The sequence below is a fragment of the Streptomyces venezuelae genome (genome assembly GCF_008642275.1).
In the GTDB taxonomy this organism is placed as follows: domain Bacteria; phylum Actinomycetota; class Actinomycetes; order Streptomycetales; family Streptomycetaceae; genus Streptomyces; species Streptomyces venezuelae_E.
Window position 1 is genome coordinate 7669543 of sequence record NZ_CP029189.1, and the last position, 56189, is coordinate 7725731.

Consider the following 56189-nt stretch of genomic DNA (forward strand, 5'->3'; position numbering starts at 1 on the left):
ATCACCGACAGGCCGCACCGTCCGCTCGGACGCCACCGCCGGATCCGACCGGACCGACCGGACCGACCCGACCGACCGGACCGGACCGCCGGGCGGCGCCGCCGCCCCCGACACCCTCGCTCCCCAGCCGCCGGCGCCCGAGCCCGCGGCGCCCGAGCCCGCCGCCCGGCAGACCCCCGCCCCCGACACCCCCGGGCCGGCGCTCCCGGCCCGCTACTACACCGACCCCGAGACCGCGGCCGCGGAGACCCGGCACGTCTTCGGCCGGTCCTGGCAGCTCGTCTGCCACGAGTCCGACCTGCCGAATCCGGGAGCGCGGCTCGCCGCCACGGTCGCCGACCGCGAGGTCCTGGTGGTCCGCACCGAGGACGGCGGCCTCGCCGCCCACCTCAACGTCTGCCGCCACCGCGGAACCCGCCTGGTCACCGCCCCCGAGCCGGACGGCAAGGCGATCCGCTGCCCCTACCACGGCTGGACGTACCGGCTCGACGGGAGCCTGGTCGGCGCCCCGGAGGCCCGCCAGATCCCCTGCCTCGACAAGCCGAAGCTCGGCCTCTTCCCGGCCCGCGTCGAGTCCTTCCTCGGCTTCGTCTTCGTCAACCTCGACCCCGGCGCCGTACCGCTGGCCGAAAGCTGTGCGGGCCTCGCGGAAGCGGTCGGCCACTACGCCGGAGCCGACCTGGTGCCCATCGGCCGAGCCCGTATCCACGACCTGGCAGCCGCCGAGGTGCAGGAGGCCAACTGGAAGGTCGCGGTCGACAACTACCTGGAGGGCTACCACGTCCCGGTCGCCCACCCCGGCCTGATGCGGCTGCTCGACTACCAGGGCTACACCTGCGACATCGAGGAGTCCTACGCGCTCTTCGCCTCGCCCTTGCGCGACAAGCCGTCCTCGAACTGGGCCGAGCGCCTCTACCAGCGCATCGCCGCCCCGATGCCGGGCCTCCGCGAGGCCGACCGCCGGGTCTGGCGGTACGCGGTCATCTACCCGAACACCCTCATCGACTTCTACCCCGACCACGTACTGGCCTGGACCGCGATCCCCACGGCGGTGGACCGCGTGGCCGTACCCGGTGCGTTCTACACCCGCCGCGGCACCAGCTGGCGCACCCGTCTCGCCCGGCGCCTGAACATCCACATCGGCTGGATCACCAACGACGAGGACGCCGAACTCGTCGCCCGCGTGCAGAAGGGGCTCTCCACCCCCGGCTTCGAACCCGGCCCGCTGTCCCGCCGGGAGTCGGCGGTCGGCTGGTTCGCCGGGCGCGTCCGGGCCGATCTGGACGACCCCGAGGGCTGAGGCCCCCGCCCCGCCACCACCGCACCCCCGCGTCACCCACACCGCACCACCGCACCGCACACAACGCAACGCACACAACGCAACGCAACGCGGCGCCCCGCCCCCGCGCCCCGCCCGCCGCACGACCGAGCCCCCACGTACCGCTCGTTCCCGCCGTCCCCCTGCGGCCCCTACGGAGAGGACCCCATGTCCCCCGAGGCACTCCCCCCGACCAGACGCTCGTTCCTCCGCGCCGGCACCGCCGCCGCCCTCGCCCTCACCGCCGCCGGCTGCGGCTTCGCCACCGCCGACGACCCGGCCGGCAAGGCGATCGCGGACGCACCCATCGACGTCAAGGTCGACGGCGACCTCGTCTACTTCAACTGGGCGGACTTCGTCGACCCCACGGTCTTCGAAGGTTTCCAGAAGGAGTACGGCGTCAAGGTCGTCCAGTCGAACTACGACTCCATGGAGGGCATGGCCGCCAAACTCAACGCCGGCAACCGCTACGACATCATCTTCCCCACCGCGAAATGGGCCGAGCGCCTCGCCGCCGGCGGACGGCTCCGCAAGATCGACCATTCCCGGCTGCGCGGCGCCGAGGCCGTGTTCGGCGGCTACGGCTACTTCGCCGACCCCTGGTACGACCCCCGCTCGGCGCACACCGTCCCCTTCACCATGTACAAGACGGGCATCGGCTGGCGCCGGGACCGGCTCGGCGACCTCACCGGCTCCTGGGACGACCTGTGGAACGACCAGGCCAAGGGCAAGGTCTTCGTCCTCGACGACCGCGACGAGGTGCTCGGCCTCGGCGCGCTCAAGCTCGGCCTCGGCCTCACCACCGGCGACCAGGGCGACCTCGCCCGCGTCACCGACACCCTGCGCTCGCTCCGCCCCCGCCTGCGCGGCTTCTCCAGCGACAGCTACAACAACCTCCTCAACGGCAACGCCGACATGACCCAGGCGTGGAGCGGAGACATGGCCGCCATGCTCGCCCAGGCCGAGGACCCGTCCGTCTTCGGCTTCGAGGTCGCCCGCGAAGGCGCCCCCGTCAACTCCGACTGCTACGCGATACCCGCCAACGCGCAGCACCCCGGCACCGCGATGCTCTTCATCGACTACATGCTCCGCCCGGAGAACGTGAAGAAGAACATCGAGTACATCGGCTACCCGATGCCGGTGCGCGGCACCGAGGACACCTACGCCGCGCTCGTCGAGCCGTTCCCGCAGTGCCTGGTGACCGCCGACGACCTGGCGGCCGACCTCTTCTTCCGCAACGGCGACGCGGGGACCGAACGGGCCCGCGACGCCGCCTGGACCGACGTGAAAGCCGGCTGACATGGCGACGCGAAACAACCGCACCGGGACCGCGGTCCGGCCGCCCGACGACCCGGCCGAGCCGGCGCCGCCCCAGGACCGGACGCGCCCCGGGGCCACGCCCGGCACCCGCGCCCGGAAGCGCCAGCCCCGCCTGTGGACCTGGCTCCTGCTCCCCGGCACCCTCTGGATGACCGGCTTCCTGGTCGTCTCCCTCCTCCTCGTCGCCACCCTCGCGCTCGGCACCACCGACCCGCTCGGCAACCCGCGCTTCGGACTGAACTTCGCCAACCTCACCGCACTGGCCGACCCGGCCTACAGCACCGTCCTGCTGCGGTCCCTCGGCTACGCGCTGATCACCTGCCTGATCTGCCTGGCCGTGGCCTACCCCGTCGCCTACGCCATCGCCCTGTGCGGGGGCCGGTTCAAGAACCTGCTGATCGCCGCGATCGTCGTTCCGTTCTTCGCCAACTACCTGGTCCGGATGTACGGCTGGTCCGTCGTCCTCTCCGACGACGGCCCGCTGCTGAAGGCCCTGCGCGCCATCGGGCTCGCCGACGACGGCACCAAGATCCTCCAGACCGGTGTGGGAGTGATAGCCGGACTCGTCTACGGCTTCGTCGTATTCATGATCATCCCGCTGTACGCGGCGATGGAGCGCATGGACACCTCGCTCATCGAGGCCGGCCGCGACCTCTACGGAGGCCCCCTGCGGACCTTCCTCTTCGTCACCGTCCCCGCCACCCGGCAGGGAGCGGCCGCCGGCTGCGTCCTCGTCTTCCTGCCCGCCATGGGCGACTTCGTCAGCGCCCAGCTCATGGGAGGTCCCGACCAGATCATGATCGGCAACCTGATCCAGGACAAGTTCTTCCAGGGCCAGAACTGGCCCCTCGGCTCGGCCCTCACCATGCTGCTGATGGCGGTCCTGTTCCTCGGGATGCTCGGCTACCTGCGCCGTACCCGCAAGGACGAGGCGGAGGCCGCCCGATGAGCACCCAGCCGCGTCCCAGCACCCAGCCGCGTCCGAGCGAGCTGCCGGCCCCGAGCCCCCGGGAGACCCCGAGCGGGCCGGAGGGCGGCGTCCCCCGGCACGGTTCGCGGACCCGGCGACGCCGTCGGCGGGGAGCCGAGCGCCGCCCCCGCTTCGCCCTCGCCGTCACCGCCCTCTTCTTCGCGCTCCTCTACCTCCCCGTGGGCGTCGTCGTCCTGTTCTCCTTCAACTCCCAGAAGTCCCTCACCGTCCTGGACGGCGTCAGCCTGCGCTGGTACACGGCCCTGCTCCACGACGAGGTACTCCTCGACTCGCTCGGCATGAGCCTGCGCGTGTCCCTGGTCGCCATGGCCGGCTCGCTCGTCCTCGGGGTGGCCCTGGCCCTGGGCCTCGTACGCAGCCGCAGCCGCCTCGGCTCCTTCGCCGGCCTGATCATGCTCGTCCCGCTGATCACCCCGGAGATCGTCACCGGCGTGGCCGCGATGCTCCTCTTCAAGGGCCTCGGCATCACCCTCTCCACCACCACCGTGATGCTCGCCGAGATCACCTTCTCCATCTCCTACGTGACGGTCATCCTGCGCTCGCGCATCGCCTCCCTCAACCCGGAGGTCGAGGAGGCCGCCATGGACCTCGGCGCCACCCGCGGACAGGCACTGCGCCTGGTGACGCTGCCCGCGCTGCTGCCCAGCATCCTGGCGTCCGCGGTGCTGATCTTCGCCCTCGTCTTCGACGACTTCGTCCTCGCCTACTTCACCACCGGCGTCGACCCGCAACCGCTGTCCGTACGCATCTACTCGGCGATCAGGTTCGGCGTGCAGCCCACCATCAACGCCGTCGGCACCCTGATGCTGGCCGGCTCCATCGGCCTCATCCTCCTCGCACTCGCCATCCCGCGCCTCTTCGGGCGCAAAGGCGGCCTCGACCTGCTCTCCGGGAAGTGACACCCATGCCCGCGACACCCGAGCACCCGACCCCCACCCCGACGCCCAAGACCCAGACCCCCATGACCCCGACGCCCATCCACCCGACCCCCGCGGTCCGGCTCGACCACGTCAGCAAGCAGTACCCCGCCGCGGGCGGCACCTACGCGGTGCGCGACGTCGAACTCGACATCGCCCCCGGCGAGTTCTTCTCCCTCCTCGGCCCCTCCGGCTGCGGCAAGACCAGCCTCCTGCGGATGATCGGCGGCTTCTCCGACCCCACCACGGGCAGCGTCCTGCTCGACGGCCAGGACGTCACCGGCCTGCCGCCCGACAAGCGCAACGTCAACACCGTCTTCCAGAGCTACGCCCTCTTCGACCACCTCTCCCTCGCCGACAACGTGGCCTTCGGCCTCAAGCGCAAGGGCGTCGGCCGCGCCGAGATCCGCGAACGGGTCTCGGAGATGCTCGACCTCGTCCAGCTCGGCCACCTCGCGAACCGCAAGCCCGCCACCCTCTCCGGAGGCCAGAAGCAGCGCGTCGCCCTCGCCCGCGCCCTCGTCAACCGGCCCCAGGTCCTGCTCCTCGACGAACCGCTGGCCGCCCTCGACCTCAAACTGCGCCGCCACATGCAGGTCGAGCTCAAGCAGATCCAGCGCGAGGTCGGCATCACCTTCGTCTTCGTCACCCACGACCAGGACGAGGCCCTGACCATGTCCGACCGCCTCGCCGTCATGAACGAGGGCCGCGTCGAGCAGTGCGGCACGCCCGAGGACGTCTACGAGCGCCCCACCAGCAGCTTCACCGCCTCCTTCATGGGCACCTCCAACCTGGTCCCCGGCACCTACCGCGCCGGCCGGGTCGTTCTCGACGACGGCCCCGAACTGCCCGTCGGACCGCGTCCGTCCGTCCCCGAGGGCAGCCGGGTGAACCTGTCGATCCGCCCCGAGAAGATCTGGCTGTCCGACCTGGAGCCGGACATGGCCCGCGCCGCGGGCGTCGTCCGCGAGACCGTCTACTGCGGCCCGACCACCACGTACCTCATCGAACTGGCCCCCGGCGTCACGGTGTCCGTACTGGAGCAGAACACGGTCCGCTCCCGCAGGGAGGACCGCTGGAGCGGCGGCGAGCGCGTCGAGATCGGCTGGAAGCCCGAACACTGCCTCGTCCTGGACTGAAGCCGCCCCGACCGAAGGACACCCCATGAACCACGACGTCATCGTGCTCGGCGCCGGCCTGGCCGGCCTCGCCGCGGCACGCGACCTCGCCGCCGGCGGAGCCGACGTCCTCGTCGTCGAGGCCCGGGACCGGGTCGGCGGGCGCGTCGAGCAGACCGGACTCCCCGACGGCCGGCTGGTCCAGCTCGGCGGCGAGGTCGTCGGCCGCGCCCACACCGCCTACCTGGCCCTCGCGGCCGAACTCGGCCTCACCCTGGTCCCGAGCTACGTCGCCGAGCCCGGCGCCCTCACCCGCGCCACGCCCGAAGGGGTTTCCGCCGGAGATCCGCCCCACTGGTTCGGCCCCGGCGACGACGCCTGCCACCAGAAGGTCACCGCCGCCTACTGCGCCCTCGCACGGACCGTGGACCCGGCCGACCCCTGGTCCCACCCCGACGCGACGGCCCTCGACCGGTCCTCCGTCGGCGACTGGCTGCGCGCCGAGGGCGCCACCCCTGCCGTCGTTCGCCTCTGGGAGATCGGCCAGCTCGCCCTCGCCGACGGATCGTACGAGCGTACGTCCCTGCTCGCCGCCCTGCGCAAGCACGCCTCCGTCCCCGGCGCCGAGGCCTACGACTACGAGGCGTGGGAGGGCCTGCGGGTCGCCGAGGGCTCCGCCACGGTGGCCCTGCGCATGGCCGCGGCCCTCGGCGGACGTGTCCGCACCGGCGCGCCCGTCGAGGCCGTCACGGTCCGCCGGACCGGCCCCTGCTCCGTACGGCTGGCCGGCGGCGAGACCCTCACCGCCGGCGCCGTCGTCAGCGCCCTGCCCGTCGGCCCGCTCCGCCAGGTCTGCCTCACGGGCGTCTCCGACGGGCGGATCGCCTCCCTGCACCGCCAGCGCCAGGCTCTCGCGGCGAAGTTCGTCGCCGCCTACGACCGGCCGTTCTGGCGGGACCTCGGCCAGAGCGGCCTCTCCGAATGCGAAGGGGTCCTCGGCAGCACCTGGCCGCAGAGCGACGGCATCCTCTCCGCCCTCGTGCCACCCGAGCGGCTCGGTGTCCTGCTGGGCGCACCCGCACCGCTGCGCACCCGTGAACTCCTCGCCGACATCGCCCGCCTCTACGGCGACGAGGCGTACCGGCCGCTCGCCACCTACGTCCGGACGTGGGGCACCGACCCGTGGACCCAGGGGTACGTCACCCAGTGGACCCCCGGCGACGTCATGGCCGTCGGCCCCCTCCACGGCACCCACGAACCACCCTTCTACGTCTGCGGATCCGACCAGTGGGTGGCCGGCTACATGGAAGGTGCGGTACGCACCGGACGCGCCGCAGCCGGGGAGGTGCTGCGCCGTGGCTGAACCGGTGCTCAACCACGTGGCGGGCGTGGACCGGCCCGCCGCCGCAGGCGAGACCATGGAACTGGTCGACCCCGCCACCGGCCGGGTACGCGGCCACGCCCCGCTCTCGCGCCGGGCCGACACGGACGCCGCCTGCGCGGCCGCCGCAGCCGCGTACGCGCACTGGTCGACGACCACACCGGCGGTCCGCCAGCGCGCCCTGCTCGGCATCGCCGACGCCGTCGAGCAGCACGCGGAGGCCTTCGTGGCCGCCGAGGCCGGCGACACCGGCAAGCCGCCCCGGCAGTTCCGGACCGAGGAACTGCCGGCGATCGTCGACAGCCTCCGCTTCTTCGCGGGAGCCGCGCGCAACCTGCCGGGCCTCGCGGCTGCGGAGTACACCGAAGGCCGCACCTCCCTCCTGCGGCGCGAACCGGTCGGGGTCTGCGCCCAGATCACCCCGTGGAACTACCCGCTGATGATGGCGGTGTGGAAGATCGCCCCGGCCGTCGCCGCGGGCAACACGACCGTGCTCAAGCCCGCCGACACCACCCCCTCGTCCACCGCGCTGCTGGCCCGCGTCGCCGCCGAGCACCTGCCGCCGGGTGTGCTCAACGTGGTCTGCGGCGACCGCGACACCGGCCGCGCCCTCACCGCCCACCCCAAGGTCGCCCTCGTCGCGGTGACGGGAAGCGTGCGCGCCGGCCGGGAGATCGCCGCCGCCGCGGCCGCCGACCTCAAACGGGTCCACCTGGAGCTCGGGGGAAACGCCCCGGTGCTCGTCCACGACGACGTGGACGTCGACGCGACCGCGGCCGCGCTCGCCGCGGTCGCCTACTACAACGCGGGCCAGGACTGCACCGCGCCCACCCGGCTGCTGGTCCACCAGCGGGTGCACGACGCGTTCCTCGCGGCCTTCGCGGCCGAGGCGGGCAGACTGCGCGCGGGTGCCCCGGACGAGCCGGACGCCGATTTCGGCCCGCTGAACAACGCGGCCCAGCTGGCCTCCGTACGGTCCCTGCTCGACCGGCTGCCGCGCCGCGCCGACCTCGTCACCGGCGGGTCCCGCCTCGCACGGCCCGGCTTCTTCCACGAACCCACCGTCGTCGCCGGGGTGCACCAGGGCGACGAGATCGTGCAGGAGGAGATCTTCGGCCCCGTCGTGACCGTGCAGCCCTTCGCGGACGAGGCGCAGGCCCTGCGCCTGGCCAACGACGTCCGCCACGGCCTCGCCGCCAGTGTGTGGACGAGGGACCACGACCGCGCCATGCGCGCGACCCGGGCCCTGCACGCCGGAATCGTCTGGGTGAACACCCACGGCACCACCGTTTCCGAGATGCCCCACGGCGGGGTCAAGCACTCGGGGTACGGCAGTGACCTCTCGATGGCCGGCCTGCTCGACTACACGCAGGTCAAGCACGTCATGCTGTGAGCCCGCCCGGGCCGTCCGCGGCGTCCGGCGGGTCCGGTACGGCGGCCGACACCTCGGACAGCAGCTCGGGCAGCGTGCCCGGGTAGCGCCAGAGCCGGGGGTGGAACGCGGCCCACCGTTCGGCGGGCACGCCGCCGGCGGACCAGCGGGCCAGCAGCGCGGCCGTGTGCACGTGCAGGGCCGCGCGGCCGCTCCAGGCGGCGTGCTGGACCGAGTGCCAGCCGGAACCCTGTCCGACCCAGGAGGTCAGCACGTCCGCCGGCCGCATCAGCCGCACCGCCTCGGACGCCGGCAGCTGCCCGCGTTCGATGACCGCGGAGAGGTGGTCGAGGGTGGCGGCGGCCGGGTCCTCGCGGGTGTCGAAGGCGACGCGCAGGGTCCGCAGGGCCCGGCGGGCCGACTCGGCGCCGTCCCCGAACGGTCCGGTGTCGCCGGGCGGCCTCCACTCGGGCACCCAGGCGGACGGCGGCGGCCGGTACGCCGTGCGGGGCGCCGGCCCGCGCGCCGGCGGCGGCAGCGGGCGGCCGGGCCGGGGCGGCTGCCCGGTGCGCAGGACGACCGCCACCTCCGGCGGGCAGTCGGGCCGCAGGAGCAGTGCCTCCACGGCCGTGCGCGGCAGCCGGCGGCCGAGCCGGGCCGCCGCGACCAGCGCCCAGTCGATCCGGTAGGGCTCGGCGAGGACCCGCTCCATCGCGCGGCGGACCCGCCAGGGAGCGAGGTCACTGCGGTGAGCGGCCCGCAGGGCCGTCAGCAGTGCGCCGGTGCCCAGGTGGCGTTCGCCGGCCGTGTCGAGGTAGGGCTGCGGATCCGCCTGGGCGCAGGCCGCGACGACGTCGGCGTCGACGGGATCCTCGTGGCCGGGCAGGGCGGCCACCACCTCGCGCACCCGGGCCGTTCCACCGTGGGCGCGTACGGTCGCCCAGGCGGTGGCGCGGGTGGTCGCCGGGTGCTCGCCGCGGCCTTCGACGAGCGCGGCCGCCGCGAGGTCCGGGTCCCCCGACAGGAGCGCGCGGTGGTGGTGGCGCCGCTGGTAACCGCGTCCCAGGGCGGTGGCCGCCGGGTTCCGCAGCCGCAGCAGGCGCGAGGTCTCGTAGTCGAGCTGGTGGTTGTTCCGCAGTGCGGTGTCGACCACGGGGACGTCCAGCGCGAGCAGGGACCGCTGGGTGTCATGGCCGCGGACGGCGCCCGCGAGGGCGGCCTGCAGCCGGGCGCCGCCCAGGTTCAGGACGGCCTCGGTGACGGGGGTGGGCGGGTCGAACCCCATGTGGAACAGGGCGGGGTCGACGCCGAGCCAGGCCTGAAGGGCGGCGGGGCGCTGGTGGTAGGGGAGCAGGGCCGCCAGGCAGGTGAGGTGGAAGCGCACCGTCGACCGGTCGGTCTGCGAGAGTCCGACCGTCGCGGTCACTGCTTGCCCCCTTCATCGTCTGCGGCGCCGCCCCCGGCCGGTGCCCGCACCCTAACAAGATCAGCCGATCAGCCGTTCAGGGAGGCCATCAGCTCGGGTGCGTAGCGGTCACCGGAGGCCACGCCGTACGGCGCCACGGCGTCGATGGCGGCCAGCTCCGCCGGGGTGATCGTCACGGCGGTGGCGGCGATGTTCTCCTCCAGGTAGCTGCGGCGCTTGGTGCCCGGGATGGGGACGGCGCCCTGCTGGAGGGTCCACGCCAGGGCGAGCTGCGAGGGGGTCACGCCCTTCTCGGAGGCGAGCCGGCGCACCTGGTCCACGACGGCGAGGTTGCGGTGGAAGTTCTCGCCCTGGAACCGCGGGTCGGTGCGGCGGAAGTCGTCGGCGGCGAAGTCGTCCGGGCTGGTGATGGCACCGGAGAGGAATCCGCGTCCGAGCGGGGAGTAGGCGACGAGCCCGATGCCGAGCTCGCGGAGGGTGTCGAGCACGCCGTCGTGTTCGATGCCGCGCTCGAAGAGGCTGTACTCGGTCTGTACGGCGGCCAGCGGGTGCACGGCGTGGGCGCGGGCGATCGTGGTGGGGGAGACCTCGCACAGCCCGATGTGACGGACCTTGCCGGCCTGGACCAGCTCGGCGAGGGCGCCCACCGTCTCCTCGATCGGCACGTCCGGGTCGACGCGGTGCAGGTAGTAGAGGTCGATGTGGTCGGTGCCCAGGTGGCGCAGGGAGCGGTCGGCCGAGCGGCGGATGTAGTCGGGGGTCCCGTTGTGTCCGACGAAGGCGCCGTCGTCGGTGAACTCCACCCCGGTCTTCGTGGCGACGACGGCCGCCGCGCGGCGGCCGGCCAGTGCCTTGCCGAGGAGCTGCTCGTTGCGGAAGGGGCCGTAGCCCTCGGCGGTGTCGAGGAGGGTGACGCCCAGCTCCAGGGCGCGGTCGATGGTGGCGAGGGCTTCGGTCTCGTCGGTGGCTCCGTAGTGGGCGCTCATGCCCATCAGGCCGAGGCCCTCGGCGCCGACCTGCAGTCCCTGGCCGCCCAGTGCGCGGATCTCCATGGTGTGCTCCTTGCAAGTAGGTAACTAACTGGATAGTTCGAGTCTGCGACGCGGCGGCCGCATTTGTCAATAACTGGATAGTTACTTGCTAGGCTCGTGCTCATGGCACGGGATTCCAACGCGACGAAGGCGCGCCTGCTCGACGCGGCCTTCACCGAGTTCGCGACGTACGGCATCGCGGGCGCGCGCGTCGACCGCATCGCCGAGACGGCGCAGGCGAACAAGCGGCTCATCTACGTCTACTACGGCAACAAGGAGCAGCTCTTCGACGCCGTGCTCCAGCGGGCCCTCGCGACGGGATCGGAGTCCGTCCCCTTCGACGCCGACGACCTGCCCGGTTACGCGGGAGCGGTCTTCGACCACCTCGTCGAGCGGCCGGAGCTGATGCGCCTCGTGCTGTGGAAGCAACTGGAGCGACCGGGCTCCACGGACGCGGAGACCGAGTCCTACGAGGGCAAGATCGCGGCGGTTCGGCGGGCCCAGGAAGCGGGCCGGATCGCCGCCGGGGTGTCCGCGGCGGACGTGCTGACACTGGTCATGGGCCTGTCACAGGCCTGGTTCGGAGCGGTCGGCGGCCCGGCGGCGGGCGCGCAGGGCGCCGGCTGGGCCGCCGAGCGGCTCGCCGGGCACCGTGCGGCGGTGGTGGAGTCCGTCCGCCGGATCACCGCACCCGCACCCCCGGCCGGCGGGGCCTGAGGCCGCCCGGGGGCCGGCGGCGGTCAGCGGTACGGTCCGGCGAACTCCGGCAGGGTCCGCTCGGACCGCCCGCCGAAGCCCACCCGGGCGACGTCCCCGAACGCGAACCCCGACAGCTCCGGGCACCACCATGCGTCGGTGTCGGCCTCCCGCGGTCGCGGCGACTGCGGCCGGACCGCGACCACGTCGCGGTCCGGCAGACATCCGGCAGACATCCGGCAGGCACCCGGCAGGCGTCCGGAGGGTCCCGCTGTACCTGCGGGGCCCCCGAAGGCCCACGAGCCCCCTGCCGCCCGCCGGGTCCGCCGGCCCGGGCGCCGACGTCAGCGGGTGAGGAACGACCGGAGCGCCGTGACCAGTTCGGCGGGCGCGTCGAGTGCGATGAGGTGGGCCGCGGCCGGGAACTCGACCAGCGCGGCGCCGGGGATCGCGGCGGCGTACCGGCGGGCGATGTCCTGGAAGTCGGCGACGTCGAGCAGACCGATCCCGACCAGGGTGGGAACGGAGATCGCCGCGACGTCGCCCGCAGCGCCGCCCTGGGAGTGCTCCCCGACCGTGTCCTGGTTCACCAACGACGTCCGTACCGGGGTACGGAGCTGCTCCGCCAGCCCAGGAGCGACGTCCTCCCAGCCGCGGCCGGGCCCGCGCAGCCACATGTCCAGGTTCACCCGGACCGCTGCGTCCAGGTCGCCCGCGGCCAGCGCCGCCGTCTCGGCCTCGTCGTAGGCCACCATGTCCGCCGACCAGTCGTACCCGGGCCACGGCGGGGCGAGCAGCGTCAGCGAGTTGACCCGGCCCGGGTGGGCGAGGGTGAACTCCACGGCCACCCGCCCGCCCCAGGACGCGCCGACGAGCCGGACGCTCTCGTGGCCGAGGTGGTCCAGGAGCCGGCCCAGGTCGTCGGTCTCACGGAACGGCCCGGCCGGGGGAGCGGACTCGCCGAACCCGCGCAGGTCGTACCGGATGACGGTGTGGTGCTCCGCGAGGGCGGGCACGACCGCGTCCCACATCGTGTGGTCGGCGACACCGGCGTGCACGAGCACCACGGGCGAACCTTCGCCGGTGACGGTGTAGGAAAGGTGGCCGAGATCGTCGGCAAGGATAGGCATCTGCAGATAGTCGCAGGTCAACGCCGTACGGGCCATCATATTGCGGATCACGTCCTGCGGGCATCGCCCAGCGGACGCCGGCACCGGCACCCGTCGACTCAGCCGCAACCACCCTGCGGGGATGCGGATCCGAGCAGTTCGCGAAGGAGTCCGACCACGAGCCCGGGCCGTCCTACGAAGGGGGAGTGGCCGGTCTGCCACTCGCGCACGTCGGGGCAGCGCGAGGCCATCCTGCGCTGCAGGTCCGGGTCGACGGCCCGGTCCCGGGCGCAGACCACATAGGTGGCGGGAGTGTCCTTCCAGCTGTGGCGCTCCGGAACTCCCCGCCCGCAGCCGGGGGCTTGGGCACGCAGCAGACCGACCGCCCGGGCGGCGAGGGGACCGGGACAGTCGCCGTAGAGGGTGGCGGCGGCCAGGTCGGGGCGCAGGCTGGTCCAGCCGTCGGGCTCGGGGCGGATCGCCTCCTTGAGCCGCTCGGTCGCCCCGCCCAGAACGGCCGCGCTCTCACCCGTGTCCGGCACGAAGGCCGCCAGGTACACCAGGTGCCCGGCTCCACGCACCCCGGTGATCACCGAACCACCGTAGGAGTGGCCGAGTACGACCGCGGGCTCCCGCAACGCGTCGACGGCAGCCTGGACTTCGGCGGTGTCGGCGGGCAGTGAACCGCGGTGGAGCTCGGGAACGGCCACCTCGGTCCCCCGGGCCCGCAAGCGCTCCGCAACCTCGGCGAAGTGCTCAGGACGGTGGTACAGGCCGTGAACGAGCACGACGGCAGCCAATTCACCCCTCCTCGGTCCGGTGGCCAACCCGGCGATCTTCACATGCCCGGGCCGAGCACCTCGGCTCCGCGAAAATGCGTGGACGCGGCCGTCGGTGATCAAGTATCGTCCGGCTCGGACCACGTCGCGTGAGACGAACGGAAGGAGGCGAGTGCCGTGCAGTTCACAACCATCCAGCGCTCCCTTCCCGTTACCCCGGTGTGGTTCGTCTGATCCGAGACCGGGAGCGCTCCACGCAGGACACCTCCCGGAGGAACCCGTGACCGATCTGGTCATCCGTGCGCTCGACGCGAGCGACGCCGCACTGTTCGACGCACACCCCGATCCACTGAACGCCCGTGCCGCCCACGAGCGCACCACGCACCGCCCCGACTGGAAGCGCGTGGCCCTGCGCGACGGCACGGTCGTCGCCCGAGGCGCCTGGTGGGGCGGCCCCGACGACAAGGAACCCGTCAACGTCAACTGGTTCGACGTCGCCGAGGGCGAGGTGGAGGCGGGAGCCGCACTCCTGCGCTCCGCCCCCTGGCAGGTCGAGCTGGAGATCAACCTCCCCGGCGACTGGCGGGACCGCCCCGACCTCGCCGCCGCCACCGAGACGCGCTTCGCCGCCGCCCGGGCGGCCGGCTACGAGCTCCTGGTGGAACGCTTCCTCTACCGCTGGACCCCGGAACGCGGACTCCCCGAACGGCCCGGCCGCCTCGTCTTCGGTGCCGAACCCGACGACGCGGTCTTCTTCGACGCCCTGCGCCGCATCCACGCGGCCACCCTCGACGCCCACTCGCTGAAGGCGATCGCGGAGGGCGGTCTCGACCAGGCCGCCCAGGAGGAGATCGACTTCTTCCACTGGTGCCCGTCCCCGCGGGAGTGGTGGCAGACCGCCCGTACGCCCGAGGGCGACCTGGCCGGCATCCACATCCCGGCGCACAACCCCTCCGGGCCGACGATCGGCTTCATCGGCGTCGTTCCGGAACACCGGGGCCACGGCTACGCCTTCGACCTCCTCGCGGAGTGCACCCACTTCCTGGTGGAGCACGGCGCCGAGGCCGTCACCGGAGCCACGGACCGGGGCAACTTCCCCATGGCCGCGCAGTTCGCCAAGGCCGGCTTCCCCGTGGTCCGCGAGCGCGTCAACTTCCACCCCGTGGACGCGGCCTCGCGGTAACAGCGCTCCCGGCCCTCGCCCCGCGCCGTGGTGTCCGCGCCGCGGGGCGAGAGCGCCGCCACCCGCAGGAGCCGTGCACAGCCCTGCCCTGGCCGGAACCCGCCCGAAGCACACGCGGCCGACCGCGTGGCCGACGGCCGGCGCCCGCGTCCGCTCCGTAGAGTGGCGGGCATGGCATGCCGCATCAGTGAGCTGGTCGTCGACGCCGCGGACCCCGACCGGCTCGCCGCCTTCTGGAGCGAGGTCCTCGGCTACGTCGAACTCGGCCGGGAGGACGACGGAAGCATCGAGATCGGGCCGCCCGACGCCGGGTTCGGCGGCCCGCAGCCCACCCTCGTCCTCAGCCGCAGCAGCACCCCGCGGACGGGCAAGCTCCGGCTGCACATCGACGTCAACCCCACCGACCGCGACCAGGACGCCGAGCTGGAGCGGCTCCTCGCCCTCGGCGCCAGGCCCGCCGACATCGGCCAGACCGGCACCGAGAGCTGGCACGTCCTCACCGACCCCGAGGGCAACGAGTTCTGCCTCCTGCACAGGCGGCTCCAGCCCCTGTGACCACGTCCGTCCCCGCTGGAGGACGTGGATCACTGTTGGTCGGGCAGGTGCCAGCGGTGCGGGGCGACGAGTGCGCCGATGCTGTCGGGCCCCCAGCTTCCGGGGGCGTACGGCTCCACGGGAGGGGGCGCGTCCAGCAGCGGGGCGGAGACCTCCCACAGGCGTTCGATGCCGTCGGACCGGGTGAAGAAGGACTGGTCGCCGAGCATGGCCTCCAGGAGGAGGTGCTCGTAACCCTCCAGGGAGTTGTCGGCGGTGAAGGAGCTCTGGTAGCCGAAGACCATGTCGGCCTCCGCCAGCCGCATGGAGGGCCCCGGCTCCTTGACGAGGAACCGGGCGGTGATGGAGCCGGGATCGGCGAAGTCGATGACGAGTTCGTTGCTGCGGCCGTCGGCCGTCGCACGCGCGTTCAGCGGGAACATGCCGAGGACGGGCTCCCGCAGCCCCAGCGTGACGACGTGCCGGCCCTCGGCCAGTGCCTTGCCCGAGCGCAGCAGGAAGGGGACACCGGCCCAGCGCCAGTTGTCGATCTCGACGCGTACCGCGGCGAAGGTCTCGGTGTCCGAGGCCGGGTCGACCCCGGGCTCGGCGCGGTAGCCCGTGTACTGCCCCCGGACCACGTGCGCGGGCTCCAGCGGCCGCATGCTGCGGAAGACCTTGACCTGCTCGTCCCGCAGCGACTGCGCGTCGAGCACGACCGGCGGTTCCATCGCGACGAACCCGAGCAGCTGGAAGAGATGAGTGACGATCATGTCCCGGAAGGTCCCGGTGCCCTCGAAGAAGTGCGCGCGGCCCTGGATGTCGATCTGCTCGGGAACGTCGATCTGCACATGGCTGATGTGTTCGCGGTTCCAGAGGGGCTCGAAAAGGCCGTTGGCGAACCGGAGGGCGAGGATGTTGTCCACCGCCTCCTTGCCGAGGAAGTGGTCGATGCGGAACACGCGGGACTCGTCGAACACGGAGTGGATGGTCCCGTTCAGCGCGCGGGCGGACGCGAGGTCGGTCCCGAAGGGCTTCTCGACGATGACCCGGGCGTCCTGGGCGAGGCCCGTGGCACCGAGGAGCTCGACCATCGAGGTGAACGCGACGGGCGGGACCGCGAGATGGAAGAGCCGTCGCGGAGTGCCGCCGACGGCCTCCTCGGCCGCGCGCACCGCTGCCACCAGCGGCTCCGGGGCCTGTGGGTCGGCCGCGCCGAAGGACAGGGCGGACTCGAACTCCTGCCATGCGGGACCCTCGGGGCGCGAGCGCCCGAACTCCTCCACCGCCTGCCGTGCGTGGGCCCGGAACTCCTGGTCGCTCAGGGCCTCGGCCGCCGGGGCCGAGCCGACGATGCGGTAGCGCCGCGGCATCAGCCCCGCCTTGGCGAGATGGAACAGGCCCGGCAGCAGTTTGCGCCGGGCCAGGTCTCCCGTGGCTCCGAAGAGGACGACGACGTGGTCGGCCGGGCCCGGCTCGGGAGCCGGGGCGGGCTGGGCGGGCTGGGTCATGGCGGGCATCCTCACGCGTCGGCGCCGGGGCGCTCCATGGCACGACGTACGGGACCGGTGTCCATCCGCCCGAGCCCGACCCGTACGAGGTGCACGGGCGTACCCGAGGCCACGCGCCGCACTTCCGTTCCGGGCGGTCGCGTCGCCCTGAGCTCCCACTGTGCGGGTTCACCACCCATCCGGCACCCGGGCATCCACCACCCGGGTCACGGCGGCGCTCCGTTTCGCTGCCGGCCGGGTGCCGCCCCCGGCACTAGTGTCGGACCGTGGGACAGCCTCTGGAGAGCGCCGAGGGCGCGGGACCGTTCGTCACCCGGCGTACCTGGCGGCGCCCCGAGGGCGAGACGGTGGTCTGGGACTCGCGACGGGCGCGCAGGCGCGGCACGCTGTCGGTCCGGGGCCCGGGGGACACGGTCGGCCGGGTCTCGACCGCCGGCCCCGGGTCGTTGCGCCGTCTGCGCAGGCTCAACGCCGTCGCCTCCGGCGCGTTCGTCATCGGAGGGGCGCTGTTCGCCGCCGGCGCCGCGGTCTCGCAGTTCGGTTCGGGAGATCCGCTCGTCAGCGCGTGGGTGTACCTCGTAGGCGGTCTGTTCTTCAGCACCGGGGGCTACGTCTCGGTGCTCCAGGTGCTGAACGCGCCCCGTCACTCCCCGGACGGCGGCTTCCAGGCCACGGCCGGCTGGCGCTGGTGGGGGTACGAGCCGATGCGGGTGGACTGGCTGAGCACGTTCGTCCTGTTCACCGGGACGCTCGTGTTCGGCGTCAATCTGCTCGACTCCTTTCTGGAAGGCCTCAGCGTCCGGCAGGTGAACCGGCTGATCTGGACCCCTGACGTGATCGGGTGCGTGCTGTTCCTCGTCTCGGGGCATCTCGCGTTCGCCGAGATCTGCCACCGGCCCTGGCCGTGCCTGCGCTCCCGCAGCCTCGGATGGTGGGTGGTGGCCGTGAACCAGCTCGGTTCGGTCCTCTTCATGGTCTCGGCGCTGGCGGCCTTCACCCGCCCCGCCACCGGAAGCCTGGTCAACGTCGGCATCGCCAACTGGGGCACCCTGACCGGTGCGCTGTGCTTCTCGTTCGGCGGGGTGCTGCAGCTCTTCGAGCGGCCCTAGGCGGCCCGCCGTTCGTACCGGGCGGTCTGCCCCGGCATCCGGAACCAGCAGCCCGCAGCGTGAAGGCCCCGAGGAAGCCCCGGGGCCTTCACACACTTCGCTGACCGCAAGACTCAACGAACGGAACGGGCGAAAGTCACGCCGGACCCCTCACCGGATCGGCTCCCGCCGCCCTCCGGTTCGGTACGGCCCCGTTCCGGCGGCGCCAGAAGGGGTACGCCGGCCACCGTCGCTCCTCGGCGTAGGACCGGGCGTGATGGCGGTGGTAGGCGTCCGCGACACCGTCCAGGAACGAGACGTAGGACGCGAGGGCGCCGCTGTCGCCGGCCAGGCACCGGTCGACGGCCCGGCCGGCCCGGGCCCCGGTGTGCAGGGCCGTGAGGATGCCCTGGGAGGACAGGGGGTCGAAGGCGATCGCGGAGTCCCCGGCGGCGACCCATCCGGGCCCGGCCGGCGGGCACAGCCGCAGCCCGTGGGCGGCCGTCCAGCGCGGTGCCGGGGACGCGGCCGGGTCGTAGCCGCTCAGGCGCTCCCCTACGTGCCGGGTACACGAGGCCGCGCGGCGGAACCCCTCCGCGGTGCGCAGCCGGGCAGCGGCGAGATCGGCGTCGGTGAGATGGGCGACGACCCGCCCGGCGGGGACCCTGGCCGTGTACCACCAGCCCTCGGGCACCGCCTCGACGAGGGTACGCAGTTCCGGGTCCCCGGGGTAACCGCCCGCCCCGGCCCCGCCGAGCCGTACGAACGCGGCCACGAGCCGGTCCTGGCGGCGCCGCCGGGCCAGACGGCGCCCGATGAGGGCGCGTCGGCCGGTGGCGTCCACGACCCAGCCGGCCCGCAGCTCCCGCACGGTGCCGCTCCGCTCCCGCACCAGCAGGTGCTGCTCCCCGGCCGAGCGGCGGTGGCCGACGACGACGGCCCGCCGGATCAGCGCGCCCGCCGCCATCGCGGCCTCGCGCAGGAAGGCGTCGAACCGGTCGCGGTCGAGGTGCCAGCCGTGGCCGTGCGGGTCGAGCAGGTGGCTGTGGCCGTGCAACCGCGCCGATCCCCAGGACGCGTAGGTACCGGGACACCTCAGGTGCCCGTCGGCGGCGAAGGCGGCCCAGAGCCCCAGATCGTCCAGCAGCGGCCGGGCCGCGGGCGGCAGGGTCTCCCCGATCGTGAACGAGCCGGCGGGCGCACCCGGCGGACGCCCGTCCACCAGCAGGACGTGCCGGCCGGCCCGGGCCAGTACCAGTGCGGCGACGGCCCCCGCCGGGCCGCCCCCGGCCACGACGGCCTCGAAACGCTCCGCGCGGGGAACCGGGCGGGACCGCCCGGTCACGGCATCTCCGGGAAGCGGGCGACCTTCTCGAAGTACCCCGCCAGCACCTCCTCGTCGGGCCGGTCGGCGGCGGCGATCGCGGCGGCCACCGCCTCCTCCCGCACCGCGGGGTCGGCGGCCTCGGGCACGTGCAGGCACACCAGGTTCCGCAGCGGCGGCGGAGCCTTCTCGGGATGGAAGCCCACCTCGGACTCCACCAGCATGGTCGCGGGGAGACTCACCGCGCCACCGGAGCCGGGTCCCTCCCGCCGTGCGACGATGCCGAGCTTGCCGAAGTCCTTGACCATGGCGTTCATCTGGGCGATGCGGTCGGAGGGCAGCCATCGGTCCCACACCGCCCTGTCCTCGAAGGCGGTGCGGCGGTCCTCCGGGCCGGCGGCCGGGTCGACGGCGGTCCGGTAGTTCTCCTCCGTCAGCACGTGGTTGGGCACCCGCGCCGGCCAGAAGGTGGGCAGGTACGGGTCGTACCGCGGCCCGAAACCCAGGTAGTAGCCGGAGCGGCAGCGGGCGGTGTCGGTCTGCCAGGGCACCGCCATCCAGCGGGTCAGACCCCCCGGCACCTGGCCGTACAGCGGACCGTCGACGGCGAGAGCGGTCTGCGGGGTGAGCGTGGACCCGTAACCGGGTTCGGGCCGGGCGGGGTCCCGGTGGCGCACCCGGAAGGGCGCGGAGTACAGGGAGGCGTGACGCATCGGCCAGGTGAGCTCACAGCCGGGGTGGAAGGCGTCGGCCAGGCAGTACGACAGGGCGGCCCGGTCGAGGGCCGCCGGGCGCTCCGCGAGCGGCAGGCCGTCGAGCGCCATGGGCGCCGCGGGCGGCGCGGCAGGATCGTAGTCGGCGTCGAAGTCCCCGGCGGCCCACCGGGCCAGCATGTCGTACTGCAACGGGGACAGCGCCAGGTGCTGACGCGCGGAGACCGGCCGCACGCTCATCGAGTCGCCGTAGATCGGCGGCCAGGGCACGGGGGAGAGCCCGTCGCGCTCGGGATCGCGCATCATCGCCCAGATCTGCCGGCGCAGTTCGTCGCGCCGGGTGCCGTGGCCGGCCAGCTCCGCCAGCCGCCCGGGGTCCAGGAAGTGCTCGCGCCCTCCGTGGCCGAACAGGGCCGCGATGCCGCGGTTGACCCACTGCAGATCGCAGAGCCGCCGCAGCACCGGCAGCACGTCGTGGGTGAACGAGACCCGGGCCACAGGCGCCAGCATGCCCGCAGCCACGAACGTGTCGCGCATCAGGTCGTACATCGTGCGCACCGACTGCAGCTCCGGTGCGAAGTTCGGGGGAGCGACCACCACCCATGCCGGATCGACCGGGATGCTCCGGCCGTCGACACGGACCTGCGCGGTGACCGGGCCGTCGCAGGTGTCGTCGTGCCAGCCGTCGTTGTTGGCGAAGTGCGTCGCCTCGGCGGCGGGGTACGAGGCGGACACCCCGCGCCCGCCGAGGAAGAGCAGGCGGCCGGCGCCGTCGGTGCGCAGCTCGCCCAGGTAGACGGGATGCCCGAGGAACGTCCCCGTGTCGAACGCGTACTCGGGCTTCCCCGCGCGGTCGCGTCCCCGGACCGAGCGGGGCCCGGGTCTGATGGCCAGCCGGTCCCGTTCCCCGGCGGGCACCGTGGCGAGGTTGCGCAGCGTGGTCGCGGGCGCCTGGGCCGCCTCGGGGATGTCCAGGGCGAGCTGGAACTGGTACCAGGCGGCCTTCTTGTTGGCCACCTCCACGGTCCAGCGCAGGTCGGCGTTGTCCGCCGTCAGCTCGGCCACCGCCTCACCGGCGGCGTTGTAGCCGTACACGCGGAACCGGACGGCCTGCCGCTTGAGCGCGCCCGTCGCGTCCTTGTACGTGCCGGTGGCCGGCGGGGGAGCCCCGTCGACCTCCGGGGCGAGGAAGAACTCCTCCGCGCTGTCGCCGACCCGGGCCACCCCGATCGCCGGGTGCACCGCGGCCCGCACGATCCGGGTGTCGCGTCCGTGTGGTGCGGTGGCCGCTGGCCGCGCGGGCCCGGGTTCCGCCGCGGGAATGCCGTTGGTGTCGCGCCGCAGGGCCGCCGACGCGTGGTAGACGACCTTGCGGGCCTCGGCCATGCTGCCGACGGGCTGGTGCTCGGACAGGCTGTGCCAGGGGTTGAAGGCGAGGTTGTCGCCGTACTCCTCCTGCCCGCGGGCGGCCGTGTCCTGCTGGTGCAGGGTCAGCCGCGCCACCTTCACGGGCGCGCTCTCGCCCTCGTCCCAGCGCACGGTGGCCCGGTCCAGCGGCATCCGGTCCGGGTCCGTGCGGAACTGCAGCAGCAGGTCGAAGACGGCCGGGCCGGCGGCCAGGCGGTGGCGCAGGTCCCCGCGCAAGAAGGAGGGGTCCTCGTCCGGTGGCACCGCCAGCGGGTCCCCGTCCGCGCAGCCGACCGGGGCGAGCTTGTACTTCACGTGCCGGTCCGGCCCGAAGGAGTACGGAAGCACGCCCCAGTACGTCGAGGTCAGCGTGCTCTCGACGGGCTTGCGCATGTCGGCGAGGATCTGCCGGGTGAGGGGGTGCCGCTGCTGGTACGCCGCCTGGTCCAGCTGGAACTCGCACATGTCCCGGGCCGTGTCGACGAAGAAGACGTCGTGGTTCTGGAGTACGAGATCCTGCGTGTCGGCCCGGGTGTCGTCCTGAAGCAGCTTCGGCCCGGGCACCCCGAACAGTTTGATGCCCCATCCGACGGTCCTGCGCAGATCCGGGCGCTCCGGCTGGGTGTCGCTGGAGATGCGCACCCAGGCGGTCAGGCCGCCCTGTTCCGCCGCGGCGTGAAGGAAGCCGATGCGGAGCTCGGGGGGCAGATCCGGGGCGACCGTCAGTACGCCACGGGCCGCCCCGTGGAACTTGACGAAGACCGGGCGCAGGAGGGGAGCCTGCCCCTGGGCGAGGCGGTCACCCATCCGCTCGCCCACGAACTCGGCCATGATCCCGGCGATCGGCTCGTTCACGCAGTCGCGCGGGGGCGGCTGCGCGGGGCTGTCGGACACCTCGGGGCTCTCCGCCACGGCTCTGCTCCTGCCTGTCGAAGGCCGGACGGGGCCGGCCGCGTGCTGACGCTCATGGCGGCAACCAGCCTGCCCTACCTCACGCAAGATAAGGGGTATCCCACGCATTCGGGGCGTATCGACGCGGCGGCATTCTGCCCGCGGGGCCCGCCGGGCCTGACACGCCTGGCCGGGGGCCACCCGCAGGGCGGGGTGTGCCGGAAAGGGCGAAACGCACCGGACGACGCGGGCGTTTTTGTCCGCAGAGCAGAAGCCTTTCCCGGACCAGCGCCGTGCGAGGTAGCCTCCGCAAGAGGGGCGCGCTCCGGAATTGATTTTCCGAAACCGGCTGTTCGGGGCGTGCCGCACTCGAATCCAACCGGTATTCGCGGACCCGCGGACACCATGGACCTGCCGTCGACTGCACAACGAGCACTCCCTGGAGGGACACACGTGAAGGACTCGAAGGACAGGCTGGAAGCACTGCGGGCCGAGATCGAGCGCCGCAATCCGGCACAGCCCGAGTTCCACCAGGCGGTACGGGAGGTCCTCGAGACGCTGGCCCCCGTCTTCACCGCCCGGCCCGAGTACGCCGACCCGGCGGTGGCCCTGGTGGAGCGCCTCACCGAGCCCGAACGGCAGATCGTCTTCCGTGTCCCGTGGCAGGACGACCGGGGCCGGGTGCAGGTCAACCGCGGCTACCGCGTCGAGTTCAACAGCGCGCTCGGCCCGTACAAGGGGGGCCTGCGCTTCCACCCGTCGGTGGACATCGGCGTGGTGAAGTTCCTCGGCTTCGAGCAGATCTTCAAGAACGCCCTGACCGGCCTCGGAATCGGCGGCGGCAAGGGCGGCAGCGACTTCGACCCGCACGGCAAGTCCGACGCCGAGGTCATGCGGTTCTGCCAGTCCTTCATGACCGAACTGCACCGGCACATCGGAGAGCACACCGACGTACCCGCCGGGGACATCGGCGTCGGCGGCCGCGAGATCGGCTACCTCTTCGGCCAGTACCGGCGCATCACCAACCGCTGGGAGGCCGGCGTCCTGACCGGCAAGGGGCAGGGCTGGGGCGGCTCCGCGATCCGGCCGCAGGCGACCGGCTACGGAAGCGTGCTCTTCGCCGCCGAGATGCTGAAGGTCCGTGGCGAGTCGCTGGACGGGCTGACCGCGGTGGTCTCCGGCTCGGGCAACGTCGCGCTGTACACGGTCGAGAAGCTCCAGCAGCTCGGCGCGAACCCGCTGACCTGCTCGGACTCCCAGGGCTACGTCGTCGACGACAAGGGCATCGACCTCGCGCTCCTCAAGCAGGTCAAGGAGGTCGAGCGCGGGCGCGTGAGCGAGTACGCGGCACGGCGCGGATCCTCGGCCCGGTTCGTGCCCGGCGGGCGGGTCTGGGAAGTCCCCGCGGACGTGGCCTTCCCCTCCGCGACGCAGAACGAACTCGACGCGCAGGACGCGCGCACGCTCGTCGCGAACGGCGTCAAGGCGGTCTCCGAAGGCGCCAACATGCCGACCACTCCCGAGGCCGTACGGATCCTGCAGGAGGCCGGGGTCGCGTTCGGGCCCGGCAAGGCCGCCAACGCGGGCGGCGTGGCGGTCAGCGCCCTGGAGATGAGCCAGAACGCCGCCCGGGTGGCGTGGAGCGCGCAGCAGGTGGAGGACGAGCTGGCCGCCATCATGCGCTCGATCCACGCCGTCGCGCACGAGACCGCGGAACGGTACGGAGCCCCGGGCGACTACGTCACCGGCGCGAACATCGCCGGCTTCGAGCGGGTCGCGGACGCGATGCTGGCGCAGGGCGTCATCTGAGCCGACAGCGCAGTCGGGCTGTCCTCGAACCCGCCGCGGCGAGGGGCCGGCAGGGGCCGGCCCTCCGAGCGCGACACGCTGCTGCCGGTGCCCCGGGCGGAGACCGTGCTGTCCCGCCCGGGGCAGCCGGGTGGAGGCCCGGGAGGAAGCCGCTCCCCTCGCCGGGGCGGGTGTCAGGACGCTGAGAGAGGCAAGCCGGGTGCCCGATGGGGGTGGGCAGCCCGGGTCCGCAGTGGGACCGTAGGCCGGTGAAGCAGCATGTTCCGACTAACCCTTGCCCGTACGGCTATCTGAGGGAGTGCGGCATGGGACTGGTCCTGTTCCCGGGAGACGGAGACACGAGCAGTCCGGACGTGGACTGGTCGTACAGCGGCTTCGCCGCGTTTCGGCGGCAGTTGGCGCGAGCCGAGGGATTCGACCTCGACCGGATGTGGGGCTTCGGCGGCGAGCGCCCCTGGAGCGAGGTCACCACCTCGCTCGAACCGTTCCTCGATCGCCCCGATGACGGCGGAGGCGAGCTGTCAGCCAGCGAGTGCGCTGCGCTCCTGCCCCGTTTCGAGGAGATCGTCGACCACTGGCAGACCGAGGCCGACATCCCTTGGATACACATCGACGCGGCCCGGCGACTGGTGGTCGTCCTGCGGCTCTGTATCGCGAAGGACGTCGAACTCGTCTTCCTCTGATGCCGGCCCGGGCAGTTCGCCCGCAGGGCATGCCGCGCAGCCCTCGCCGCCCACCAGGCCCACGGGCGTGCCGGGAGTCAGTGGAGGGTGAGGGCGTAGGAGAGGAGGGCGAGGGAGAGGGTGGTGAGGAGGGTGCGCCAGGTGTTGGCCTTGTTCCAGGGGGCTTCGTAGCTGGTGCGGGTGGTGGTGGGGTCTGCCAGGCGCTCGGCCGGTCCGGCCTGTTCGAGGGCGTTGTTGAGGGGGATGTTGATCCGAGCGGTGATGATCATGCTCGCGACGTAGGCGGCGAGTGCGGCGGCGAGCGGGAGGAAGCTGTCGCGGGTGTCGGAGCCGGTGGCGTGGAGCACGAGGGTGGCCGTGGTGAGGACGGGCGCGCCGAGGTAGGCGAGTATGAACCAGCCGTTGAGGATGGCCTTGTTGATGTTCTGCATGGTTTCGACGAGGGTTCTGTCGCTGCCGCGGGCGAGGCCGGGCATGACGGCGATGCTGAAGGCGTAGAAGAGGCCGCTGATCAGTCCGGTGCTGATGGTCGCGGCGACCAGGGTTGCGGTCCGTGCGGTTTCCACGTGGGTTCCTCTCTGGTGTTCCGGCAGGCGCCGGGTCGTGCCAGGGGTGGTGCCAGTGCTGCCGTGCGGTGCGGTGCGGGGTCGGCAGGTCGTGCCGTGCCGGTGTTCGCCGGGGGCTCTGCCGGACCGGGCGGTGCTGTGGTGCCGGGTCCGGCGGCCGGTGCTGTGCGATGTGCCGGTCGGTTCCGCCGATCATAGGGCGCGGTGGTGCGTGGGGCCCGTGGTGTGACGGGGTTGCGTCTTCCGGCGGTTGTTCTGTGGGGAGTTGTCGTGTCGGCTGCTCGCGGGGGTGTTGCGGGGCCAGGGGGTGCCGGCCGTGGGGCCGGCCCCGCGGCACGCGGCGCGGCCCGGCGCCGCAGGCCCTCCGGCGTGATCGGTTACGGCGCCGGTACTCCGGCCAGTTCGTCACGGATCTCGTTGCGGTGTCTCTCGTAGGCGAGTCGCGCGTCGTCGTTCGGCAGCGGCGGGGTGGCCAGGCCGCAGGCACAGGTCACCACCGTGAGATCGGACAGAGCGTGCGGAGTCTGCCCCTCGGGCCCCGTCCGGGCCGCCGCCACCGGCTTCTCGTACCGGAGTCTGTGCGGGTAGCGGGATGGGCGGACAGCGGCCGGTGCCATGTCGGTGCCAGTGTCGTCGAGGGTGAAGCGGTGCTCGCTCATGGGTCCAGTGTCGTCTGTCGGACACGCGTAGCCCGTGCCCGCGCGGCGGAACGCGACGCGAGTGTCACCGAGCTGGCCGTGGGCCGGTGCCGACCCTCCGCCGGGTCCTTCGGGCGCGCACTCCCGAGCCGTGTCCGCAGCCGACGGCCGGCACCAAGGGCTCTCCGAGCGGTCCGTGTGGCCCAACCTCATACAGAGGCACCCATCGTGGCCTGTTGATGCCGGGACAGGTGTGCGCGAGGTGGTAGGGGATAGCAGAAGCCATCAGGCCATGATCGTGAAAGGTGCCGCCTGTGTCTCAGGAGCAACGCAAACGGGGGCAAAGACTGCGGCTGCCCGTGAAGGCGGCCCTGCCCGGCCGCCACCCCCACGAGGACGAGGCGCCCGTCACCGACCGGGTGGTCTTCGGCGTGACAGCAGTACTGACCTTGGGCTTCGTCATCTGGGGCGTCACGGCCACCGGCTCGCTGGAGAGCGTCTCCGACATCCTGCTGAACGGCCTGATGCACAACGCCGGATGGGCCTTCGTCCTGGCCGCCTCGGGCTTCGTCGTCTTCGCGCTCTGGCTGGCCATCAGCCGGTACGGTCGGATCGAGCTGGGCCAGGAGCACGAGAAGCCGGAGTTCAGCACCGTCTCCTGGGTCGCCATGATGTTCAGCGCCGGCATGGGAATCGGCCTGATGTTCTACGGCGTCAGCGAACCCCTCGCGCACTACACCACCCCGCCCCCGGGCACCGACCCCGCCGACTCGGCGGACCGGATGCAGACGGCGCTCGCCACCACCCTCTTCCACTGGACGCTGCACCCGTGGGCCATCTACGCGGTGGTCGGTCTGGCCATCGCGTACAGCACGTTCCGGCGCCGCCGACGGCAGACGATCAGCGCGGTCTTCGTCCCGCTCCTGGGGGAGAAGCGCGCCGAGGGTGCACCCGGCCGCGTGATCGACATCCTCGCGATCTTCGCCACGCTCTTCGGCTCCGCCACGTCCCTGGGGCTCGGCGCGCTCCAGATCGGCAGCGGCATGCACGAGGTGGGGTGGCTGGACAGGGCCGGGACGGGGCTGCTCGTCGCCGTCATCAGCGTCCTGACCGTCTGCTTCGTCTTCTCCGCCGTCTCCGGAGTGGACAAGGGCATCCAGTGGCTGTCCAACATCAACATGGTGCTGGCCGTCGTCCTCGCGGTCTTCGTGTTCGTCGTCGGCCCCACCATCCTGGTCCTCGACCTGATCCCCACCTCCCTCGCCGCGTACTTCGAGGAACTGCCCCAGCTGATCGGCCGCACCGAAGCCTCCACCGGCGGCGGTGACGTCGCCGACTGGCTGAGCAGCTGGACGGTCTTCTACTGGGCCTGGTGGATCTCCTGGACCCCGTTCGTCGGCATGTTCATCGCCCGCATCAGCCGGGGCCGTACGATCCGTCAGTTCGTCGGTGGCGTCATCCTGGTGCCCAGCACCGTGAGCCTCGTCTGGTTCGCCATCTTCGGCGGCACCGCCATGCGCCTGAAGGAGCAGGGCGAGCTCGCAGGCGCGACCACCCCGGAGGCGCAGCTCTTCGGCGTGCTCCAGGAGTTCCCGATCGCCGGTGTGATGAGCCTGCTCGTGATGGTCCTCGTCGGCATCTTCTTCGTCTCGGGCGCCGACGCGGCCTCGATCGTGATGGGCACCCTGTCCCAGCGGGGCACCTTCGAACCCGCCCGGCTCGTCGTCGTCTTCTGGGGTGTGGTGACCGGTGGTGTCGCGGCCGTGATGCTGCTCGTCGGTGAGGGCAAGGGCGATGCCCTCGCGGGCCTCCAACACCTGACGATCCTGGTCGCGGCCCCGTTCGTGCTGGTGATGATCGGCATGTGCTGGGCCCTCCTGCGGGACCTCCGCCAGGACCCGATGATCGTCCGCGGCGAACTCGCCGAGGAGGCGGTGGAGGAGGCCGTCATCGCGGGCCACGAGAAGTACGCGGGCGGGTTCGAGATCCGGATCGGCCCGGCGCAGGACGAGACGCCCGCCGGCGAGGCGAACGACGACCGTGACCGCAAAGCCCCGGGAGCCCCAGGAGCCCCGCCGCCGGCTTCCTGAAGGCCGCGCGCACGCCTGCGCCCGCACCGGGGTCCCGCCCTCGCTCCGCCGGCCGTTCAGGTTCACCCCACCCCCCGAAGGGCGATTCGGCCGGGGCGTCAGCGCGTCAGGGCGCCGGTGCGAGGGGGAAGAGACGTCCCCCTCTGGCCCTGCCGTCCGCGCGCCGCACCCGGCCAAGCATGTCGTTTCGGTAATTTTCTCCCGATTCCGGCTCGCGATCCTGCTCGCCGGGCAACGGGCGGCAGGGCGATGCGGGCGACCGGACCATGGCGGGTGACGGAAGGCGGACGCGATGGCGGTGCTGCACGTGCGCAGGAACGTGTGGACTCTCCCGGACGGTGATCAGACGCTCGCACACTACGCCGCGGCCGTCGCCGAGATGAAGGGCCGGGACCCGGAGGACCCCACGAGCTGGTTCTACCAGTCCGCCATGCACAAGACGACCGTGACGCCACCGAAGCCGCTGTGGAACGGCTGCCAGCACGGGTCCTGGTTCTTCCTCCCGTGGCACCGCATGTACCTCTACTTCTTCGAGCGGATCGTCCGGGCGACGGTCGTGGACCTGGGCGGCCCGGCCGACTGGGCCCTGCCGTACTGGGGCTACGACGCCGGCGGAACGCAAGCCCGCATTCCGCCCGCCTTTCGCGAAGCGCAGGGAGGCGCCAACCCGCTCTTCGCCCAGCGGGGCAACAAGGTGAATCTGGGTCAGGCCCTGCCCTTCCAGATCACCTCTCCGGCATCGGCGCTGGCACGTCCGCAGTTCGTCGGGGAGGCGGAGTTCGGCGGTGGCATCACGCCGGACGGCGACTTCATCTGGAACAGACACGGACAGATCGAGCTCACACCGCACGGCGCCGTGCACAACCACCTCGGCGGCCTCATGAAGAACCCCCGCACGGCCGCGCAGGATCCCGTGTTCTGGCTCCACCACGCCAACATCGACCGCCTCTGGTTCGAATGGTCGAGCCGCCCCGGGCACAGCAACCCGACCGCGGACCCGCGCTGGGCGGACCAGGAGTACCTGTTCTTCGACGCCGACGGGACCGAGCAACCCCTGACCGGGGCCGGCATCGAGGACATCGCCGGCCGGCTCGGGTACACGTACGAGTCGAACGTGGCGATCACCGGCGCCACGCCGACCCCACCCCTGCCCCCGCCCCCGCCCCCGGTACCCGAGATGTCGATGGACAACCCGAACCCCTCCGGTCCGGCCCGGCCCGGGCGCAGGGAACTGATCGGCGCGTCACGGCATCCCGTACGCCTCGTCGGCCGCGCCGCGAGCGTCGGAGTACCCATCGACGAACGGACGATGCGGTCGCTCGGCACCGGCCTCGGCACCATGGCAGCCCAGGCCCGGGGCAGGGTGTACCTCAGCGTCGAGGACATCGAGGGCGACGAGAGCCCCGACACCGTGTACGGCATCTACGTCAACCTCCCCGAGGGCGCCTCGGACGAACTGGCGGAGAGTCACCGAGTCGGCAACCTGCCGTTCTTCGGCATCGAACTGGCACAGGATCCACGCGGCGACGAACACCCGCACGGTCTGCGGGTGACCGTGGAGATCACCCCACTGGTGCGCAGGCTGGAGGCGGAGAACGCCTGGGACGACCGTGAGGTGCGCGTGACCTTCCTTCCGCTCGGCTTCACCGAGCCGGAGGGAGAGGACGACCCGCCCGTGCAGATCGGACGCGTCAGCCTCGGCTACACCTGATGACGCAGGCGGGCACGGAACGGGCGGGCTCTGCGCGGACGATGCGTGTGCGGCGGTTGCTGCGCGTCCGGGTCTCCCTCGGCTTCGAGCTGGTGGCCGTGGCCTCCTGGATCGTGCTGATCGCCCTCGTCATGGCCGGGGGACCGCACGGTCACGGCGGCGCCGCCCACACCCACGGAACGGGCGGCGCCGCCGGACCAGGAGGCCCGGCCCCGGCCGGCCCCGCGGCGTCCGGCTCACTGGACCTGGCGATGTGGACCTTGATGAGCGTCGCGATGATGCTGCCCGCGGCGGTCCCCGTGCTGGAGCACGTGGGCACGAACAGTCTGCGCCGGCGACGGCAGCGCGCGATGGCGACCTTCGCCGCCGTCTTCCTGGCCGTCTGGATCGGATACGGCGCACTGCTGCTGTGGATCGCACCGCTGTGGGCGCGGTTGCCCGGCGAGGCCGTACTCGCCTCGACGCTGGCGCTCGCGGCCGGGTGGCAGCTGACCGTCCACAAACGGCGAGCGCTGCGGGACTGCCACCGCTCTTCGCCGCTGCCACCGAGCGGCTGGCCCGCGGTGGCGGGAGCCGGCCGCTTCGGGCTGCGCCACGGCGGAGCCTGTTTGCGTTCGTGCTGGGCGCTGATGCTCGTGATGGCCGTGGCGAACGGGTCCGGTGGGGGGAGCGGGATGCTCGGCTGGATGGTGCTGCTCACCGGGATCGTCACCACCGAGAAGCTCGCCCGTAAGCCGCGCCGCCCCACGCACCTCGCGGCCGCGGTACTGGCCGCGGCCGCGGTGGCCGTCGCCCTCGCCCACGGGCTCGCCTGAAGCGCGCCCGCCGTACGACGGCGTGGCCATCCGGCCGGGCCCACGACCCGGACGACGGAGCGCACCGCGCCGGCGCCCTACGGCAGCGCATGGACCAGCAGCGCGATGAGCGCGGCGAGCACCGTGAGCGTGCCACCGAAGGCCACTCCGGCACGGAGCAGGGAAGCCGGCAGGGAGGAGCCGTCCCAGCGGGCGAGCAGGGCGGCGGTGACGGCCGTCAGCAGAGCGAGCAGAAGAGCGACGAGCAGGAGAAGGATCAGGAACACCAGGTGCGTGGACGAACCGGTCATGGGGCGTGCCCTTCCGAGAAGGTGGGTGACGGAAGGAAAGATGGCCGAAGTGCCGTTCAGCGCGGTTCGGGTGAACCAAGATGAACGCATCCGTACGAGAGGGACGGGACGGCGCCGTCCGTGAAGGGGGTCGCCAGGTGGAGGAGGACCAAGGTCCGCCGGACCCCCTGGCCGAGCTGAAAGCACGGCTGGAGCACCTGCGGGTGAAGAGCAGGCTGACGAGGACGACGCAGCTACCGATACGGGCGGGGCTGGGGCGTACCACGGTCAGCCAGGCGCTGAACGGGCGGACCGTGCCCACCGCAGAAACCGTGATGGCGCTCGCGACAGCCCTCGGGACCGACGCGGAGCCGCTGCTGAAGCTGCAGAAGCAGGCGATGCGGCGCGCTTCACAGGCCGGCGCGGCCGACGGTACGAAGGGCAGGCCGCCGGGAGCGGACGCGCCGGACGCAGCCGGCGCACGGTTCGAGAGCCACCACCCGCATGTTGCGGAGCAGCCGCACGGACAACTGGACGCATACCTGCGGACGGTTGAGCCGACCCTCGACGCCCAGCCCTACGCCGGCGTCGTCGACGACGGATTACCGGCCCTCAGCGCGGTGTATCTTCGCCGGCAGATCCGCTGCCTGGACGAGGAGGCGCACCCGGCGGACGCGGACCGCCCGCCGGCGGTGTCCAGTGCCACGATCGTGCCCGCGGACGACATCCTGGTCGGCACCCGGACCTGTGTGGTCATGGCCGGTCCCGGCGCGGGCAAGTCCAGCCTGCTGCGGACCTGGCTCGCCGAGGGCATCGGGCGCTGCCTGCGCGGAGAAGGCCCCGCACTGCCCGTTCCGGTACTCGTCCCGGCACAGGCGCTGATCACGAGGGGCAAGGCCCTGCACGGCGGCAGCCTGCCCGACGCCTTGACCCGGGCGGTGGCCCGCGAGTACGAGCGGGAGCTGCCCGGCCTCTTCGCCACGCCGCCCCGGGACGGTGTGCCCTGGCTCGTCCTGGTCGACGGCCTCGACGAGATCCCCCGCGCCGAAACCCGCCAGAGCCTGCTGCGCCACCTCGCCGTGCACGCCCACGGACCCGGTGCGGACCTCTACCGCTTCGTCGTGGCCACCCGTCCGCTGCCCCGGGGCGAACTGGACCGGCTCGGAGCCCACGTTCCCCGGTTCGACCTGCTGCCCTTCCAGCGCGAGGAGCTGGCGAAGGTCGCCCACAGCTGGTTCACGGCGCTGCCTGAGATCGTCCCCGATCCGGCCGAACTCACGAAGCGCTTCATCACCGAACTGGCCGCCAGGGAGCAGCTGACCGAGCTGGCCCGCACCCCCCTGATCGCCGGGCTGCTGTGCCAGCTCTACGCCCACCGCCGGGAAATGCCCCGCGCCCGGGGCGGGATCTACGACGAGTACGCGGCCCTGCTGATCCTGCAGCAGCAGCGACGAGCACAGGACGCGTCCGGCGTCCCGGACGTCGGGGAAGTCGCCCTCGACATCGCCGGACACCTCGCGGCCCGCCGCCTGGCCCCCCGGGACGAACAGGACGCGGACGCGCCGCTGACCGACCTGCTGCGCTCCTGGCCCGGTGCATGGCCGGAAGGCATGACGCCCAAGGAGACCGTGCTCCGCAGCGGCATGCTCACCCAGCGCGCCGGGGAGCTGGAGTTCCTCCACCAGACGTTCCTCGAATACTGCGCCGCCCGCCACGCCACCCGGACGCCGCAGATGCGCGCCGAGTCGACCACCCGCCTCTTCGAGGACCGGTGGGCCCGGCACCGGCCATGGAAGCCGGTGCCGGCGGTCACCGTGTTCGGCTGGGGTCAACGCTTCTGGACTCCGCCGGGCGAGAAGGAAGCGTCGTATACCGGCTTCCTGCTGGACAGGCTGCTCACCGAACCGGGTTCCGCCTCCCAGGTGGAGAAGAAGCTGCTGCGGCTCACCGGCAGGCGCGACCTGCTCGGCTGCCGCTTCCTGGCCGAACAGAGCCGTCTTGGAACCGGACTGCCCGAGTCCGTCACCCGGGCCGCCGCGCGGTCACTCACCCTTCTCGCCCGGATCACGGACGACGACAGGCGCCGTGCGGAGCTCAGGGCGAACCCGGACCGCATGCACCCGGAAACGGACCCCGGGCTGGCGGAGGTCTACCTCTCCAAGGCTCTGAGGAACCAGCGGGTGATCGCGGCCGAGGCCCTCGGATGGCTCGACGGCGAGTACGCGGCGGACATCCTGGCCGAACTTGCCGAGGTTCCCTGCCTGGCCACCGGCATCTGGAGAGTGCAGGCCGCGGTCAGGCTGGCGGGCGCGGACGACCCCCGCGGTCTGCCGCTGCTGCACCGACTGGCCACCGACGTCCGGGTTCATGACGAAGCGCGGGTGGATGCCGCCGGCTTCATGGTGGAGCACGGAGACGAGCACGGTGTGGAGTTGCTGCACGACCTCGCCCGCGACGGGAAGCTCCGGCCGCAGGACCGCGCTCTGGCCGTCTCCGTGCTGGCCGGGATCGGCCACGAACGAAGCGCGGACACCCTCGGCAGCCTGGCGCAGAACGCGGACACACCACCCGACGTCCGCATCCGCTCGGCCATGCTGCTGGCCGTCATCGGCGACGGACGCGGCCCCGACCTGCTCGCGCGCCTCGCCGCGGACGCCGGCCTGCCCATCAGGACACGCCTGGGCTCGGCCGGGAGCCTGGCCCACTTCGAACCGGCACGCGGCGTGGACACGCTGGTCTCTCTCGCGCACGACCGAACGCTCCGGAGCGCCTGGCGTCTGGCCGCCGTCCAGGAACTCGCGGGCCACGACCCCGAACGCGCCGCCGCTGTCGTCGCAGATCTGGGCGATGACCCCACGGTCAGCCGCCGCCACCGACGAAGGGCCGCGCGGCTCCTGCCCTGAGCCACCCCCGTTGGTTCCCGGGTTCCCGGGTTCCCGACAGACGTGCGGCGCCCGCCTCCGGGTGCGGAGGTGGGCGCCGTGGTGTGAGCGGGCGGCGTCCGGTGGCGAGACGAGTCGAGTCCGGTCGCCGGGCTCACGGGTGGCGCAGGCCGTGCCCCTCGGGGACCGGCCGGTGTGCGGTGGTTCAGGCGTTGACGCAGGTGTTGCCGAAGGCCGGGTTGAGCAGACCGACGACGTTGACGCTGTTGCCGCAGACGTTGACCGGGATGTGGACGGGCACCTGGGCCACGTTGCCGGACAGGACGCCGGGGGAGCCCACAGCGGCACCGTGCGCGCCGGCGTCGGCCGAGGCGAGGCCGGCGCCGCCGATGACGACGGTGGCTGCGGTGGCGGCGATGGCGAAGCTCTTCTTCACTGCGGACATGATGCGCTCCTCGAACATGCGGTGGGGGTGGGTACTGCCGTGACAGAACGCCGGCACCGTCCCCGGGCGCAGGTGCAGGTCCAGCGCCCGGGGACATCGCCGACTCCCCTGCAACGCACATGCCCGCCACCAGGACACGGCCCTTCCCCCAGTCGGGTGGACCGCACAGACGGAGCCGACGACCGGCGCAGCCGCTCGGCACCTGTCCGATCGGCAATGGCGGGCGATCCTGGATGCCTGGCGCCCGCCGCACCGGCCCGGTGACCGGGCCGGTCCTGCCTTGTGGGACCTGCTGTGGCTGGCGGCGGCCGAGCCGGCGCTGCGCACGCTCTGTCCGTGGAGGAGCGTCAGGTGGCGAGCGTGGCCACGGGCTCCAGGCCGTAGGTGCGCGCGTAGCCGTTCTCCGTGCCCACGAGCAGGTCCACGACTTCGAAGTAGCGGTCCCAGAAGGGGGTTTCACGCAGCGCGTCGATCAGCAGCCGGTAGGCGTCGTGGTCGTCCGCCTCCCAGACCCAGATGTCCGTGACCCGCGCCGAGTAGAACTCCGTGTCGTAGAAACGGGAGCGGACGCCGCGGGTGCGGGCCTCGATCACCGGGACGACGTGGGCGGTGAAGACCCGGACGCGTTCGGCCACGGTCATCGCCAGCCACTCGGGGGTGGTCTTGACCAGCATGAACGCGGTGACAGGCGGCTCGGTTCGGTCAGTTCGGTCAGTTCGGTCAGTCAGGTCGGACCGGTCAGCGGGCATCGACGGCCTCCGTCGCGCCGAGGACGGCCGGGCGCAGGGTCTGCGCGCACCACTGCGCGAACCCGGTCGCCTCCCTCGCCCGGGGCGAGCGTCCGGCACCCGAGTCCAGGCCCTCGTCCTTGGCGCGCTTCATGTCGACCATGCCCTCGACGAACGCCTCGTGCAGGCCGTGACCGAGCAGGGTGGACCGCAACTCGTCGAGCGGCTGGTACCGGTAGCGGACCGGGCGACCCAGCTCCTCGGTCATCATGCGGGCCAGGTCGTCGGGTGACAGATCCTGCGGGCCGAGGACCGGGACACTGTCGACGCCGGTCCAGGAACGGTCCAGCAGCAACCCGGCCGCGGCCGCGGCGATGTCGGAAACGGCGACCATCGGGGCCGGACGGTCCGCGGCGACGTTGTCGGCGAAGACGCCGTCCTCGCGGATCGAGCCGGCCTCCTCCAGCAGGTTCTCGAAGAAGGACGCGCAGGCCAGGGCACGGTAGGCGACGCCGGAACAGGCGATCAGGTCGTCCATGGCCAGGGAAGCGGTGACCAGTCCGGCCCGGGCGGCCTGCGCGGTGCCGCGGCCGAGTGCCGAAACGCCGACGACACGGCCGACCCCGAGCGCGGCGAACGCCCGCGCCGCGGGCCGGGTGAAACCGCTGTACGCCTCGTCGGGGGTGACCGAGGCGTCCGGCGGCACCAGCCAGAAGACGGCGTCGGCCCCGGTGAAGGCGCGCTCGACGGTCCCGGCGTCGCCGTGCGAGCCGGTGACCACCTCGACCCGTCCGCGCACGGCCTCGGGGAGCCGGTCAGGATCCCGGACCACGACACGCAACTGCTCTCCGTGTGCGGGTGCGGCCTCGACCAGCAGCGACAGGAGCCGCCGGCCGATGTTCCCGGTGGGGGCGGTGATGACGATCATGAAAACCTCGTGGTCTTTGTCGGATCGGTACGTCCCCTTCATCGTGCGGACGCCACCATCGTTGCCACAATGGGAACTTCAGCAATCAATCATTGCCAGGAACGGAATGACACTGGTGAGCAGCCCAGCCCCGAACCTCGACGCCAACCTCGCCGTCGCCCTCGACGCCCTGCTGACCGAGCAGAGCGTCACCCGCGCCGCCGCGCGGCTGCGCACCTCCCCGGCGGCCATGAGCCGCACCCTGGCCCGGCTGCGCCGGGTGCTCCAGGACCCGCTGCTCGTGCGGGCAGGACAGGCGATGGTGCCCACACCACGCGCCGAGGCACTGCGGGACGAGGCCGCCGCCGTCGTACGCCGGCTGGAAGGACTGCTCACCCCGAGCAGCGGGACGGATCCCTCCGCACTGCGGCGCACCTTCACCGTCCAGGCCTCGGACCTGGTCGGCGCGGCGCTGGCACCGGGACTGCTCGACCTGGCCCGGCGCCGGGCGCCGGGCGTCTCGCTGCGGGTGCTGGCCGAGGAGTGGGAAGCGGGCCCGGCACTGCGCGAGGGCCGGATCGACCTGGAGATCGGGGCCATCGACCACGTCGACCCGGAGACCCGCGTCGAAGAGCTGGTCACGCTGCGGATGGCGGCCGGCGTCAGGGCCGGGCATCCACTCGCGGAAGGAATCCTGACCCCCGCCCGACTGGCCGCAGCCGAGCACGTGGCGGTCAGCCGCCGGGGCCGCTTCACGGGCCCGTTGGACACGGCCCTGGCCGAGCAAGGGCTCAGCCGGCGCGTCAGCGCCGTACTTCCCGGACACCTGGCCGCGATGGCACTGGCCGCGGCCGCCGACGTGGTCTGCCTGGTGCCCACCGCGCTGCCGGGCCGGCCCCCCTCGGCACTCGGCGACGCGGCGCACGCGATGGGGCTGCGCCTGCTGGACATCCCGCTGCCCCTGCCACCGCTGACGATCGGCATGGCCTGGCACCCGCGCCACGCCGCCGACGGGGCCCACCAGTGGCTCCGTGGCGCCGTGCGCCGCGTACTCCGTCCAGGGGCCCGGGAGGAATGACACGAAACGGGCCCGGGCCCGGGGCACCGGGCCACCGCGCTCCGCTGGTTCGGGGTGACGCCCACGGGCGGCGTCACCTCAGGGCGAAGAGCATGTTCACCGAGTTGTAGTAGTTGGGCAGGTGCACCATCTCCGAACCCGGACGCGGCGGGTCGGCCTTCGGCCAGTTCCGAGGGCCCAGCAGGTGGTCGGAGTAGTCACTGCGCGGGGCCTTCGGAACGAACCAGACACGGTACGCGCCGGGCCGCGCGTCCGGCTCGAAGCGCCAGAGCTGCGTCACCCGGTCCCCGCCGCTCCGGCAGGTACGCAGGACGACCGCGGCGAGGTTCCCGCCGCTCGTGGTTCCTTCGAGGCACGTGCCGGTGTCCGTGTTGCGGAGTTGGTACGTGTTCTGCTGGGCCGGCAGCTGCTGCCATCCCTGGCCGGCCTTCCCCGTGCACTTCTGCAGCTGCACGGGGCCGCCGGAACCCGGGCCGCCCAGGCCGACGCACAGCCCGGAGGCCACGTTGACCAGGGCGGCGCCGGCGTGATCCGGCGAGGGCGACGCGGAGGGCGGCACGGCGGAAGCGGAGGCCGAGGCGGAGCCGGACGGGGAAGCGGAAGGGAGCGATGTGGCCGGGGCCTCGGCAAAAGCCGCCGGCCCGATCGCCACGACCGGTGCGACTTCCGGGAGCGGCCCGCCCGGGGCCGCGGGCGGGCCGGAGGGAGCCACGGCCCGGACGGAGCCGTCGCCGTCGGAGTCGGAGTCGGCCGGCAGCAGGACGGCCACCGTGGCCGCCGTACTCACCACGGCTGCCGCGACGGCCCATTTCGCGGCGCCGGCCTTGGATCCGGCGAGCTGCGTCCCGCTCAGGGCGGACGAGGCCAGCTGCACGCCGCCCCCACCCAGAGCCGAGAGGAAGGACGCGGGGTTCCACAGCAGGATTCCGCCCAGCAGCAGCACGCCCAGACGGCCATTGACATCGCGCAGGTCGCGCTCGGCCCGGGCGCAGCCCTCGCACCCCTGGAGATGGCGGCCCAGGTCCCGGGTGAGGCGCCGGCCCGGCCGGCGCAGCCTGGCGGCGATCTGCCCCCCGTAGTGCTTGCACTCGTCGCTCGCGGCCTGGTCCAGGTGAGCGCGCAAGTAGGCCTCCCGCAGGCCTTCCCGCGCCCGCGCGACCAGCGAGCCGACGCCGCCCGCGGATATCCCCAGACGCGCCGCGGTCTCGGCCGCCGGCTCGGTCTCGACGACCGAATGCCACAGCACGGCCTGCCAGCGCTCCGGCAGCGACCGGTAGGCACGCAGGACCAGCGCCCCCTCCTCCGCCGAGAACACGGCGTCCTCGGTGTCCTGTCCGTCCGCGAGCTGGGCGGCCCATGCCTCGAAGTCGTCGGAGAGCCTCGTACGGTCGGCATCCCGCGCCCACACCGTCGCCAGACGACGCACACAGGTCAGCAGGTACGGCCGCCAGGCGTACTCAGGACCGGCACCCCAGGCGATGGCCCGGTAGGTACGGGCGAAGGCCTCTGCGGCGAGGTCCTGGGCGGTGGACTGGTCCCGGCAGCACGTGCGGGCGTAGGCGAGCACCGAGGAATGGTGACGGGCGAACACCTCGTCCATCACGTCGCTGACCGCCGCGTCGGACTGCGGGGCGTGCCCGCGAAGCAAGGCACAGAGTTCCCCGTCACTGAGGCTTCGCAGATGCTGCTGACGGGCCGTACCCGATGTACTCAACACGTGCTCCCGTGTGGCTTGCTGATGACCCGGCCGTCGGTTCCGGGCACATCCGTCATGAGGGGTGCGACGCTGCGCCCGTTCGGAATTCGCGCCAGTGTGCACCCTTGCAGAGCCGCAAGCAAACCCGTCCCCACCTGCACCCCGGCCTGCGGAATGGCCGCTACCGCCAGCTGCCTGCGCGCTCCCGCGCCCGGCGGATCCCGGTGTAGCGGGCCGGCGGGCGCCGTAGATCGGCCACGACCACCGACGACGGGGGTCCGACTCCCGCGACACCGGCGAACGGGACGCGGAGCGCCGTTGCTCACCCAAGTGACAACTTCGCTGCGCAGGTGACGACTTCGTCACACAGGTCCGCGGCGGTGGCGTACGGTGTGAAGCCGGGCGGGCCTGCCCGTGGAACGGCCGACGGGAGGCCGGACCCCTCAGCCGCGGTGGAACAGGTCACCGGCGCACAGCGGATCCCCACCGCCCCACGACGGGCCCGGGCGGGGGACTTCACGGCCCTGGGCGATCCACTGTCGCTCGACGTCGTCGTAGATCGGTGTGTCGGGTGCCTGCCGGAACTCGTCGGCCCGCCGGGCGAAGCCGGACCAGGACGGAGGCGAAACGGTTCTCTGCTCCATGTCCAGGTCAACGAGAGCGCCTTGCCCGATGTGGCGGTGCGTGACCGTTTCGTCATGAACGGTCTGCGGAGCCGTCCGAATGAGGCGGGCCCCGCGCCGGCCGGGCCGATGCCGTCCCCTTCGTCCGGGCCGACCGGCCCCTTCAGCGCGGGGGACGACACCCGGCGGACGTCCCGCCCGTCCTGACCTCGGGAAACGAGCGTGACGCGCCCGGACCTGCTGACGTAGGTTCCAGTCGGGACCGCCCTGTCCGGCGCGCCCTTCCGTCTGCCGCACCCACGGGGGTTCCTTCAGCATGTCCGCGACTCCGGCCGATCAGCCGGCCCCGTCTTCCTTCCCGTCCTCTCTCCCGCCCTCCTCCCCTTACGCCGCGCCCGACGTGAAGGGGACACGGCTGCGTGCGCCCGTGGGCCTGGCCATCGCGCTGACCGTGCTGTTCGCACTGGTCATCGGATTCGACGTCTTCGCCGCGTACGCCGACTGGCACACCCGCTCCCTCATGCAGCGGCTGTTGGCGGATTCCGCCGCGGTCGGCGTTGCCGAGCTGGACCAGGCCGACCGTCTCGCGGGCAGGGCCGGCATGTTCCAGGGCCAGCTCGCCATCGTGACCGGCATCGTGTTCATCGTCTGGTTCCACCGGGTCCGTACGAACGCCGAGGTGTTCGCCCCGGGCGCGGACCGGCTCCCGCACGGCTGGGCCATCGGCGCCTGGTTCGTACCGCTCGCCAACCTCCTGCTGCCGTACCGGATCGCCATGGCCACCTGGGTTTCCAGCACGCCCCCCGGAGCCGACGGACGCCACCGGCGGTTCCGGCTGACGCTGGTCACCCTCTGGTGGGCCACCTTCGTACTGGCCAAGATCCTGGCTTGGTACGGGGGCATGACCTACGGCCGTGCCGAGACGACCGAGGCGGTGCGTGACGCCGCCACGACGATCCTGGCCGGTGACGTCCTCGACATCGTCGCCGCCGTCTTCGCGGTGCTCTTCGTCCGCAGGCTGACGGCCATGCAGCACGCCAGGGCCGCTGGGGGGCCCGTCGTCGCGGCGGTGTAGCGGGCCACCGGGCAGGCTGGGCGGTCCACCCGCCCCGTCACCCCGCCGCCCCCGCCCCGTCGGTGGCAGGGGAGACGCCGGCCCTGTGACGACACATGACGAGAACCCGACACCCGGTCAGGCCGTGGGCGGCCGCTGCCCGATCCGCGTTCCATGATCGAGGGCACCGACTGGGCAGCGCTGGAACACGCCTGCGGAGCCGCACAGGACACGCCGCTCCGGCTGGCCCGGCTCCTGGACGAGGACCCGGACGTCCAGGCGGAAGCGCTGGGCATGCTGCGGATCCTCCGGCAGCTGGCCGCAGGGAGCGCCGATCGGCGCGAACGCGCAGCCGTGATCCTGACCGCCGGTGTCCGGGGCGGGAACACCACCCGCTGGCCCGCCGGCCCCGACCCCGCCATCCGGACCTGCGCCGCCCTTTCACCCGCATGCGCCGGCAACACCACGGCGAAGCGGACGATCCTCCAGGCCCTGCCGCGGCGTTTCCCTCCGGGGACGACCAGGGTGCCGGATTCACTCCCGCCCGGCACCGCTACCGGGAGGCCCTCGCCCACCATGACGTGTGCTGGCGGTACACCCACCTCGTCACCTCGTGGTTCGCCGATCTCGGTCTCCCCGCGGACCGGGACGGCATCAGGGCACTCCTGGCCCCCGGCAGCGCCCCCCGGTAGGGAGCCGGACCGGTCAGGAGGAGGCGTCCTCCTCCAGGTCCCGGACGGCTTGCGTGAGCGTGCGCAGCAGTGCTCGGGCGGCGGCGATGTCGGCCTCGGGAATCCGGGTGGTGATGCGCCGGTGTGACGCGCGCGCCTGCTCGGTGATGGCTTCCAGCACCGTGCGCCCGTCGGCCGTCAGGGTGAGCAGGGGAGAGGTGCGGTGATCGGGATTGGGCACGAGATCGGCCAGCCCGTCCTTGGCGAGGTCGTTGGCGATCCGCTGGACGTTCTGGCGGGCCACTCCGAGCCGCCGTGCCGCGCTGGGCACGCTCATGGGCTGCTCGGAGACCACGCTGAGAACCTGCCACCGGGCCTGGGTCTGGCCGTGAGCCGCCGCGATGGCCTCGCCGGACCGGCGCAGGGCTCCGGCTGCCTCGAAGACGTCGGCGACCAGCAGGGCCATCTCGTCGGACATGCCGACACCTCCAGATTGACAACATGATGTCTAGATGGGACGTTGTTGTCATCTTAGCAAGGTTGTCCTGCCCTGGGGACAGGGCACGGGCACGTCCCTCAAGGAGCACCCGATGAGCAACGCGATCGAGAACCTGAAGGCCGCGCAGGAGCGGGCGGCGGCCGTCCGGCCCCGCGTCGGCGGATTCCCGTACCTCGCCGAGGCCCTGCGCCAGGCGGGAGTGCGTACCTACCACTGCACCGTGCCGGCCGGAACGAGCGTCTACGTCACCGACTCCGGCCCCGTGGTCACCCAGGGCGAGCCGATCGTGGACGGCACGCAGGACATCGCCCCCTGGGACGAGGAAGCCCTCGTCAAGGCACTTCGCACGGACCAGGCGGGGGAGAGCACCTACCCGGAGTTCGTGAGCGGCTGCTGGAACGCGGGCGTCCTGCACTACGAGGTCGATCTCAAGGCCCGCACCTGCGTCTACCACGGCGCCCTGGGCGAGTCGTACACCGAGTCCTACCCGCACGCCGACATCTGAGCCGCACGCCCGGCGAGTCCGGGCCGGCGCCCCGCCTGCCGGGGTGCGCCGCGTGCGGCCGGGGGAGTCTGAGTATGCGTACTCATGCCCCCGGGCCGGCCGGGCTGCGAACCTCGGCAACATGAAGAAGATCTACGGGGTGCTGGCGGGAAGCGCGGCCGCCGGTGCGGTCACGGGCTGGATGGCCAGGACGCTGTGGCTGTGGGCGATCGCGGAGGAGGAGCGCAGCTGCGCGGACAGCGTCACCCTCTGCTTCTCCCTGTACCCGCTCACAGGAATCGTCCTGTGGGTGCTCCTGGGCGTGCCGGTGCTCTGGCTGGCCCTGTGGATGATGGACGTACGGCCGTCGAAGACCATGGCGGTGGCGTCGTTCGCCCTCCAGTGGTTCATCGTCGCCGTTCTCGCCGGCCTCTCCCGGCACGATCTCCCCGAGTCCTCGGCCCTGACCGTCGGGGCCATGGCCGTGGGCCCGCCGCTGGTCGTGCTCTGCGCCGACCCCGCACGCCGCCGGTCCGCGCTGATCGCCCTGGGCCTTCTGGTGACGACGTCTCTCGCGCTCGTCTGGCTCTCCGTCCACACGACGATCGGATACTTCCTCTAGGCCGCCCCTTCCCAGGGCGCTGCAGGGGCGGCCGTACCCGCGGGAGCGGCTACGGGTACGGGCCGGTGGCCTGCCGGGAGACTGTTCCGGCAGGCCACCACCGCACAGCGGGCTATCGCTTGAGGAAGTCCTGACGGAGGGCGTCGAGGATGTGGGCGGCCTCCTGGAGATCGGCCTGCCGACAGCGGGCGGCCGCCGCCGACAGGCGCGCGACCGCCTCCGCGAAGCGGGCGAGACCGTTGCCCTCGATCAGAGCCGCGACCCTGACCGCTTCGGCCCGCGGCACCTCACCGTGCTCGCCGCCCTCCTCATGGGCGGCGATCGCGGCCTCCGCCTCGGCCAGGGCCTCCTCGAAGCGCTCGGCCTCCGCAAGGACACGGGCGCGGCGGTAGTGCACCGTGCCACGGCCGTACCACGGGGCGAAGTCCTCGGCGTCCTCCGGCACGGCGGCACCGATAGCGTCGGCCCGCGTGAGGTGCTCCAGCGCCGTGTCCAGGCCGTCGGCCTCCCGGGCCTGCATCGTGAGGCGGGCGAACTCGCACATCATGTGGATGATCAGCGACGGGTTCGGGGCCTCGGCATGAGCGGCGACGGCACGCTCGTACGCCGCCGCGGCCGCGTCCCACCGGTCGGCCATCGCCAGCGCGGTGGCCGCCTCCGCCGCCACCAGGGTGAGGACCTGCCCGTCGTCCTCCCACGCCGAGACGATGTCCGCGAGCCTCAGGAACTGCTCCGCCGCCGGCAGATGCTCCCCCAGCTCCCGCAAGCCACGCGCCAAGGTCAGACGGGCCTGGGCGAGGACCCGCTCGTCACCCGCAGCCGCACCCCCGGCGCCCTCACCGGCCAGTACGGATTCCAGCACGGCGACCGCGTCGGCCTGCCGGCCACCACGAGCGAGGACCTCCGCGAGCTGCGACCGCACATCGGTGGCCTCGTCGTGGGCCCCGTCCTGGTCGAAGCGCGCCGCCGCCTCCGAGAAATGGCGCACCGCACCGTTCACGTCGTCCAGATGCACGGCCGCGTGGCCGAGCAGGGCATACGTGGGAGCCACCGCGAAGTCCGTGTCGTCGTACCGGGCCGCGTCGGCGAGCGCCTGGTGCAGGAGCTCCACCGCCCGGGCCGGCTCACCCTTGCCGAGCATCAGCTGGGCCAGCACGGCGCGCGGGCGCGACCCGCGCCACGGCCTCCCGGACGCGTCGACGGCCGCGAGAGCCGCCAGCAGGCCGTCCTCGGCGCGCGCGGCGTCACCACCACGGGCCGCCAGGTCCGCCTCGAACTGCAGCGCGTTGGCCACATGGTGGGGTACGGACAGGCGTTCCGCCTCGGCCCGCATCGTACCGGCGTGTTCCGCGAACCGCTGCGCGGCGGGGCCGGCCGTCTCAGGCAGCTCCCGCAGCGCTTCCTGGTAGGCCGCGAACGTCGCGGAGTACAGCACGGTGAGGTACTCCAGCTCGCGCTCCGCCTTCCCCTCGGCGTCCGCACCCTGCGTCCACGGCGCCCGGGTCTTGAGAAGCTCGGCCTCGGCCAGGGTCCCGTCCAGGCCGGCGCGGATCGCTTCCGGATCCGCCTCGTCGGAGCTGCTCAGCCACGCAAGGCTCCGGCTGCGCGCGGAGAGGGCGTGCCACGGCATCCCCAGGCCCTCGTACAGCTCGGCGGCCCGCGTCAGCTCGGCGGCGCTCTCCGCGTCGCGGTCCTTCCTGGCGAGGCGGTACGCACGCTGGTCGGCGATCTCCGCCTGCAGGAGTTCCTCGGGGCCGAGCGCGTCGTCGTGCGCGGCGCTGCCATCGGCCAGCCGCTCCTCGACACGGCTCCAGAGGCGGTACTCACCGGGGTGCCCGGCGGCGGCCAGGCGGCGTGCCTCCAGCACCAGGGCCACGAACTCCTGCGGGATCTCCACCACGGCGGAGGCCGCTGCGGCGGGGACCGCACCGGGCACGGCCTGCCCGTCGGCGGGCCGGGTGAGGGACGTACGCAGTCCGAGCGGCAGCGGCTCGTCCAGCAGCGGCCGCTGCGCGAGGCGTGCCCGGCGCCGGTCCCCCACGGTGGTGGTGGCGTTGCGCGTGTCGAACGCGACGGTGATCCGGTCCGCCTCGGAGCGGACGTGGGCGAGGAGTTCGCCGGCGTTCCAGTTCCGTCCGGGCGGGCCGGCGACGGCCGTGCCGGAATGTCCGTCCTCGGCGAGACGGGCGAGCAGCACCTCGGCACCGGTGAGGAAACCGAGACGGGCCAGCGGGGCACCGGTCGCCTCGAACAGCGGCCGGTTCTCGGCCAGGATCTCCAGCCCCCGGCCCTCGTTGCGGGAGAGGGCGCAGAACTCCAGGTGCAGACCGACCTCGTCCAGCATCCCGGTGTTGCCCCGCACCTGCCGGTAGCCGGTCAGATGGTGGGACCGTGCCTCGTCCTCACGGCCGGTGCGCAACAGCGGCAGAAGCGCGCGCGCCTGGCTCATCTGCGGTTCCTCGGTACAGCCCATCGACCCGCCGAGGACCGGCCGCCACGTCTCCAGCGCCCCGGCGTCCTCGCCCGCGGCCAGCTGGTGCTCGGCGAAATGCCGCGTCTCGCACGCCTGGCAGTCGCTCAGCTCCGTGCGGGGGCGGGTGGCCCAGAGGTCGTAGGCGTCGGCGACGCCCGTACCCGTGTGGAACGCCACGTGATAGCCCATCGCCGCGACCGGCTGCATGCCGTGGTCGGCGGCGCCGTAACGGGTGCGCATCTGGTCGACCCACCCCTGGATCGCGGCCAGTGGCACTTCGGGCACCTGCAGCAGGGAGGTCGTCACCCACTTGAAACGCCAGAAGACCTGGTGGGCCTCCCACTGGCTGAACGCCGCGGGCGCGGTGTCCCAGAGCTTGAGGACGCGGGCGAACACGACCGGCGACTTGCGGTGCTCGCCGGTGAACTCGTACGTCGCCATCAGCTCCAGCAGAGCCGTGACGAGGACATCGGGTTCCTCGAACGACTCCGCGGCCTCGACCAGTTCCTCGGCGGTGACGGTGCGCTGCAGGCCGTGGGGCCGCTCGTTGTTCTCGCGGAGTGCTTCGACGACGGCCTCGGGGGTGTCCAGCATCTACAGTTCCTTCCGGGGCTCGGAGCCGGGTGCCGCCGTGCCGGTGTGGTGCATGGCGTGGGTGAGCAGGCCGATGAAGGCCCGGTTGAGCAGGGCGCTCTCGCCGGCCCGGAGAGGACGGCGGCTGAGGAGCAGCGCCTGGCCGTAGAGCGCTTCCGCGGTGGTCACGGCGAGTCCGCGCTCGGCGACCGTGATCGCCTGCCGGACCAGCGGGTTGAGATGGTTCAGCACGAGCTGGGCCCGGGGGGTCTCCTGGCGCAGCGAGCCCAGGATGTCCGCCCACAGACCGTCGCTGTCGGCCGCGAGCCCCGACCGGGTCCGCTCGTGGCGCGCCTCCCGGTTGTCGAGCAGCAGGGCGGGGGCCGTGACGGGCTGGAAGTCGCGCAGGACGACATCACAGTCGTGGAGGCCGATCGTCTCGCGGGCGACGGCGAGGAAGGCCGCCGCGCGCAGCTCGGCCGACGGATCGACGGCGTCGAGGTGGGCGGTGACGGTGGCCGGGTCGAGGTCGGTGACGGCCGTACCGGGCCGGATCTCCGGCAGGCGGTGCACCAGGTCACGGTCATAGGTGTAGCCGCCGTTGACGACGCCCAGTCCGGCGGCCGAGGCGATGGGGGCGACCTGGCGGAACTCCTCGACGCTGCGGGTGACCAGCACGGTCGCATGGTTCCGCGCGAACTCCTCCAGGGTGACGTTGCCGTCGGTGGTCTCGAACGGCAGCCACGGCAGCACGATGCGCAGCAGCTCGTCGTCGTAGCGGGCGAGCGCCTTGACGGCGAGGTGGTGGGTGTCGATGAAGCGGTGCAGCAGGGCGGGGTCGCTGGCGGCGAGGCCGGTGAGCCAGTCGCGGATCCGCTCGCCGAGGGCGTCCCGTACGGCGGACAGGGTTCCGTCCTCGTACAGGGCCTCCCGCGAGGCGGTCGGCCGCAGGCTGGTCGTGTCGACGACGCAGCGTACGAAGAACGCCCACTCCGGCAGCAGTTCGGGCGCCTGGTCCGTCAGCAGCATGCCCTTGAGATGCACACGATGGCCAGCGCGCTGCGCCGGGCTCACGGCCGTGGGCAGGACGTACGCGACACCGCGCAGCCCGGCGGCCGGGAGGTCGAGCTCGATGGTGTCGAGCGGGGTGAAGTCGAACAGCGTCCGGCAGTAGGCGGTCATCGCCTCGCGCCGGGCCAGGGGCGAGCGGTGGGCCTGCTCCCACGGAGGGGTCTCGTTGACCTGCTCGCTCTCGCCGCGCGGTCCGACGACGGTGACCCCGTAGCGCAGCAGTCCACCGTAGTGGCGGGCCAGGGAGGCCACCCGCTGCGGGGTGGTCCACTCGGCGTTGTCGGCGCGCGGCGTGAGACGGACGGTGGTGCCCGGCTCGGGCACGGCCGAGGCCGGCAGGGTACGGATCGTGTACCGGCCGTCGGAGTGGCCACGCCACTCGACGGCGGGCGCCGCCGGATCGGCCGCGGAGCGACTGAGCACCGTGATCTCGTCCGCGACGACGAAGCAGGCGAGCAGGCCGATGCCGAACTGGCCGATGAAGTCGCCGCGGGCGGCGTCGAGCCCGGAACCGTCCAGGGACCCGCCGGACGTCCGCTTCGAGCTGCGCCCGATGGTGGCGAGGAACCGGTGGACGTCGGCCTCGGTGAGACCGATTCCGGTGTCCGTGACGGTCAGGGTGTCGCCGGTGCGCACCGTGATGCCGGCCGGTGAGCCGGGGGCGAGCGCCTGCCGGGCGGTGATGGCGTCCACGGCGTTCTGCAGCAGCTCGCGCAGGTAGACGCGGGGGCTGGAGTAGAGGTGGTGGGAGAGCAGGTCGACCAGTCCGCGCAGGTCGACCTGGAAGGTGTGCGCAGTTTCTGAGTTTGGCACCTGGCGAAGTCTTTCGGTGGGCACGCGCGGGCGTCGGGGCGGCGCGTGCGGGGCGGGTGTGGGCGGAGCGGAACGGCGGCGTGTCCGGGACGGGAGCCTGGGCGCTGGGCGCCGGGTGCGGTCGTGCCGCGGCCGGGGCGCCGCGCGCCCGACCGGTGCCCGGGCGCGCGAAGGAGTCCCGCCGTGCGGTGAGCTCCCGGGCTCCCCGGACCGCCCCGGCGTTCGCGGGCTGGGTCAGCGCCCGGCCGACGCACGCTGCCGACGGTAGGCGGCGGCGGGGTCGGAGCCGTTCAGGTAGTACCAGGGGAACTTGGTGACGCGGCCGTCGGTCGCGCGGAAGCACTCGCGTGCGCCGTCGCGCTCCCCGGCCAGCGAGAACGCCATGGCGAAGGTGTTGAGGACCTGGATCCAGCCTCCCCGGCGGGCGAAGTCCGAGTGCCGGAACGAGTGCTCGGCGGCCTCCGCCAGGGACGCCCTGACCTCGGACCGGCTCATGTAGGCGGCGTCCGGCCCGGAGTCGAGGGAGAGCCAGTGCTCCAGGTGCGCGATGGCCACCAGCTGGCCCAGGTGCGTTCCGGCCGGGGCACCGAACGCGGACGACCGGGCGAACGCGTGCATCTCCTCGTGCGACCCGCCCCACTTTTCGCACACCTGCTGCAACTGTTGCTGGTGGGACGCCAGATGCTGCGGGTCACGGCGCACCACGGCCTCGAACCGCCGTCGCGCGAGGGTCTGCCCGACCTCCAGGCCACGGCCGGTGACCTGGAGTCCGTACCAGGGTGAGGTCCACTGCGGCTCGCGGTCCGCCGCCTCGTACAGCCGCTGTTCGGCCGTGCGCAGACGCGCGTGGAAGACCTCGAACTGCTGGCGCGAGACGTCCTTCGCCCGCGCGCCGGTCCGAGCGTCCCAGCCCCAGCTGATGTGACGAATGCCCGCCACGAGACGGGGAAGGGCGGATTCGGGCTCCGCTTCGACGACTTTGTCGATCCACCGCTCCACCCCGGCGGTGTCGCCGACGGCCCACAGCAGCTCGGTCCGGTCGTCGCTCTCCGAACGTGCGTCGAGCACCTCGCGCACCGTGCTCCAGTCCGCTGCGGCGGCAGCCTCCCGCACACGCCGCACCTCGGGATCGCCCGAGTCCTCCTGCACGCGGGCCGCGGGCCGGCCGGCCCATTTCCCGAGCGTGTCTCCCCAATGACGGAGCAACGTCATGCCCCCACCCCTTGAAATGTCCGAACGAGGAGGGCGTTGATCACCTCCCGTGAAGGTAGTGACTATCACGTCCGACCGGCAATCGCACACACGTTTCCCGGCGTGCGTCGGCGAGGAGCAGAGCACACGTCACGCGCTCCGCCGGGGCGGGTGGGGTGCGCAGACGGCGGCGCCCCGCTCCGGGGATCCCGGTGGCGGGGCGCCGTCGCGTGCGGGCCTGCTACAGCAGGGCGATCGAACTCGCCCGGTCGTTCATCGCGTCCCCGACGTACGAGGTCGACTGCTGGTACTCCTGGTGGATTCCGGAGGTGTTGGGGGCGTCCCACAGCTCCAGCCAGCACGACAGAGTGGTCAGCGAGCTGACGGAGTTGTTCCAGATGCCGTCGAGGTTGATCTGTGCGTCGCGGCCGTTGCCGCTCTGGCAGCCGTTGGCGCCGGCTAAGACCAGGGCGGAGCCGCCGTAGTTCGAGTCCGCGTAGATGACACCGAGCTGCACGGACTGCGTCGCCGCAGGGCCCATGGAGGCCTTGAGGCGTTCGGCCAGGCTCTGGTCGATGTGCTTCGCCGACAACGGCGCGTCCGTGATCCGTCCGTGGGTGGAGGCGGTGATGGCCTCCCGGAAGGTGCCGTAGCACTGCTTGCTGCCTGAATCGATGTCGAGCACGCAGTTCGTCGGCGCGGGCGAGGGCGCGGCGTTCGCGGTGGCGGCGCCCGTGCCCAGGGCCAGGATGGTGGCTGCTGATGCGATGGCGATACGTGACGTACGAGCAAACATGGGTCACTCCTATCGGTTCGTTCTGCCAACACCATGGATGCTCGCGTCCCACTCGGGCATGAGCCAGAGGCACATTCGGCCAGACTCGTTGTATGTCGCACGAGTGTTGCGGTTCCACAGGCGGAGCCTGACGCCGTGCGCGGGACCTGACCTGCCCTCGTACGTGGGGCGAGCCACCGGCGGGGACCGGGACGGGAGGGAGAATCCGGCTCGAACTGTTCGAGGTCCGCGCGCGGCCCCGGACCGCCGCGGCCGGCCGTCTCCACCTCGGGCGCGGACCGCCTGGAAGGTCCGGGCCCCCGTGGCCGGATCGGCGCTCTGCCGCAGAAGGGCCGGCCTGTGTTCAGCTACGTGCCGGCACCTGCCGGGCGACGCCGGCCCGAAGCGGCACCGCCCGCACGCACCCGAAGAGTTGGGAGAGAACATGCCCCGTCCCGCCCGCTCGGCGGCGGTCACCGCGATCACCGCCGTCGCCTTCGCCACCGCTCTGACCGGAACCGCCGGAGCCGACGCCTCCGGCGGTTCCGCAGCCCCGGCCCGGGCCGTACCCCAGCCCGTGTACTGGAACGCACCGCCGCAGGGCGTCACGGCCCCCGCACCGCAGCGACTGCTGAACCAGCCCGTACGGATCACCAACGACTTCGCCAAACGTCCCACCACCCAGTGTCTGGACGTGGATGCCAACGGTGGCGGAAACGGCACGGTCGTCCAGATCTGGCAGTGCAACGGCACCACCCAGCAACGGTGGTACCTCTGGAACAACGGCGCGCTGGAGAGCTACCGCTTCCCCGGCAAATGCCTGGACGCCGACCTCAACGGCGGTGGCCGCAACGGCACCAAGGTACAGATCTGGGACTGCAACAACACGCCGCAGCAGAGCTGGTCCCACCCGTCGGGCGACCGTGCGATCTACAACGCGCGCTTCTACTCCGGCGGCAACATCGTCATGGACCGCGACGCGAACGTCCTGGGCAACGGGGCCCGCATCCAGCTGTGGCAGAAGAACTTCCAGTCGCAGCAGTGGTGGGACGTCTGGGCCGACTGACCTGGGCAGCCAGCGCGACGATCCTCCTCGGGTACGCGATGACGATCGGAAGCCCGAGGAGGTGTCACGTCCGGCCCGCGGACGGTGCGGCGGCGCCAGGCGTGGCGGGGTCGCGGGTCAGTCCCACCAGAGCACGACGAGCAGACGGCGCTCGGCTGCTTCGAGGTAGAAGTCGCGCAAGGCGTTGAAGTGCCCGAGCAGGTACGCGCGCACGCCGCCGGTGATGTGGGCGGCCTCGGGGCCGATCAGGGAGGTGACCTCACGGTCGTCGGCTGGCAGCGCGGCGAGGAGGGCCGCCATGTCGATCTGGCCGAGCAGTTCGGAAACGACCGCCACCTGGGCGACATCCAGGGCGGTGGGGGTGCCGCCCAAGGGGGCTATGGCGTGCGGGTGGGTGGCGAGGAAGCCGAGGTCCAGACCGGTGTCGCCGTCGGTGGCCCGGCGCAGAGCATGAAGAGGGACCCCTTCGAGTCCGGCGGCCTCGCCGACGCGGTCCAGCAGCGCCGGTGCCCAGTCCAGGTCCAGTACGTCAGGCGCCGGTGGATCCCATCGGGGATCACGATCCGGTGACGCGTCGGCGGACTGACGGCAGGCGGCGAGGTACGACTCCGGGATACGGGCGAGCTGCAGGGTGACGGCCATGACGCCATCATCCACGGCATGCCCAACGGACTCGTACGCGGCCGGGCAACGGCGGTTGCCGAGCGGTGCGGGGCGCACAGGTCCCCGTCGACACGGGCGCGCCTGTACGTGCCGCACGGTGTCGTGGAGCCGCAGCCGCCCTCGATGCGCAGCCGCCGGAACGGCCCCGGCGCGTGACAGGGCGGCCAGAGGGAACGAAATACCGGTTTCCGTCCCGGAGACCGATCACGTGATCGGCTGTGTGGTCCCGTCAGGGAGCGAGAACGTCTCGCTGGCGTAGGGGCGTGCCGTGACCTGCCCGCCCGCGGCCGTGCACTCGTCTCTGGTGATGTTCGGAGACGATGCGGCTGCGGTGCTGACGGCGCCGATCGCGCTCATCCCGGCAAGAGTGGCCCCGGCGAGGGCGAGGCCCAGGACTCTGCGTATGCGCATGACTTCCTCCTCCTCTCAGGCGCCTCCGTTCGGCCCTCGGGAAGGACAAGTCTCAGGACGACGGCGCCCTACCACCCAGCATGGGCGCTCCACCCGTGACCCGCGAGGCGAGGCCGGACCCTGCAGCCGACACCGGGCACGGGCGATCGCGGACGGTGACCTGACCGCCCCGGAGAGGCATACGGCGGCTGCGGGGCCGGCAGCCGGTGCGCTCCGGTCCCGCCCCAAGAGGAAACCCGCCTCGCCGTCTGAGGGGTTACCCCGAGGCGGAGGCGCAGACACCCGGCACCGCCGACGCGCGACGAGGAGCGTCAGCCGTGCCGCCCGTGTCGCCACAGGACATGGACGACACGGACCACCGCGAGAACTCCGGCGACCCAGGCCCCGCCGACCTGGAGGAACTCCTCGACCGCAGGAGGAAGGTGCCAGACGGCCGTCGGCCCGGCGATCGCGGCGAACACCACGGCGCCGAGGAACCCCGCGCTCAACAGCGCATACCCGATCTCGACAGGTAACTCGTCTCGTTCCGCCTGGCTCCGTCGTCTCGTCGTCATGGCGCAACCGTCGCACGGGGAGCCGCCGACCGTCCACGAGGCAACGCCAAGGGCGGGGGCCAGGGGCCGGATGGCCGGTCAGGGCCTCGGTGTGCGGGCGAGGCGCAGTCCCACGTCGTCGATCCGGAGTGTGGGGTGGCTGCGCCGCCGCACGGAGGCGCGGCAGCTCCAGTGTTCGTCGAACCAGCCGCCGCCGCGCAGCACCCGGTACGAGCCGTACACCTCGGGGTCGTAGACGTCCCAGCACCACTCCCAGACGTTGCCGAGCATGTCGTACAGACCCCAGGAGTTGGGAAGGCGGCCGCCGACCTCGTGGATGTGCTCCCGGGAGTTCCCGCGGTGCCAGGCGATGTCGTCGAGGGGACCGTAGCGGGGACCGGCGGTGCCTGCCCGGCAGGCGTGTTCCCATTCGGCCTCGGTCGGCAGCCGGTAGCCGTCCGCCTCCCGGTCCCAGGTGACCCCGTCCTCTTGGCCGTCTCCGTTGTCGGTCGTGCCGGTGGCGTGGGGGAGACGGTAGGCGGGAGTCAGCCCTTCCTGCCTGGACAGGGTGTTGCAGTACCGGACGGCGTCCCACCACGACAGGTCGTGGACCGGCAGCAGGCCGCTGCCCTGTCCGCTGCCGGGGTCCGTACCGGTGGTCTGTGCGTAGGCGGCCTGGGTGACCGGGTGTGCCGCGAGCTCGTACGGGGCCAACTCGACGGACCAGGTGCGCTCGGTACGGCGGTCGGAGAGCGTGACGTGTCCGCCCGGCACAGTGATCATGATGTCCGATTCCTCGTCTTCCCCGCCGTTCGGGACGGCGTCCGCTTCCCCGACGACGCGGTACGGGGACCGCCCGGACGCGGCCGTGATGGTGGGCGCCGCCCCGATCTGCCGTGTCCCGGAGCCGAGTTGGTCAACCTACCCGATCACCAGGTCGAGAGTGGACTACGTGGCCGGGTGCGGGTTGTGGTGCTGGTTCACCATGGGGTCCGTGGGGTGGGTACCGTCTGCTCATGTACTTCAACGGAGCGGGGCGGCAGCGGGGGCACGTGCTGCTCATAGCCGGGGACGGCGCGGCGCGCCGCCGCACGGTGCACCTCGCGCCCAGCGCGAACCTCGCCGCACTTGCGATGGTGCCGGCCTCGGTGCTTCTGGGCAGTGAACTCCCCACGGACACGGTGTGCCTGGACGGGGTCCGTGACCCGAACACGGTGCTGGCGCGGTTGCGCACCGCTGCCGCGACCCCGGGTCCCCTGCTGCTGTACCTCTCGGGCAGGCTGACCGCCGACCGCCGCGGCCGCGGGCTCCACCTCGCCCTGGCCGGGACCACACAGGCCGCGGTCCGGTACACGGCCCTGCCGTGGGAGTGGCTGGGCGGTGAACTGCGCAGCCGCCCCGCCGGGCTGACGACGGTGCTCCTCGACCTCGCGGCCGACAAGCAGGCGTGGCCGCTGCTCCAGGAGTACGGGAGTCTGCCCGCCTTCCCGTGCGCCGAGGTGTACGGGGTGGTCTGCCCGCCGGGTTTCGCCGCGGGCGACGGCACGGTGAGCGGCTACACCCGGCACTGGATCGACCAGCTGCGGCGCAGTCCGGTCAGGCCGGCCGACGTACAGCTGCACGCCCTCGCGGCGGGGGCCGCGGGACTTCCGCCGGGTGCGCTGGTCCTGCCGACCGCCCGTGAGCTGGGCATGCGCCCCGGCCCGCTGCGGTCGCAGCCGCAGCCGCCGCAACCGGACCCGCAGGCGCCGGCCCCGCACGGGTGGCAGGACGCGGACGGGCCCGCCGGTCCGGCCGTACCGGGCCACGATCAGGGTCCGGCGTCGGATCCCGGCGGGGCGGCGGGCGGGGATCCCCGGCCGTACATCCACGCGCTGGCCATGGAGGGACGCCATCCGGAGGCGGCCGCTCTCGCCCGGGCCTGGGAGGAACACGTACGGCAGACCTGCGGGTTCTCCTCCCCGCAGGCGGTCCAGTGGGCGGAGATCCGCGCGGACCTGGCACGGATGGCAGGTGACTTCCCGCTGGCCACCGAACTGTGGATCGGGGCCTGCCGGGCCCGGCTGGCCGGCCAGGGCGCGACCGACCCCGAGGTGCATGCCGCGGCGGCGGGCGCCCTGTACTGCTGGACGCAGCTCAAGGACCGCGCTCCGGCAGCGGAGTCGGGGCCCGAGCTGGTCGCCCTGCTGTGTGCCCTGCCCACCCTCGACCCCCGTCATCTCCGGCTGGCACAGGCACGCCTGGAGGCACTGCGCGCCCCGGGCCTGCCCCGCGCCGTTCCCATCTGAACGCCGGGGCGGGACCGGTCCCCCCGGGGGCGGTCCCGCCCCGGCGCCGGTCCGTTCCCTGGAGCGAAGGGGCTGGCGCGCGGGGTCGTAGGGTCAGGCGGCTGCGTTCTGCGCCTCGTCCTGCCGGCGTGCGGTGCGCAGGGCGTGACCCCACCACAGGAGGTCGTCGAGAAGGACCGTCACCGCCGTCCGGGCGCCGTCGGCGTCGCGAGGTGCTCCGGTCTCGTCGAACGGGAACTGGTGGAAGCTGACCGTCTCGCGGACCGTGGTCGCGTGCAGTTCGGCGAAGACCGGACGCAGCTGCTCGACGGCGCGCAGCCCGCCTGAGAGGCCGCCGTAGGACACGAATCCGACCGGCTTGCGCCGCCAGACGTGTCCGGCGGTGTCGATCGCCTGCTTCAGGGAGGCCGGGAAGGAGTGGTTGTACTCGGGGGTGAGGATCACGTAGGCGTCGGCCCGCGCCAGTTGTTCGACGAACGCATGACCGCGTGGTGTGAGGGAGGGCGTCCAGTGTGCCGGGAGGTCGGCGTCCGCGAGGTCGGCGACGGTGAGTTCGATGTCGGTGCGGCCGGCGGCGGCGGTTTCGAACCAGCGGGCGACGGTGGGGCCGAACCTGCCTTCACGGGTGCTGCCGACGACGAGTGCGATACGCAGTGGAGTGTTCATGACTCCATGTGTAGAACGTCAAGTCCGGTTGAGGTCAAAGATCCCGGGGTCACGGGCGCCGGGTCAGCGCCGCGGGGGCGCCTGCCGACTGCGCACCCTCCGTTTCCAGCGTCAGCCGGTCCGGTTCGGCCATCGTCAGCACGTACAGGTTGCCCCGCGGGCACTCGAAGACCGCCGCGCTGTCGGTGGGATGGCTGGTGACGGCCTTGAACACCGCACCGCTCCCGCGGAACTGCTGCAGCCTGAGGGCCTCGGTGCATCCCAGGTTCCGCCCGGTGGAGAGCTCCTTGACGTCGCTGACCTGCCGGCCCACCAGCTCGCCCACCGTCCCGCCGTTCAGCGTGACCGTGACGGAGAACTCGCCCGTCCGCGCTCGCGTCACACCGTCCGCCTGCGGTGTTCCGGGCCCCACACCCGTCCACGTACCGGCCCACGCGGCCGGCAGCGCCCCCGGCGGCTGCGCGGGCGAGGACGCTCCGGGCGAGGACGCTCCGGACGAGGAGGATGCGGGTGAGGCCGTACCGCGCCCACCGTCGCCGTTGCCCTCGTCGCGGTGATCGGGGTACCACACCGCGAACGCGGCAACGGCCAGAACGACGACGGCGCCCGCGACCGCACCGGCACCCCGCGAGCGCAGGAGCGCCTGCCCGGCACTCCGTTCGGCTGGCGCGGGGGAGTACGGCGGGGTACTGGCACCCGCGAGAACCCCGGGCCGTGGCGATGCCGACGGCAGCGGCGGAGGCGACACCGGTACGGGCGAGGGCGCGGGCACGGCCACGGGCGTGGCGGGAGTGCCGTCCGCCGCAGGGAGCCCGGGCGCCGCGGGGGTGTCGTGGGCCCCGGGTGTTCCGGGGGCGCCGTGTGCTCCGACCCCGGCGGCGGAAGCCGTCCGGGGGAGGGCGAGGAGCCGTCGGAGCTCGGCTTCCCGGCGTCCGGCCTCGGCCGCCAGGGCCCGCGGGGCCGCGGTACTCCAGCTCCCCTCCGGACCGTCGCCCAGCCGCGCCGCCATGTCCTCGGGGCCGGGACGCTGCTGCGGATCCTTGGCCAGGCACTCCCTGACCAGCTCACGCAGCGGCTGCGGCACGCCGTCCAGCCGCGGCTCGTCGTGCACGATCCGGTAGAGCAGGGCCGGCAGGTCCAGTTCCTCCCCTCCGGCCAGGAAGGGGCTGCGGCCGGTCGTCGCGTACACGAGCACCGAGGCCAGCGAGAACACGTCGGCGGCGGCCCCGGCCACCGCCCCGGTGGCCTGTTCCGGTGCCAGGAAACCGGGTGTGCCGATGACCGTGC

The 56189-nt window shown here is 72.8% G+C and carries 51 protein-coding genes (2 of these 51 only partly in view); 24 read left to right on the forward strand and 27 right to left on the reverse strand.

The window, feature by feature from the left end:
- The 7 genes from DEJ51_RS33990 to DEJ51_RS34020 all read left to right on the forward strand — a co-directional run.
- Positions 1–1300: the 3' portion of an aromatic ring-hydroxylating oxygenase subunit alpha gene (locus DEJ51_RS33990; RefSeq protein ID WP_150261478.1), read on the forward strand. The gene continues 20 nt to the left of window position 1, outside the view; the window shows 1300 of its 1320 coding nt (coding positions 21–1320); its start codon lies beyond the left edge, outside the window; it ends in the stop codon at positions 1298–1300.
- Between the two features lie 186 nt (positions 1301–1486).
- Complete coding sequence (locus DEJ51_RS33995) at positions 1487–2617, forward strand: spermidine/putrescine ABC transporter substrate-binding protein (protein WP_150261480.1); 1131 nt, start codon at positions 1487–1489, stop codon at positions 2615–2617.
- 1 nt (position 2618) lies between these two features.
- Positions 2619–3587, forward strand: a complete 969-nt coding sequence (locus DEJ51_RS34000; protein WP_150261481.1) for an ABC transporter permease — start codon at positions 2619–2621, stop codon at positions 3585–3587.
- Positions 3584–4528: an ABC transporter permease gene (locus DEJ51_RS34005; protein WP_150261483.1), complete on the forward strand. Its 945-nt coding sequence runs from the start codon at positions 3584–3586 to the stop codon at positions 4526–4528. The genes DEJ51_RS34000 and DEJ51_RS34005 overlap by 4 nt, the downstream gene beginning before the upstream one ends.
- Positions 4529–4590: 62 nt before the next feature.
- Entirely contained in the window at positions 4591–5685 is a 1095-nt protein-coding gene (locus DEJ51_RS34010) for an ABC transporter ATP-binding protein (protein WP_223836255.1), read from the forward strand.
- A gap of 25 nt (positions 5686–5710) precedes the next feature.
- On the forward strand, positions 5711–7027 hold the full coding sequence (locus DEJ51_RS34015; RefSeq protein ID WP_150261487.1) for a flavin monoamine oxidase family protein: 1317 nt from the start codon (positions 5711–5713) through the stop codon (positions 7025–7027).
- A gap of 55 nt (positions 7028–7082) precedes the next feature.
- The gene (locus DEJ51_RS34020) at positions 7083–8438 is read left to right on the forward strand and encodes an aminobutyraldehyde dehydrogenase (RefSeq protein WP_150262322.1); all 1356 of its coding nucleotides are present in this window, start codon (positions 7083–7085) and stop codon (positions 8436–8438) included.
- Here DEJ51_RS34020 and DEJ51_RS34025 read toward each other — a convergent pair.
- Together DEJ51_RS34025 and DEJ51_RS34030 are read right to left on the reverse strand one after the other, a co-directional pair.
- Entirely contained in the window at positions 8428–9843 is a 1416-nt protein-coding gene (locus DEJ51_RS34025) for a hypothetical protein (RefSeq protein WP_150261489.1), read from the reverse strand. The genes DEJ51_RS34020 and DEJ51_RS34025 overlap by 11 nt on opposite strands.
- Before the next feature lie 68 nt (positions 9844–9911).
- Positions 9912–10895 (reverse strand): aldo/keto reductase, encoded by a 984-nt coding sequence (locus tag DEJ51_RS34030; protein ID WP_150261491.1) that lies wholly within the window; start codon positions 10893–10895, stop codon positions 9912–9914.
- 102 nt (positions 10896–10997) lie between these two features.
- Between DEJ51_RS34030 and DEJ51_RS34035 the strand changes: the two genes are divergently transcribed.
- The gene (locus tag DEJ51_RS34035) at positions 10998–11591 is read left to right on the forward strand and encodes a TetR family transcriptional regulator (RefSeq protein ID WP_150261493.1); all 594 of its coding nucleotides are present in this window, start codon (positions 10998–11000) and stop codon (positions 11589–11591) included.
- A 23-nt stretch (positions 11592–11614) separates the two neighbouring features.
- Here the strand turns inward: DEJ51_RS34035 and DEJ51_RS34040 are convergent, their stop codons facing one another.
- From DEJ51_RS34040 to DEJ51_RS34050, 3 genes are all read right to left on the reverse strand, one after another.
- Complete coding sequence (locus tag DEJ51_RS34040; RefSeq protein WP_150261496.1) at positions 11615–11806, reverse strand: hypothetical protein; 192 nt, start codon at positions 11804–11806, stop codon at positions 11615–11617.
- A gap of 108 nt (positions 11807–11914) precedes the next feature.
- Positions 11915–12700, reverse strand: coding sequence for an alpha/beta fold hydrolase (locus DEJ51_RS34045; protein ID WP_150261498.1), 786 nt, complete (start codon positions 12698–12700; stop codon positions 11915–11917).
- 98 nt (positions 12701–12798) lie between these two features.
- Complete coding sequence (locus DEJ51_RS34050; protein WP_150261500.1) at positions 12799–13479, reverse strand: alpha/beta fold hydrolase; 681 nt, start codon at positions 13477–13479, stop codon at positions 12799–12801.
- A 259-nt stretch (positions 13480–13738) separates the two neighbouring features.
- Between DEJ51_RS34050 and DEJ51_RS34055 the strand changes: the two genes are divergently transcribed.
- Together DEJ51_RS34055 and DEJ51_RS34060 are read left to right on the forward strand one after the other, a co-directional pair.
- Positions 13739–14641 carry a GNAT family N-acetyltransferase gene (locus DEJ51_RS34055; RefSeq protein ID WP_150261502.1) on the forward strand — a complete coding sequence of 301 codons (903 nt, stop codon included), beginning with the start codon at positions 13739–13741 and terminating at the stop codon, positions 14639–14641.
- 171 nt (positions 14642–14812) lie between these two features.
- Entirely contained in the window at positions 14813–15196 is a 384-nt protein-coding gene (locus tag DEJ51_RS34060) for a VOC family protein (RefSeq protein WP_150261504.1), read from the forward strand.
- Positions 15197–15225: 29 nt separating this feature from the next.
- On the opposite strand, the gene zwf is transcribed toward DEJ51_RS34060, so the two are convergent.
- Positions 15226–16686 (reverse strand): glucose-6-phosphate dehydrogenase, encoded by a 1461-nt coding sequence (zwf, locus tag DEJ51_RS34065; RefSeq protein WP_150261506.1) that lies wholly within the window; start codon positions 16684–16686, stop codon positions 15226–15228.
- Positions 16687–16952: 266 nt separating this feature from the next.
- On the opposite strand from zwf, the gene DEJ51_RS34070 reads away from it, so the two are divergent.
- Complete coding sequence (locus DEJ51_RS34070; RefSeq protein ID WP_150261508.1) at positions 16953–17795, forward strand: hypothetical protein; 843 nt, start codon at positions 16953–16955, stop codon at positions 17793–17795.
- Between the two features lie 136 nt (positions 17796–17931).
- Here the strand turns inward: DEJ51_RS34070 and DEJ51_RS34075 are convergent, their stop codons facing one another.
- Together DEJ51_RS34075 and DEJ51_RS34810 are read right to left on the reverse strand one after the other, a co-directional pair.
- On the reverse strand, positions 17932–19119 hold the full coding sequence (locus tag DEJ51_RS34075) for an FAD-dependent monooxygenase (RefSeq protein WP_190621040.1): 1188 nt from the start codon (positions 19117–19119) through the stop codon (positions 17932–17934).
- On the reverse strand, positions 19116–22130 hold the full coding sequence (locus DEJ51_RS34810; RefSeq protein WP_190620844.1) for a LodA/GoxA family CTQ-dependent oxidase: 3015 nt from the start codon (positions 22128–22130) through the stop codon (positions 19116–19118). The genes DEJ51_RS34075 and DEJ51_RS34810 overlap by 4 nt, the downstream gene beginning before the upstream one ends.
- 384 nt (positions 22131–22514) lie before the next feature.
- Between DEJ51_RS34810 and gdhA the strand changes: the two genes are divergently transcribed.
- Positions 22515–23918 (forward strand): NADP-specific glutamate dehydrogenase, encoded by a 1404-nt coding sequence (gdhA, locus tag DEJ51_RS34080; protein WP_190620845.1) that lies wholly within the window; start codon positions 22515–22517, stop codon positions 23916–23918.
- A 305-nt stretch (positions 23919–24223) separates the two neighbouring features.
- The gene (locus DEJ51_RS34085) at positions 24224–24601 is read left to right on the forward strand and encodes a hypothetical protein (RefSeq protein WP_150261512.1); all 378 of its coding nucleotides are present in this window, start codon (positions 24224–24226) and stop codon (positions 24599–24601) included.
- A gap of 77 nt (positions 24602–24678) precedes the next feature.
- On the opposite strand, the gene DEJ51_RS34090 is transcribed toward DEJ51_RS34085, so the two are convergent.
- Complete coding sequence (locus tag DEJ51_RS34090) at positions 24679–25167, reverse strand: DUF1772 domain-containing protein (protein ID WP_150261514.1); 489 nt, start codon at positions 25165–25167, stop codon at positions 24679–24681.
- A 377-nt stretch (positions 25168–25544) separates the two neighbouring features.
- Positions 25545–25826 (reverse strand): hypothetical protein, encoded by a 282-nt coding sequence (locus DEJ51_RS34095; protein WP_150261516.1) that lies wholly within the window; start codon positions 25824–25826, stop codon positions 25545–25547.
- Positions 25827–26110: 284 nt separating this feature from the next.
- Between DEJ51_RS34095 and DEJ51_RS34100 the strand changes: the two genes are divergently transcribed.
- From DEJ51_RS34100 to DEJ51_RS34110, 3 genes are all read left to right on the forward strand, one after another.
- Positions 26111–27895: a BCCT family transporter gene (locus tag DEJ51_RS34100; protein WP_411757372.1), complete on the forward strand. Its 1785-nt coding sequence runs from the start codon at positions 26111–26113 to the stop codon at positions 27893–27895.
- 292 nt (positions 27896–28187) lie between these two features.
- Complete coding sequence (locus DEJ51_RS34105; RefSeq protein ID WP_150261518.1) at positions 28188–29606, forward strand: tyrosinase family protein; 1419 nt, start codon at positions 28188–28190, stop codon at positions 29604–29606.
- A complete protein-coding gene (locus tag DEJ51_RS34110; RefSeq protein WP_150261520.1) occupies positions 29606–30421 on the forward strand; it encodes a DUF2182 domain-containing protein in 816 nt (271 codons plus the stop codon). The genes DEJ51_RS34105 and DEJ51_RS34110 overlap by 1 nt, the downstream gene beginning before the upstream one ends.
- Before the next feature lie 77 nt (positions 30422–30498).
- Here the strand turns inward: DEJ51_RS34110 and DEJ51_RS34115 are convergent, their stop codons facing one another.
- Positions 30499–30711 carry a hypothetical protein gene (locus tag DEJ51_RS34115; RefSeq protein ID WP_150261522.1) on the reverse strand — a complete coding sequence of 71 codons (213 nt, stop codon included), beginning with the start codon at positions 30709–30711 and terminating at the stop codon, positions 30499–30501.
- Between the two features lie 137 nt (positions 30712–30848).
- On the opposite strand from DEJ51_RS34115, the gene DEJ51_RS34120 reads away from it, so the two are divergent.
- Positions 30849–33593: an NACHT domain-containing protein gene (locus DEJ51_RS34120; protein ID WP_190620847.1), complete on the forward strand. Its 2745-nt coding sequence runs from the start codon at positions 30849–30851 to the stop codon at positions 33591–33593.
- A gap of 184 nt (positions 33594–33777) precedes the next feature.
- Here DEJ51_RS34120 and DEJ51_RS34125 read toward each other — a convergent pair whose 3' ends face one another.
- The 3 genes from DEJ51_RS34125 to DEJ51_RS34135 all read right to left on the reverse strand — a co-directional run bounded on the left by DEJ51_RS34125 (position 33778) and on the right by DEJ51_RS34135 (position 35673).
- On the reverse strand, positions 33778–34017 hold the full coding sequence (locus DEJ51_RS34125; RefSeq protein WP_150261526.1) for a chaplin: 240 nt from the start codon (positions 34015–34017) through the stop codon (positions 33778–33780).
- A gap of 347 nt (positions 34018–34364) precedes the next feature.
- A complete protein-coding gene (locus tag DEJ51_RS34130; protein ID WP_150261529.1) occupies positions 34365–34766 on the reverse strand; it encodes a darcynin family protein in 402 nt (133 codons plus the stop codon).
- The gene (locus DEJ51_RS34135; protein WP_150261530.1) at positions 34756–35673 is read right to left on the reverse strand and encodes an NAD(P)H-binding protein; all 918 of its coding nucleotides are present in this window, start codon (positions 35671–35673) and stop codon (positions 34756–34758) included. The genes DEJ51_RS34130 and DEJ51_RS34135 overlap by 11 nt, the downstream gene beginning before the upstream one ends.
- 106 nt (positions 35674–35779) lie before the next feature.
- Between DEJ51_RS34135 and DEJ51_RS34140 the strand changes: the two genes are divergently transcribed.
- Complete coding sequence (locus DEJ51_RS34140) at positions 35780–36730, forward strand: LysR substrate-binding domain-containing protein (RefSeq protein WP_150261533.1); 951 nt, start codon at positions 35780–35782, stop codon at positions 36728–36730.
- 73 nt (positions 36731–36803) lie between these two features.
- Here the strand turns inward: DEJ51_RS34140 and DEJ51_RS34145 are convergent, their stop codons facing one another.
- Together DEJ51_RS34145 and DEJ51_RS34150 are read right to left on the reverse strand one after the other, a co-directional pair.
- The gene (locus DEJ51_RS34145) at positions 36804–38378 is read right to left on the reverse strand and encodes a sigma-70 family RNA polymerase sigma factor (protein ID WP_150261535.1); all 1575 of its coding nucleotides are present in this window, start codon (positions 38376–38378) and stop codon (positions 36804–36806) included.
- A 491-nt stretch (positions 38379–38869) separates the two neighbouring features.
- Positions 38870–39070, reverse strand: coding sequence for a hypothetical protein (locus tag DEJ51_RS34150; RefSeq protein ID WP_150261537.1), 201 nt, complete (start codon positions 39068–39070; stop codon positions 38870–38872).
- Positions 39071–39449: 379 nt separating this feature from the next.
- Between DEJ51_RS34150 and DEJ51_RS34155 the strand changes: the two genes are divergently transcribed.
- Both DEJ51_RS34155 and DEJ51_RS34160 read left to right on the forward strand, forming a co-directional pair.
- Positions 39450–40124 (forward strand): DUF4328 domain-containing protein, encoded by a 675-nt coding sequence (locus DEJ51_RS34155; RefSeq protein WP_190620849.1) that lies wholly within the window; start codon positions 39450–39452, stop codon positions 40122–40124.
- A gap of 428 nt (positions 40125–40552) precedes the next feature.
- Positions 40553–40795 (forward strand): hypothetical protein, encoded by a 243-nt coding sequence (locus DEJ51_RS34160; protein WP_150261542.1) that lies wholly within the window; start codon positions 40553–40555, stop codon positions 40793–40795.
- Between the two features lie 13 nt (positions 40796–40808).
- Here the strand turns inward: DEJ51_RS34160 and DEJ51_RS34165 are convergent, their stop codons facing one another.
- Entirely contained in the window at positions 40809–41252 is a 444-nt protein-coding gene (locus DEJ51_RS34165; protein ID WP_150261544.1) for a MarR family winged helix-turn-helix transcriptional regulator, read from the reverse strand.
- A 112-nt stretch (positions 41253–41364) separates the two neighbouring features.
- Here DEJ51_RS34165 and DEJ51_RS34170 point away from each other — a divergent pair, with 112 nt between their 5' ends.
- Positions 41365–41778 carry a DUF1398 domain-containing protein gene (locus tag DEJ51_RS34170; RefSeq protein WP_150261546.1) on the forward strand — a complete coding sequence of 138 codons (414 nt, stop codon included), beginning with the start codon at positions 41365–41367 and terminating at the stop codon, positions 41776–41778.
- 121 nt (positions 41779–41899) lie between these two features.
- A complete protein-coding gene (locus tag DEJ51_RS34175) occupies positions 41900–42379 on the forward strand; it encodes a hypothetical protein (RefSeq protein WP_150261548.1) in 480 nt (159 codons plus the stop codon).
- Positions 42380–42491: 112 nt separating this feature from the next.
- Here DEJ51_RS34175 and DEJ51_RS34180 read toward each other — a convergent pair whose 3' ends face one another.
- The 4 genes from DEJ51_RS34180 to DEJ51_RS34195 all read right to left on the reverse strand — a co-directional run bounded on the left by DEJ51_RS34180 (position 42492) and on the right by DEJ51_RS34195 (position 49296).
- Positions 42492–45446: a hypothetical protein gene (locus tag DEJ51_RS34180; protein WP_150261550.1), complete on the reverse strand. Its 2955-nt coding sequence runs from the start codon at positions 45444–45446 to the stop codon at positions 42492–42494.
- The gene (locus tag DEJ51_RS34185) at positions 45447–47309 is read right to left on the reverse strand and encodes an HSP90 family protein (RefSeq protein ID WP_150261552.1); all 1863 of its coding nucleotides are present in this window, start codon (positions 47307–47309) and stop codon (positions 45447–45449) included.
- 234 nt (positions 47310–47543) lie between these two features.
- Positions 47544–48521, reverse strand: coding sequence for a hypothetical protein (locus tag DEJ51_RS34190; protein ID WP_223836112.1), 978 nt, complete (start codon positions 48519–48521; stop codon positions 47544–47546).
- A 220-nt stretch (positions 48522–48741) separates the two neighbouring features.
- Positions 48742–49296 (reverse strand): hypothetical protein, encoded by a 555-nt coding sequence (locus tag DEJ51_RS34195; protein ID WP_150261554.1) that lies wholly within the window; start codon positions 49294–49296, stop codon positions 48742–48744.
- 424 nt (positions 49297–49720) lie between these two features.
- Here DEJ51_RS34195 and DEJ51_RS34200 point away from each other — a divergent pair, with 424 nt between their 5' ends.
- On the forward strand, positions 49721–50341 hold the full coding sequence (locus tag DEJ51_RS34200; RefSeq protein ID WP_150261556.1) for an RICIN domain-containing protein: 621 nt from the start codon (positions 49721–49723) through the stop codon (positions 50339–50341).
- Positions 50342–50458: 117 nt separating this feature from the next.
- On the opposite strand, the gene DEJ51_RS34205 is transcribed toward DEJ51_RS34200, so the two are convergent.
- From DEJ51_RS34205 to DEJ51_RS34220, 4 genes are all read right to left on the reverse strand, one after another.
- The gene (locus tag DEJ51_RS34205) at positions 50459–50983 is read right to left on the reverse strand and encodes a DUF1877 family protein (RefSeq protein WP_150261558.1); all 525 of its coding nucleotides are present in this window, start codon (positions 50981–50983) and stop codon (positions 50459–50461) included.
- A 225-nt stretch (positions 50984–51208) separates the two neighbouring features.
- Entirely contained in the window at positions 51209–51415 is a 207-nt protein-coding gene (locus DEJ51_RS34210; RefSeq protein WP_150261560.1) for a hypothetical protein, read from the reverse strand.
- Positions 51416–51726: 311 nt separating this feature from the next.
- Positions 51727–51969, reverse strand: coding sequence for a DUF6332 family protein (locus DEJ51_RS34215; protein WP_150261562.1), 243 nt, complete (start codon positions 51967–51969; stop codon positions 51727–51729).
- Between the two features lie 78 nt (positions 51970–52047).
- On the reverse strand, positions 52048–52731 hold the full coding sequence (locus DEJ51_RS34220) for a formylglycine-generating enzyme family protein (protein WP_150261564.1): 684 nt from the start codon (positions 52729–52731) through the stop codon (positions 52048–52050).
- A 233-nt stretch (positions 52732–52964) separates the two neighbouring features.
- Between DEJ51_RS34220 and DEJ51_RS34225 the strand changes: the two genes are divergently transcribed.
- The gene (locus DEJ51_RS34225; RefSeq protein WP_150261566.1) at positions 52965–54236 is read left to right on the forward strand and encodes a hypothetical protein; all 1272 of its coding nucleotides are present in this window, start codon (positions 52965–52967) and stop codon (positions 54234–54236) included.
- Positions 54237–54329: 93 nt separating this feature from the next.
- On the opposite strand, the gene DEJ51_RS34230 is transcribed toward DEJ51_RS34225, so the two are convergent.
- Together DEJ51_RS34230 and DEJ51_RS34235 are read right to left on the reverse strand one after the other, a co-directional pair.
- A complete protein-coding gene (locus DEJ51_RS34230; protein ID WP_150261568.1) occupies positions 54330–54902 on the reverse strand; it encodes an NADPH-dependent FMN reductase in 573 nt (190 codons plus the stop codon).
- Between the two features lie 49 nt (positions 54903–54951).
- A protein-coding gene (locus DEJ51_RS34235) for a serine/threonine-protein kinase (RefSeq protein WP_150261570.1) crosses the window boundary here: on the reverse strand, positions 54952–56189 show its 3' portion. Its footprint extends 511 nt past the window's final position; only the last 1238 of its 1749 coding nucleotides appear in the window; its start codon lies beyond the right edge, outside the window; its stop codon occupies positions 54952–54954.

Excerpts from the sequence above, each read along its gene's own strand:
- DEJ51_RS34105 (WP_150261518.1), top strand. The coding sequence starts at position 28,188 with ATGGCGGTGCTGCACGTGCGCAGGAACGTGTGGACTCTCCCGGACGGT.
- DEJ51_RS34135 (WP_150261530.1), bottom strand. The coding sequence starts at position 35,673 with ATGATCGTCATCACCGCCCCCACCGGGAACATCGGCCGGCGGCTCCTG.
- DEJ51_RS34115 (WP_150261522.1), bottom strand. The coding sequence starts at position 30,711 with ATGACCGGTTCGTCCACGCACCTGGTGTTCCTGATCCTTCTCCTGCTC.
- DEJ51_RS34085 (WP_150261512.1), top strand. The coding sequence starts at position 24,224 with ATGGGACTGGTCCTGTTCCCGGGAGACGGAGACACGAGCAGTCCGGAC.
- DEJ51_RS34140 (WP_150261533.1), top strand. The coding sequence starts at position 35,780 with ATGACACTGGTGAGCAGCCCAGCCCCGAACCTCGACGCCAACCTCGCC.
- DEJ51_RS34205 (WP_150261558.1), bottom strand. The coding sequence starts at position 50,983 with ATGGCCGTCACCCTGCAGCTCGCCCGTATCCCGGAGTCGTACCTCGCC.
- DEJ51_RS34220 (WP_150261564.1), bottom strand. The coding sequence starts at position 52,731 with ATGATCACTGTGCCGGGCGGACACGTCACGCTCTCCGACCGCCGTACC.
- DEJ51_RS34020 (WP_150262322.1), top strand. The coding sequence starts at position 7,083 with ATGGAACTGGTCGACCCCGCCACCGGCCGGGTACGCGGCCACGCCCCG.
- DEJ51_RS34210 (WP_150261560.1), bottom strand. The coding sequence starts at position 51,415 with ATGCGCATACGCAGAGTCCTGGGCCTCGCCCTCGCCGGGGCCACTCTT.
- DEJ51_RS34195 (WP_150261554.1), bottom strand. The coding sequence starts at position 49,296 with ATGTTTGCTCGTACGTCACGTATCGCCATCGCATCAGCAGCCACCATC.
- DEJ51_RS34045 (WP_150261498.1), bottom strand. The coding sequence starts at position 12,700 with ATGCCTATCCTTGCCGACGATCTCGGCCACCTTTCCTACACCGTCACC.
- DEJ51_RS34225 (WP_150261566.1), top strand. The coding sequence starts at position 52,965 with ATGTACTTCAACGGAGCGGGGCGGCAGCGGGGGCACGTGCTGCTCATA.
- DEJ51_RS34130 (WP_150261529.1), bottom strand. The coding sequence starts at position 34,766 with ATGCCCGCTGACCGGTCCGACCTGACTGACCGAACTGACCGAACTGAC.
- DEJ51_RS34190 (WP_223836112.1), bottom strand. The coding sequence starts at position 48,521 with ATGACGTTGCTCCGTCATTGGGGAGACACGCTCGGGAAATGGGCCGGC.
- DEJ51_RS34030 (WP_150261491.1), bottom strand. The coding sequence starts at position 10,895 with ATGGAGATCCGCGCACTGGGCGGCCAGGGACTGCAGGTCGGCGCCGAG.
- DEJ51_RS34035 (WP_150261493.1), top strand. The coding sequence starts at position 10,998 with ATGGCACGGGATTCCAACGCGACGAAGGCGCGCCTGCTCGACGCGGCC.
- gdhA (WP_190620845.1), top strand. The coding sequence starts at position 22,515 with ATGGACCTGCCGTCGACTGCACAACGAGCACTCCCTGGAGGGACACAC.
- DEJ51_RS34095 (WP_150261516.1), bottom strand. The coding sequence starts at position 25,826 with ATGAGCGAGCACCGCTTCACCCTCGACGACACTGGCACCGACATGGCA.
- DEJ51_RS34150 (WP_150261537.1), bottom strand. The coding sequence starts at position 39,070 with ATGGAGCAGAGAACCGTTTCGCCTCCGTCCTGGTCCGGCTTCGCCCGG.
- DEJ51_RS34015 (WP_150261487.1), top strand. The coding sequence starts at position 5,711 with ATGAACCACGACGTCATCGTGCTCGGCGCCGGCCTGGCCGGCCTCGCC.
- DEJ51_RS34170 (WP_150261546.1), top strand. The coding sequence starts at position 41,365 with ATGAGCAACGCGATCGAGAACCTGAAGGCCGCGCAGGAGCGGGCGGCG.
- DEJ51_RS34005 (WP_150261483.1), top strand. The coding sequence starts at position 3,584 with ATGAGCACCCAGCCGCGTCCCAGCACCCAGCCGCGTCCGAGCGAGCTG.
- DEJ51_RS34125 (WP_150261526.1), bottom strand. The coding sequence starts at position 34,017 with ATGTCCGCAGTGAAGAAGAGCTTCGCCATCGCCGCCACCGCAGCCACC.
- DEJ51_RS33995 (WP_150261480.1), top strand. The coding sequence starts at position 1,487 with ATGTCCCCCGAGGCACTCCCCCCGACCAGACGCTCGTTCCTCCGCGCC.
- DEJ51_RS34175 (WP_150261548.1), top strand. The coding sequence starts at position 41,900 with ATGAAGAAGATCTACGGGGTGCTGGCGGGAAGCGCGGCCGCCGGTGCG.
- DEJ51_RS34160 (WP_150261542.1), top strand. The coding sequence starts at position 40,553 with ATGCGCCGGCAACACCACGGCGAAGCGGACGATCCTCCAGGCCCTGCC.
- DEJ51_RS34230 (WP_150261568.1), bottom strand. The coding sequence starts at position 54,902 with ATGAACACTCCACTGCGTATCGCACTCGTCGTCGGCAGCACCCGTGAA.
- DEJ51_RS34165 (WP_150261544.1), bottom strand. The coding sequence starts at position 41,252 with ATGTCCGACGAGATGGCCCTGCTGGTCGCCGACGTCTTCGAGGCAGCC.
- DEJ51_RS34040 (WP_150261496.1), bottom strand. The coding sequence starts at position 11,806 with ATGTCTGCCGGATGTCTGCCGGACCGCGACGTGGTCGCGGTCCGGCCG.
- DEJ51_RS34200 (WP_150261556.1), top strand. The coding sequence starts at position 49,721 with ATGCCCCGTCCCGCCCGCTCGGCGGCGGTCACCGCGATCACCGCCGTC.
- zwf (WP_150261506.1), bottom strand. The coding sequence starts at position 16,686 with ATGACCCAGCCCGCCCAGCCCGCCCCGGCTCCCGAGCCGGGCCCGGCC.
- DEJ51_RS34060 (WP_150261504.1), top strand. The coding sequence starts at position 14,813 with ATGGCATGCCGCATCAGTGAGCTGGTCGTCGACGCCGCGGACCCCGAC.
- DEJ51_RS34215 (WP_150261562.1), bottom strand. The coding sequence starts at position 51,969 with ATGACGACGAGACGACGGAGCCAGGCGGAACGAGACGAGTTACCTGTC.
- DEJ51_RS34000 (WP_150261481.1), top strand. The coding sequence starts at position 2,619 with ATGGCGACGCGAAACAACCGCACCGGGACCGCGGTCCGGCCGCCCGAC.
- DEJ51_RS34010 (WP_223836255.1), top strand. The coding sequence starts at position 4,591 with ATGACCCCGACGCCCATCCACCCGACCCCCGCGGTCCGGCTCGACCAC.
- DEJ51_RS34110 (WP_150261520.1), top strand. The coding sequence starts at position 29,606 with ATGACGCAGGCGGGCACGGAACGGGCGGGCTCTGCGCGGACGATGCGT.
- DEJ51_RS34180 (WP_150261550.1), bottom strand. The coding sequence starts at position 45,446 with ATGCTGGACACCCCCGAGGCCGTCGTCGAAGCACTCCGCGAGAACAAC.